Source organism: Bradyrhizobium sp. Mp19, from assembly GCF_029952935.1.
Lineage (GTDB): Bacteria > Pseudomonadota > Alphaproteobacteria > Rhizobiales > Xanthobacteraceae > Bradyrhizobium > Bradyrhizobium elkanii.
The window spans coordinates 229,753-287,168 of sequence record NZ_JASAUT010000004.1; the positions used below are offsets into that span (position 1 = coordinate 229,753).

Sequence of the window (57,416 nt, forward strand, 5' to 3'; positions counted from 1 at the left end):
ATGAAGATCGCATAGATGAACAGCGTCGAGGTCACCTCCTGCAGCCACAGCCAGGGATGACCGATGGTGCGGGTGACGATATCGGCGGTCACCGACAGCGAGAAACCGAAGCACAGCAAGCCGCACAGCATCATCAGGATCAGCTCGAGCCGGTCGAGCGCCCGCCATTTCAGATGCCGCTGCCGTTGCAGCACCAGCGTGTCGGCGATGGCCATTCGCGCTCCCCGTGGACCCGGGCTAGTTGATCGCGCGGATCAAATTCTTGATCTTCTCCGCATGCGGCCCGAGATCCTTGGCGAGCTTGTCGAGATAGGGATCGGCGACCGCCGTAAAGCTCTTCTTGTCCACGTCCTCGACCACCTTGACGCCGAACGACTTCAATTTTGCAGCCGCGGCCTTCTCCAGTTCGAACGCCTTCGCCGGCTCCTTGGCGCTCACCTCGGCGGCCGCCGTCGTCACCCAGGCCTTCTGCTCGGCTGAAAGGCTCTGCCACAGCTTGTCGCTGACGAACAGCAACGCATTGTTGGCCTCGTGCTCGGTCATCGAGAGCACCGGCGCGACTTCGTAGTGCTTATTGACGAGGTAGACGTTCACGCTGTTTTCGGCCGCTTCGACCACGCCGGTCTGCAGCGACGTGTACACGCTGCCGAACGGCATATGAACGGTTTGCGCCGCGTAAGCCGGGAAGATCGTGTCCTCCGTAGCCGTCGCCTGAACGCGAATCTTTACACCCTTGAGGTCGCCGACGTTGTGGATTTCCTTCCTCGCATAGATGCTTCTCACACCTTGGCTGCCCGTCGCGATGACATGAAGGCCTCGCGACGTGTCGTCGATCATAGCCTTGATCGCATCGATCACCTTCGGATCGGCAAGCGCCTTGACCACGTGGTTGGCGTCGCGGAACAGGAAGTGCAGCGACATCACACCGGCCTGCGGCGAGATGGTTGCAGTGTTCGCCGACGAGATGATGGCGAATTCAATGTCTCCGGATTTCACAAGCTGCAGCAGCTGCGGCTCCTGTCCGAGCTGCGCCCCCGGATACTGGTCGACGATCATGGTCCCCTTGCTCAATTCCTTGAGCTTGGCGGAGAACATGTCGTAGGCGACGCTATAGCCGGTATTGAGCTGCTGATCGTGCGCGAAGCGGTAATGCTTGACCTCCTGCGCGCCGGCGCCCGCGGACAGCAGCAGCGCTGCCGCGGCCATGGCAATCCCGACGATCCTGGCTGAATAGCCCATCGCGACGTTCCCCCTGCTTTTAGTTGAGGGGATCATCCCACCAGTCGCGCGGGATTGTCAATAAAACAGGCGAAACGAGCTGCCTGCGGGTATCATTGAGTGCCGCATCACATAAATTATCGACAATTCGACCACCAGACCGAACGACGCGGGCGACTTGCTACTTGCCCTTGGCGCGCATGAAGTCGAAATCGCAGCCCTCGTCAGCCTGCAGGATGGTCTCGTTGAAGAGATGCGCGTAGCCGCGCTTGGCCCAATCGGGCGTCCCGGCCGGCGCGAGCGCGGCGCGTCGCTTCTGCAACTCGGCCTCGTCGACCAACAGATCGATGCTGCGCTTGGCGACATCGAGCCGGATCATGTCGCCGTTCCGCACCAGCCCGAGCGGACCGCCGACGGCGGATTCCGGCGTGATGTGCAGCACGATGGTGCCGAACGCAGTGCCGCTCATCCGCGCATCGGAGATGCGGACCATATCCTTCACGCCGGCGCGCGCGAGTTTTTTCGGGATCGGCAGGTAACCCGCCTCCGGCATGCCCGGCGCGCCCTTCGGGCCGGCATTGCGCAGCACCAGCACGTCGTCGGCGGTCACATCGAGCGCGGGATCGTCGACCCGCAGCGTCATGTCCTCGACCGATTCGAACACCACGGCGCGGCCGATATGCTGCAATAGTTTCGGGCTCGCCGCCGACTGCTTGATCACGGCGCCGCGCGGCGCGAGATTGCCGTGCAGGATCGCCATCGCGCCTTCGGATTTGATCGGGTTCGCCTTGGAGCGGATCGCGTCCTGCCCCGGCACATCCTCGGCATTGGCGACGACCTCACGCAAGGTCTGGCCGGTGATGGTCTTGGCATCGAGATCGATGAGGTCGCCGAGCTGCGCCATCAGCTTCGGCACGCCGCCGGCATGATGGAAATGCTCCATGTAGTGTTCGCCCGACGGCTTGAGGTCGACCAGCACGGGGACCTCGCGGCCGAGCTTGTCGAACGCCTCGAGGTCGATCTTGTGCGGCGAGCGGTTGGCGATCGCGGTGAGATGGATCAGCCCGTTGGTCGAGCCGCCGATCGCTTGCATGACGACCTGGGCGTTGCGGAACGAGGATGGCGTCAGGATCTCGCTCGGCTTCGGTCCCTTGGTCTTCGCCATCTCGGCCGCGACGCGGCCGCTGGCCTCCGCGGAGCGGAAGCGTTCGGCATGCGGCGCCGGGATCGTCGCGCTCATCGGCAGCGACAGGCCGAGCGCCTCGGTGATGCAGGCCATGGTGGAGGCGGTGCCCATCACCATGCAAGTGCCCACGGAAGGCGCAAGGCGGCCGTTCACCGCCTCGATCTCGTTGTCGTCGATCTCGCCGGCGCGATACTTGCCCCACAGCCGGCGGCAGTCGGTGCAGGCGCCGAGCACCTCGCCCTTGTGATGGCCGACGACCATGGGCCCGACCGGAATCACCACCGTCGGCAGATCGGCGCTGATCGCGGCCATGATCTGCGCCGGCAAGGTCTTGTCGCAGCCGCCGATCACCACCACCGCATCCATCGGCTGGGCGCGGATCATCTCCTCGGTATCCATCGCCATCAGGTTGCGCAGATACATCGAGGTCGGATGCGCAAAGCTCTCCGCAATCGAGATCGTCGGGAACACGAACGGCATCGCGCCCGACAGCATCACGCCGCGCTTCACGGCCTCGATGATCTGCGGCACGTTGCCGTGGCAGGGATTGTAGTCGCTGTAGGTGTTGGTGATGCCGACGATCGGGCGATTGAGCGCATCGTCCGAATAGCCCATCGCCTTGATGAACGCCTTGCGCAGGAACAGCGAAAAGCCGGCGTCACCATAGCTTGTCAGTCCCTTGCGAAGTCCGTCGGCCATTTTCTTCTATCCCGTGGTTGTTCGGCCGCACTTAAGGAGCGGCAGGAATTATTGTCAATATGAGATAATCCGGTCGCGGCGGGTGGCCGGTCTGCGGCAAAATCGCCCCCATTATTGACAATAACCGTGGCGCCATGCTGACCTCAGGCATCGACCAAAGCCGAGAGCGCATGACAGCCGAGCCCACATTGCCCGAACTCCAGGCCCCCTCGCGCGAGGAGGAACAGGCGGAGGTGATCCGCCGGCTGGAGGAGGACATCATCTTCGGCCGCTTCGCGCCCGGTTTGCGGCTGGTCGAGGATACCCTGATGCAGCGCTATGGCGCGAGCCGGCATTTCGTCCGCCAGGCGCTGTTCCAGCTCGAGCGCCAGGGCATCGTGCTGCGCGAGAAGAATGTCGGCGCCACGGTGCGGTTCTATTCGGCCGAGGAAGTACGGCAGATCTATGAGGTGCGCGAGATGCTGACGCGCCAGGCCGCGCTGATGATTGCCCTGCCGGCGCCGCAAAGCCTGATCGATCAATTGAGCGAACTGCAACGGCATTACTGCATCAAGGCCGAGGCGCAGGACATGCGCGGCATTCACGAGACCAACGATGCGTTCCACCTCGCGCTGTTCTCCGCGTGCGGCAATCCCTATCTGGTACGCTCGCTGCAGGACTACATGAACCTGACGCTGCCGATGCGCGCCAAAAATCTCGCCGACAGCGAGGGCCTCGCGCTGTCGCGCCGCCAGCACGAATTGATGATCGAGCTCTTGAAGGGCCGCGACAGCTGGGCGCTGGCGCAGCTCTGCGTCGATCACATGCAGTACAGCAAGGCCGATTATCTCGTCCGCATCTCCAACGACAAAAAGCCGCAATAGCGCGATACCCGGCCTCCTCGTGAAGGAGACGGCGATGCGCTATGTGGCTATATTCCTTGGATCGCTGGCCGTGCAGCTTGCGCTCGGCGGCGTCGGCGAAGCGGCCGATCCGCGCGCGACGCAGCTCACCTACGAGCCCTGGACCAAGACCTGCCTGACAGAGGCGAGCTGCTTCGTCGCTGCGGCTGCGCGCGGCCAATGCGTGCCGTCGGGCGGCACGCTCAGCGTCTCGCCGCAGAACAGCAAGCGCGCGATCGTGAGCGCCAACGTCGGAACGCGGACCATGCTGGAAGGCACGATCAGCCTCCGCATCGATCAGGACGAGCCGATCCGGATCGCCAAGCCGCATTGCTACACGCTCGGCTGCGGCGGCACGCTCGAGGCCGATGGCGAAATGATCGAGCGGCTGAAGCACGCGCAGACCATCGCCGTCGAAGCCAAGAACCTCACCGGGCAGACCATCAGCCTCGCCTTTCCCCTCACGCACTTCGCCGAGACCTTTGACGGGCCCGGCAGCCCGCCCAAGACATCCGGGCAAGGTTCGAAGGACGCGCAGCAGCACACCGAATCCGTGAAGCAGCTGCCGCAATGCGAGGATTGATCACTTCTTCCAGTCGATCACCCGCTCCCTGTCGCCGTCGAACTCCATGCTGCAGAACGCGCCGCCCTGGTAATAGTCGCCGACCGGATCCGGCGGCAGCTTGGCCTGCTCGGCCATCGCGTGCTCGCGGAAATCCTCAGCCCTTCCGGTCGGGCGATAGCCGAGATCGTAGGCGCGGTGATTGTCCCACCACGAGCGCTCATTGTAGGACGCGCCGTACAGCACCTCGAAATGGATGTCGGGATGCTCGAGCCCGATGCGGCAGAGCTGGACGAGGTCTTCCGGCTTGAGCCAGATCGAGAGCCTGCGGTGGTCGAGCGGCGCCTCGCCGAAATTGCCGATCCGCAGGCAGGTGACCTTGATGCCGTGCTTGTCGGCATAGAGCGCGCCGACGCCTTCACCGAACACCTTACTGACACCGTAACGACTGTCCGGCCGCGCGGTGACGTCGGTACCGATGCGGTGATGACGCGGATAGAACCCGACCGCGTGATTGGATGAGGCGAAGATCACGCGCTTGACGCCCTGTTTGCGCGCCGCCTCGAACAGATTGTAGCAGCCGATGATGTTGGACTGCAGGATCGCGTCCCAGGGACCTTCGACCGAATAGCCGCCGAAATGCAGAATGCCATCGACGCCCTCGCAGATCGCCTCGACCTCTGCGAGGTTGGCGAGATCGGCCGCCTTGAACTTTTCGTTGTTGCCGAGATCGGAGGGCTGCTTGATATCGCTCAGCAGGAGATCCGGATAGATCGGCGGCAGCAGCTTGCGCAGGCTCGTTCCGATTCCCCCCGATGCGCCGGTCATCAATATGCGTGGCATGCCGTCCCTCTTCTTTCCTGATTGCTGCGATCGAATTGCGGTCGCAGGCCGACAATGATAGCAAACCAGGCGCTCAAGGAAACACCATCGAAACACAACAACGAGAACAGCAAATGTCCGATGTTCATTCCGCCGGCTGGCGTCCCGCGACCTGCTATCCCGATCCCGCGATCCACGCGCTCGATCCGCGCTTCGAGAAATACTGGCTAAAACTCTCCGCCATCGAGCGCATCGCGACTGGCCTGCGCTGGGCCGAAGGTCCGGTGTGGTTCGGCGACGGCCGCTATCTGTTGTGCAGCGACATCCCGAACCAGCGTATCCTCAAATGGGAGGAAGAGACCGGCGCGGTCAGCATCTTCCGCAAGCCGTCGAACTTCGCCAACGGCAACACCCGCGACCGCCAGGGGCGGCTGATCACCTGCGAGCATGGCGGTCGCCGCGTGGTGCGCACCGAGTATGACGGATCGATTACGGTGCTGATCGATTCGTTCGGCGGCAAGCGGCTGAACTCGCCGAACGACGTCGTGGTGAAATCCGACGGCTCGATCTGGTTCACCGATCCGATCTTCGGCCTGCTCGGCGATTACGAGGGCTACAAGGCCGATCCCGAGATCGAGCCCAACGTCTACCGGCTCGATCCCGAAGCCAGCAAGGCCACGATCGTCGCCGAGGGCGTGCTGGGGCCGAACGGGCTGTGCTTCTCGCCGGACGAGAGGATCCTCTATGTTGTGGAATCCCGCGGCGAGCCGAACCGCAAGATCCTCGCCTATGACGTCGCAGCCGACGGCAGGACGATCTCCAACAAACGCGTCTTCATCGACGCCGGTCCGGGCACGCCCGACGGCATGCGCTGCGACATCGACGGCAACCTATGGTGCGGCTGGGGCATGGGTGATCCCGAGCTCGACGGCGTCGTCGTGTTCGCGCCCGACGGCGTCATGATCGGCCGCATCGCGCTGCCGGAGCGCTGCGCCAACCTCTGCTTCGGCGGCGTCAAGCGCAACCGCCTGTTCATGGCGGCGAGCCAGTCGATCTATGCGCTCTACGTCAACACCCAAGGCGCGCTCGGCGGTTAATTTCTTGGTCGTCCCGGCGAAGGCCGGGACCCATTACCACAGACCTTCGTTATTCGAACAATGCGGCCCGAGCTTACTCAACCAGATACATCGGTGGTTATGGGTCCCGGCCTTCGCCGGGACGACGATGAAAACTTCTGCCTTCCAAAACGTCTGACGCCGGAGCGGTGAACCGCCCCGGCGCCAAAAGTCGTGTCTCTCGTGGCTCGGCTTACGCGGCGTTGTAGCCGGCGACCGCCTTGGCCTCGAGATATTCTTCCAGACCATAACGGCCCCACTCGCGGCCGTTGCCGGACTGCTTGTAGCCGCCGAACGGCGCGGAGCGCTCGTTGGGCACGCCCTGCAGGTTGACGTTGCCGGCGCGGATCTGGCGGCCGACGCGGCGCGCGGTTTCCACGGTGTCGGCCGAGACGTAACCGGCGAGACCATACGGCGTGTCGTTGGCGATCTTCACCGCGTCGGCTTCGTCCTTGGCGCCCAGGATGGTCAGCACCGGTCCGAAGATCTCCTCGCGAGCGATCGTCATGTCGTTGGTGACGTCGGCGAAGATGGTCGGACGGACATAGAAGCCCTTGTTGACACCCTCGGGCAAACCCGGGCCGCCGGCGACGAGCGTTGCGCCCTCGTCGATGCCCTTCTGGATCAGCGCCTGGATCTTGTCCCACTGGCCGCGGTTGACCACCGGGCCGATCGTGGTGCCATCGGCACGCGGATCACCGGCCTTGGTCTTGTCGGCGACGCCCTTCGCGATCGCGGCCACTTCCTTCATCTTGGAGAGCGGCACGATCATGCGCGACGGCGCGTTGCAGGACTGGCCCGAGTTGTTGAACATGTGCATCACGCCGCCGGTCACCGCCTTGGCGAGGTCGGCACCGTCGAGGATCACGTTCGGCGACTTGCCGCCGAGTTCCTGGCTGACGCGCTTCACGGTCGGCGCCGCACGCTTGGCGACGTCGACGCCGGCGCGGGTCGAGCCGGTGAACGAGATCATGTCGATGTCCGGGTGCTCGCTCATCGCCGCACCCACCTCCGGGCCGAGGCCGTTGAGGAGGTTGAACACGCCCTTCGGCACGCCGGCTTCATGGAGGATTTCCGCGAAGATCAGCGCCGAGGTCGGGGTGAACTCCGACGGCTTCAGGATCATGGTGCAACCGGCGGCGAGCGCGGGCGCGACCTTGCAGGCGATCTGGTTGAGCGGCCAGTTCCAGGGGGTGATCATGCCGACGACGCCGACCGGCTCGCGCACGATCACGGCGGTGCCCATGGTCTCCTCGAACTCGTACTTCTTCAGCACTTCGAGGGTGTTCATGAGGTGGCCGAGGCCGGCACCGGCCTGCAGCTTCTCGGCCATCGGCAGCGGCGCGCCCATCTCGTCGGAGACGGCGGCACCGATCTCCTTCATGCGGCCCTTGTAGACCTCGACGACCTTGGTGAGCAGCGCGATGCGCTCCTCGCGGCTGGTCTTGGAATAGGTCTCGAAGGCGCGCTTGGCGGCGGCGACTGCCTTGTCGACATCGGCCTTGGAGCCGAGCGCAATCTCATACATCGCTTCTTCGGTCGCCGGATTGACGACCGGGGTGGACTTGCCTTTGACGACGGGATCGACCCAGGCGCCGTCGATGTAGAATTGCATGCGATTGACCATCGGAAACCTCTTGTACGGGGCGTATGGAATGGGGAACGAAAGCGTTCGGCAGGCATCCTTGCACGAAAGCCCGGCGAATTGAACCCGCCATATGCGGGACGCGGCTCGTGCGCGTCCGCGAGATATAAGGTCCGAGCCGCACGTGTGGCAAGGCTATATCCGTCGTCCCGGCCTAGTGCGCAATTGCGCACGGGGGCCGGGACCCATTGCCAAAAATGCGAGAGGTGTACGCGACTCGTTGCCCCATCCCTCTTCCACACCAAGATCGGTGGTTATGGGTCCCGGCCTTCGCCGGGACGACGATGTGGCTACACCGCCATCTTGCGATGCCGCACCGGGGCGCCGACCGAGACGCTTTCCGCCGCGTCGATGATGGCGTTGGCGTCGATGCCGTAGTGGCGGTAGAGGTCGCCGATCGTGCCGGTCTGGCCGAAATGCTCGACGCCGAGCGCCTCGACGCGGTGACCGCGCACGCTGCCGAGCCAGCCGAGCGTTGCCGGATGGCCGTCGATCACGGTCACAATGCCGCAGTCGCGACCGAGCGGCGCCAGCATGCGCTCGATATGACTCAAATGCTGCGCGCCGCGGCGGTCGCGGCGCAAATTCCGCGCGGCGGACCAACCCGCATAGAGCCGGTCGGCGGAGGTTACCGCCAGCAGACCGACGTCGCGATGGCTCTCGCCGATCAGGCCGACCGCCTCGATCGCCTCCGGCGCGACGGTGCCGGTATACGCAATGACGATGTCGCAGTTCGGGCCCGGCTTGCGCATCCAGTAGGCGCCGTCGGTGATGTCGCGCTGCAGGTCCGGGGTCATGATCCGTTGCGGCTGCTCCAGCGTCCGCGTCGAGAGTCGCAAGTAAACCGAACCACCCTCGGCGCCCTCGCGCTGCATGTGGCCGAACCCCCAGCCCATGATCACGGCAAGTTCATCGACAAAGGCCGGATCGAACGAGGCGAGCCCGTCCTGCCCGATCCCGATCAAGGGCGTCTTGATCGACTGATGCGCGCCGCCTTCCGGCGCCAGCGAGATGCCCGACGGCGTCGCCGCCACCATGAAGCGGGCATCCTGGTAGCAGGCGTAGTTCAGCGCATCGAGGCCGCGTTCGATGAAGGGATCGTACAGCGTGCCGACCGGCAAGAGCCGCGCGCCGTTGATCTGATGCGACAGGCCGAGCGCCGACAGCATGATGAACAGATTCATCTCGGCGATGCCGAGCTCGAGGTGCTGTCCCTTCGGCGAATATTCCCAGGTGTAGGCGGACGGGATCTTCTCCTGCCGGAACAGATCGTGGTTCTCCGCTTTCGCGAACAGGCCGCGGCGGTTGACCCAGGCGCCGAGATTGGTCGACACGGTGACATCGGGCGATGCGGTGACGATGCGCGAGGCGAGTTCGCTGTCGCCGCGCGCCAGCTCGTGCAGCACGAGGCCAAAACCCTGTTGCGTCGACATCTGCGCCGAGGCCTTGAAGGCCAGCCGTTCCGGCACATCGATTTCAGGCGCCGACAGGCGGCGGCGCCCCTCGCGGTTGAACGGCGCCTCGGCGAGAAACGCCTCGAGCTTCGCAGGTTCCTGCGACAGGCCCTCGAACTTGTCCCACTCGTGGCCGGGGCGGATATTCTGCGCGGCGCGCCACTTCTCCATCTGCGCCACCGTCATCAGGCCGGCGTGGTTGTCCTTGTGGCCCTGCATCGGCAGGCCGACACCCTTGATGGTGTAGGCGATGAAGCAGACCGGCCGATCATGGTCGATCGCCTCGAAGGCCTCGATCATGCTCGCCATGTCGTGGCCGCCGAGATTCGACATCAGCGCCAGCAATTCGTCGTCGCTGCGGCGCTCGATCAGCGCCGACACCTCGCCCTGGTCGCCGATGTCGTCGCGCAGATGCTTGCGAAACGCCGCGCCGCCCTGGAAGCAGAGCGCGGCGTACATCTGGTTCGGGCAGTTGTCGATCCAGCGCCGCAGCGCCTCGCCGCCGGGCTCGGCAAACGCCTCGAGCATCAGCTTGCCGTACTTCACGATCACCACGTCCCAGCCGAAGTTGCGGAACATGGTCTCGAATTTGGCCCATAACCCCTCGCGCACCACGGCGTCGAGCGACTGCCTGTTGTAGTCGACCACCCACCAGGTGTTGCGCAGGCCGTGCTTCCAGCCCTCGAGCAGCGCCTCGAAGATGTTGCCCTCGTCCATCTCGGCGTCGCCGACCAGCGCGATCATGCGGCCCTCCGGCCGGTCGTTCAGCCAGCCATGCGCCTTGACGTAGTCCTGCACCAGCGAGGCGAACAAGGTCTGCGCCACGCCGAGACCGACCGAGCCGGTGGAGAAGTCGACGTCGTCGCTGTCCTTGGTGCGCGACGGGTAGGACTGCGCGCCCTTGTAGCCGCGAAAATTCTCCAGCTTGTCGCGGGTCTGGTGGCCGAACAGATACTGGATGGCGTGGAACACCGGGCTCGCATGCGGCTTCACCGCGACGCGGTCCTGCGGGCGCAACACCGAGAAATAAAGCGCCGACATGATGTTGGCGAGCGAGGCCGACGAGGCCTGGTGGCCGCCGACCTTCAACCCGTCGGTGGAGGGCCGCACATGGTTGGCGTGATGGATGGTCCACGACGACAGCCACAGCACCTTGCGGGCCAGGGCGGACAGCATGTCGAGGCGTTTAGGCGCGATTCCCATGGCAATGCTCCGGGCGATACGCCGGAATGTTACTGCCGCAAGCGGCGGCGAAAATCTCAATTCCACGCGACAGCACAGGAAAAATTGGGATAAATTCCCACGATCCGGCTTCAACTGACGAGTTCATCCCAATGCCTGCCCTCGATGCCATCGACCGCAAGATCCTGAGTCTGCTCCAGACCGACAGCCGCATGACCATGCAGGAACTCGCCGACAAGGTCGGGCTGTCGGTGTCGCCCTGCCACCGCCGGGTCAAGCTGCTCGAGGAGCGCGGCGTGATCTCTCGCTACATCGCAACCGTCGACCAGAAGTCGATCGGGCTGCACGTCTCCGTCTTCATCTCGATCAAGCTGGCGCGGCAGAAGGAGGAAGACCTCAACCGCTTCGCGCGCGCGATCTCGAAATGGGACGAGGTGCTCGAATGCTACCTGATGACCGGCAATCGCGACTATTTGTTGCGCGTCGTCGCCGCCGACCTCTCCTCCTATGAAGCATTCCTGAAAAACAAGCTGACCCGGCTCGACGGCATCGCCTCCATCGAGTCGAGCTTTGCGCTAAGCCAGGTGAAGTATTCGACGGCGTTGCCGGTGTGAGTGTTGCTTGCATCTGAACTGCCATCGGTCGCACCAAATGTACACCGTCGTCCCGGCGAAGGCCGGGACCCATACGCCGCAGAGAACGGGACTCGTTGTCCCAGCATCGTTCAACAATCAGCATTTGTGGTTATGGGTCCCTGCTTTCGCAGGGACGACACTGAGTGTGTTGCGCTGTCAGTGGGCATAACTTCGCATTCTCGCGACATCTTTCGTCCGAGCTTTGCATCTCGTTCCGTTTTGCAAAGGAGGCTTGCGCCGTCGGCGCAACTCAGTGATTGGCGCTGGCGCTCTGCCCGGCTGGACGGCCTCGCCGCGACGACCAGGCTACGGCGCGATCCAAATCCCAATCACGATGATGGCCAGTGAGACGGCAATGACCAGCATATCGGTGGTGAGCCAATTGGGCATTCCGTTTGATGGCTGCTCGTTCATGTCCGCGACTCCTTCTGTTCGCGTCGAGCCGATATGCTGGAGCGGACCGGCGCGAACGAGGATGAACTGGTTCACATAAAGCCAGGAAAAAGCGGCAAATTCCGCGTGTTTTAGCGCGCTCAAGTTGCGCCACACGGTCGATCTGCCGCGCAGGTTTCTGAACATGTTCGATAATGCCGCCGCTTCAGCGAACAGTGGCACATCATCGAAAGGCGCATTTCAAGACAGCGACCGACCCACGCGGGCACGTGCGCTACGGAGCCCGGTGTGATCGAACATCTCGCCTGGGGCCACCCCTCTCCCCACCCTCCCCCACAAGGGGGGAGGGAGCCCGACGAGCGTGCTAACCTCACGATGGATTAGTATCTTCTCCTCACAGCACCTTGCGCTGTGCGAGGTTCTTCATCAGAGCGCCGACGCCGAAGGTCCAGGGCTCGCACTCGTCGCTGCCCCGCATCCGGTTGACCAGCTTGCCGAGCTGCGGCGCGGCGATGGTGACGATGTCGTCGCGCTTGTGGGTGAAACCCTCGCCCTTGGCGTCGCGGTCCTTGACCGGCGCGAACATCGTGCCGAGGAACAGCGCAAATCCATCGGGATATTGATGCACGGAGCCGATGGTCTGGGCGACCAAATCGGTCGGATCGCGGCTGATCTTGCTGATCGAGGAATGGCCCTCGAGCACGAAGCCGTCTGCGCCCGTCACGGTCAGGCCGACATCCATCTTCCTGACATCGTCGAGCGAGAAGGTCTGGTCGAACAGCCGGAGCAGCGGGCCGATCGCGCAGGACGCGTTGTTGTCCTTGGCCTTCGACAGCAAGAGCGCCGAGCGCCCCTCGAAGTCGCGCAGATTGACGTCGTTGCCGAGCGCGGCGCCGACGATCTTGCCGGCGGCGGAGACAACAAGCACGACCTCCGGCTCCGGATTATTCCAGGTCGACTTCGGATGCAGCCCGGCGTCCATGCCTGACCCGACCGAGGACAGCGTCGGCGCCTTGGTGAACACTTCGGCGTCGGGACCGATGCCGACCTCGAGATACTGGCTCCAGGCATTCTGATCGATCAGCACCTGCTTCAGTTTCATCGCCTGCTCGGAGCCGGGCTTCAGCTTGGAGAGATCGTCGCCGACCAGGCGCACCACCTCCTTGCGGATCGCCTCCGCCGAGGACGGATTGCCGCGCGCCCGCTCCTCGATCACGCGCTCCAGCATCGAGATCGCGAAGGTGACGCCGGCGGCCTTCAGCACCTGGAGGTCGACCGGCGCCAGCAGATGCGGCCTGGCCTTGTCGCGGCCGTCGGGCGGGGTGTTGGCGAGGATCGCCTCGAAATCGCCGATCCGCTCGCCGCGCGTGGCGCGCAGCGCGGCCGCGGGATCGATTTCCTCGCAGAGCGCGCTCACCGTCGGGAACCGCGCCGTGACGTCGAACACGCCATCTGCCCGAACCGCGGCGACAGCCGGCCCGCCGGCCTGCGGCAGCCAGACCCGTCCGACCAGCGTGCCGGCGGTGCCGTCCTCCGGCAGGACGTCTTTTGGCGTGAGCGAAATCATCGGCACATCTCCCTTTTTGGTTTTGTCGGCTTGTTAGCACAGTCCGCCCGGCGGCGTGAAACAGCGGTCATGGCATTGTCATAGAGGGGTAACATCGCCCGTCAATGCTGCCGTCCGATCCATCTAACACACTGAAAGACGGACCTTCATGACGCCCTCCGCCCTCACCGACGAAGCCTCCCGGGACGAAGCCTCCCGGGATGAAGCCTTGCGGGACGAAGCCTTGCGCGACGAAGCCTTGCGCGCCCGCATCCATCAGGAGATGGCCGACAGCCTCGACGAGGAACTCGAGCTCGAGCTCGACGACATGAGGCTCGACGAGCTCGACCATGACGGCGCCGCCGGCAAGCCGTCGATCGACCGCAAGTTCTACTTCCGCGAATTGCTGCGGCTGCAGGGCGAGCTGGTCAAGCTGCAGGACTGGGTGCAGCACGAGAAGAAGAAGGTCGTGGTGCTGTTCGAGGGCCGCGATTCCGCCGGCAAGGGCGGCGTGATCAAGCGCATCACCCAGCGGCTCAATCCGCGGGTCTGCCGGATCGCGGCGCTGCCGGCGCCGAACGAGCGCGAGCGCACGCAATGGTACTTCCAGCGCTATGTTTCGCATCTGCCGGCCGGCGGCGAGATCGTGCTGTTCGACCGCAGCTGGTACAACCGCGCCGGCGTCGAGAAGGTGATGGGGTTCTGCAGCGACGAGCAGTATGAGGAATTCTTCAACTCGGTGCCGGATTTCGAGCGCATGCTGATCCGTTCCGGCACCGTCCTCCTGAAATACTGGTTCTCGATCACCGACGAGGAACAGGCGTTCCGCTTCTCGATGCGGATCCAGGATCCGCTGAAGCAGTGGAAGCTGAGCCCGATGGACGTCGAGGCGCGGACCCGCTGGGAGCTCTACACCAAGGCCAAGGAGACGATGCTGGAACGCACGCATCTGCAGGACTCGCCGTGGTGGATCGTCGATGCCGTCGACAAGAAGCGCGCCCGGCTCAACTGCATCGCGCATCTCCTAAGCCAGATCCCCTATCAGACGGTGACCCACCAGCCGGTGGTGCTGCCGCCGCGGGTCCGCAACCCCGACTATCACCGCGGCCCGATCCCGCCGGAGATGTACGTGCCGGGACGGTATTGATCGGAGCAGGCTCTCACCCCCCTCTCCCCGTTCTTACGGGGAGAGGGTCGGGGTGAGGGGCCGCTTCCGCATACGCGGTGAGCGCTGCACTCGCGGAGACGCCCCTCACCCGGATTGCATCTGCGATGCAATCCGACCTCTCCCCGCAAGCGGGGCGAGGTGAAGAAATGAGCACCGCGATCGCCTACCAATGGTGCAGGCGCGCGCCCTTGCTGGCACCGGATACCGACGCTAGGCTTCCCCCGATCTGGTGCAGGGAGGCCCGCTTGACTCAATCCGACGACATCGCAATTTCCGAAGATCGCCGTGACGCGCTGCGCTATGCGCTCGGGATCGGCAGCGGCGCGGCACTCGCGGCCGCGATGGCCGCCCCGGCCGCGGCGCAGACGCCAGCCGACAACACGCTGGATCGCATCCGGGCCAACAAGGTGCTGCGGATCGCGGTGCTGCCGGGCGAGCTGCCTTATTTCAACAAGGACCTCGCCTCGGGCACTTGGTCCGGATTCTCGATCGAGATGGCCAACGATCTGGCCAAACTGCTCGACGTCAAGCTGGAATATGTCGAGTCGACCTACGGCAATTCAATTCTCGATCTGCAGGCCAACAAGATCGATCTCGGCTTCGCGCTCAACCCGACCCCGCAGCGCGCGCTGGTTGTCGATTTCACCAATCTGGTGTTCCCGCATCCGTTCGGCGCGATGCTGAAGAAGGGGCTGGAAGCCAAGACCTGGGCCGACATCAACAAGCCCGAGGTGAAGATCGCGGTCGACGTCGGCTCGGCCAACGAGGCGGTGGCGCGCCGCTTTGCGCCGAACGCCACCATCAAGTCGCTGAAGTCGCGCGACGAGGTGATGCTGGAAATGTCGTCGGGTCGCGTCGATTGCGTGGTCAACGCGCTGGTGCTGGGGCTGACCGCGATCGCCAAGAACCCGAACCTCGGCACCTACAAGATCCTGGCCTCGCCGTCGGTGACGATCGCGAGTGGCACGGCGGTGCGGCGCGAAGCCGACAAGCGCTGGCGCGATTTCCTCTCGGTGTGGATCGACTACAACCGCGGCATCGGCCAGATGCGCGAATGGTTCGTCAAGGGCCTCGGCCTCGCCGGCGTCAAGCCGGAGGACGTGCCGGTGGAGTTGAGTATTTGAGGGGTCTCTATCGATCACACTGCGGCCTCTTCACCTCTCCCCGCTCTTTCGCGGGGAGAGGTCGGATCGCATCGCAGATGCGATCCGGGTGAGGGGCAAGTCACACTGCTCAACAAGCCGCGAACTGCTGGCCGGATAGAAGCCTCTCACCCCTGCCCTCTAAGAGCAAGCTTCGCTTGTCTCGACCCCGTAAGAACGGGGAGAGGGAGAAGAGAGATCACACCTTGTCGTAGGTCAGCCCGCGCTCCAGCCGCCTCGCCACCAGCGTCGAGGGGAACAGGATCGCGAAATAGATCAGCGCCACGATGGTGTAGACCTCGAGCGGCCGGTAGGTGTCGGCGTTGATCAAGGTCGCGTTGTAGACGAGATCGGGCACCGCGATGATCGAGACCAGCGAGGTGTTCTTGAGCTGCGTGACCGACTGGTTGACATAGGGCGCCATCATCGGCTTCAGCGCCTGCGGCAGGATCACGAGCCGCATCAGGCGCCAGCCGCGGAAGCCGAGCGCCTTTGCCGCGTCCCACTGCCCGACCGGCACGCTCTCGATCGAGCCGCGCACGATCTCGGCGTAGAATGCGCCGCCATAGAGCGAGAGCACGCTGACGGCGGCGACATGCGCCGGGATGTTGACGCCGATCACCACCGGAAACGCGTAGTAGAACCAGATGATCTGCACCAGCAGCGGCGTGCAGCGAAACAATTCGATATAGGCGATCAGGAGCCAGTCGATCACCGGAATGCGCCGCAGCCGCAGCATGCCGACGATCAGGCCGATCAATGTCCCGAGGATGATGGTGCCGATGGTGTAGGCGATGGTCCAGCCGAGCCCGAGCCGGAACAGATGGCTGTACTTGGCGAGGATGCCGAAATCCCAGACGTAGTTCATCCTGCCCCTCGGTTGCCGCGCGCTTGATCGCCAAACATCGCAGGCGGCCTCGCGCGTGTCACGTGATATACCGGTCTGGCGAAAATCCCTGCGCCTCGAACGGCGGCGCATCGCCCGCGATCATCGCCGCGATTGCGGCGCCCGTTCCGGGGCCGGTGGTGAAGCCGATATGCTGGTTGCCGAAGGCGAGCCAGAGTCCGCGATGCCGCGGCGCCTTACCGATCATCGGCAGGCTGTCGGGCAGCGTCGGCCGCGCGCCGCGCCAGCGCTCGCCGACCGCATCGCCAAATTCGATCACGCTGCGCGCCATCGGCACCACCGCCTCGAGCTGCGAAAAATTCGACGGCGCGTCGCGCGCGGTGAGCTCGACGCCGCTGGTGACGCGAACGCCCTGCTCCATCGGCGTCATCAGAAAGCCGCCGTCCGCGTCATGGATCGGCCGCAGCAATTTGCGTGCCGGGTTCGGCACGAAGTGCTGGTGATAGCCGCGCTCGAACGCCAGCGGCACGCGATAGCCGAGCGGTCGCAGCAGCTCGGCCGACCACGGCCCGAGCGCGACCACGACATGGCGCGCGGCGATCTCGCCGTCGGCGAGCTGCACGCGCCAGCCGTCGCCGTGCGGTTCGATCCGCTGGATCCCTGATTGCCTGATCGTGCCGCCGCCAGCGGCAAGCATCTGTGCGTAGGCCTTGACCACCGCGCCGGGTGAATCGACCGATGCCGTCTGCGTGTGCAGGAGACCCGTGCTGTAGGCAGGGACGATGTTCGGCTCGAGCGCGGAGATCGCCTGGCGATCGAGCACTTCGCTCCTGATGCCGAACTCGGCGAGCGCCGCCTGCTCGGCCTGCGCGGCGGCGAGCCCGTCGCTGCGCCAGGCCTTGAGCCAGCCGGTTTCGCGGATGCGATGGCCGGCGCCGGCCTGCACGATCCAGTCGCGATGCAGTTTCAGCGACGCGCCGATCAGACCGTGCAACGCGGCGGCGCGCGGTTTGGTCTGCGACGGTACAGCGGCTGCGAGGAAGCGCATCACCCAGCCGGCGTTGGCGAGCGCCCACGCAATGTTCCAGCGCAGCGCCGGATGCGCGTTGGTCAGATATTTCGGCAGGTTCTTCAGCAGCGACGGCGTATTGAGCGGCAGGATCGAGCCCGACGAGATGATGCCGGCATTGCCGTAGGAGGTTTCGCTGCCGGGCTCGCGGCGATCGACGACGACGACGGAGAGCCCGCGCTGCCGTGCGGCGAGGCCCGCCGAGACGCCGACCATGCCTGCGCCAAGCACGGCGACATCGACCTGCTGTGCTGCCATGCCCTCGCTCATGCCGTCACATCAAGGTCAGGCCGCCATCGACCGGCAGCGTCGCGCCGGTGACGTGGCCCGCTTCCGGCGACAGCAGGAAGGCGACGACGGCGGCGACCTCGTCGGGCTCGGCCAGCCGCTGCATCGGATTGGCCTTTGCGACGCGCTCCCAGGTCGCGGTATCCAGCGCGCCGAACAGGCCCGGATCCTTGCGGGTGTAGCCGGGCATCACGGCATTGGCGGTGGCGCCTGACGCGGCGAGCTCGATCGCGAGCGACTTCACCAGCACCTCGAGCGCGGCCTTCGCGGCGGCCGATCCCGGATAGGTGGCGCCGGGCACGAAGCGATGCGGCCCGAAGCTCGACACCGCGACGACGCGGCCTTGCGCGCTGCGCGTGAGGTCGGACAGCGCGGCCGCCGCGATTTCATGGAAGGCCGCCGCCATCACCGCGAAGGCGCGCTCCAGCGCCTCGCGCGGCAGGCTGGCGAACTCGCGCCGGTCGGCAAAGCCCGCGGCGTGCACGACGCTGTCGATCGGCCCGAACGCGGCCCGCGTTGCCGCGACCAGCGCGGTGCCGGCGCCGGCCTTGGCGAGATCGCCGGTGCTCACGTCGACCTTCGCGCCCTTGCTGCGGCATTCCTCCGCAACCGAATTCAGCCGCGCGAGGCCGGCGGCCTCGATGCCCTGTCCGTGCAGCATCAGGGATTGATCGGGGCCGGCGAGCCGGCGCGCGACCGCGGCGCCGATGCCGGAGCCGCCTCCGGTGATGATTGAAACGCGCATGAGGTGCGTGCAGTCAGTGCGATAAGAGACAGCGAACTATAGGTTCGGCGCCACGAAATGCAAACCGCACCGATCGCCGTCAGTGTAGCGCCAGGTTCAACGCCAGATCAGCGCCACGGCTCGACCAGGATCTTGGTGTGCGCCTCGGGATTGGCGAGATCGGCAAACGCCTGCGCGACGCCGTCGATGCCGACGCGGCCGGTGACCAGCGATGCGGCATCCACCTGGCCTTCCGCGATCAGGCGCAGCGAATAGGCAAACTCCTCGGGCGTGTAGCCGAGCACATATTGGACGTTGAGCTCCTTGATGATGCCGAGCATCGGCTCGGACTTGTCGGTCTCCATGCAGACGCCGACCACGACGACACGGGCGCTGCGCGGGGCGCCCTCGAACACCTGCTGCAGCACGCCGGGCACGCCGACGCATTCGAAAATCAGCGCCGGCTTCAGCGGCGGCAGCAGCGCCTGCATCGGCGGCCGCGCCGCCTTCTCCGCCTCGGTCATCTGGGCGTGCTCGGCCCAGCTCGCATAGGGCTGCGTCTTGGCGGGATCGACCACCACATCGGCGCCCATCTTCTCGGCGAGCAGGCGCCGCGCCGGCGAATAATCGGCGGCAACGATCGGTCCGAGCCCCCTGATCTTCAGCGCCGCAATCACCGCCAGCCCGACCGGTCCGCAGCCGATCACCAGCGGCACCTCGCCGCCCCTGATGTTGGCCATCGCCACCGCATGCACGCCGACCGCAAGCGGCTCGGTGAGCGCGGCGTGCTCGGCCGCAAGCCCGTTCGGCACTTCGAGCAGCAGCGGCTCGCTGAGCAGCATCTGCTCGGCATAGCCGCCGAGATAGTCGTTGGAATAGCCGATGCCCTTCGGCCCCTCCGGCGTCAGCAGCGCCGGCAGCGAGCACACTTTCGTCCCGGGCTTCAGCTTGCGCGTGGTGCCCGGGCCGTAGTCGAGAACCTCGCAGCAGAATTCGTGACCGAACACGACGTCGCGCGACAGATCCATCGGCGTGCGGCCGGGCAGGAACTTGCTCAGCTCGACCATGCGGTGTGCATGCTTGCGTGCGTGCAGATCGGAGCCGCAGATGCCGCAGGCGAGCGATTTGACCAGCACCTGGCCGGCGCCGGGCTTCGGCTCGGGCATCCGGTCGACGACAATCTCGCCGTTCCTGAAGATCGCTGCGCGCATGTTCCCTCCCGCGTGGGTTTTGTCCCACTCATTTTGATGCGTATTTCGTCCCGCGAAATGCTGTCGCGGATCACGTCCGGGACAAGCTTTCGCCGCAGGAGGCTATAGCACGGAGGGTCACCACGTATAGCGCATAACGCCCTTGCCGGCGTAAGACTGTGTCACGCTGGAGAATTCGCCTTCGAAGGTCGCGGCGGCCGACCAGCCGTTGCGCCACCTCAGCTCGGCGGAGGCCGTGGTCAGCGCCGAGTCGCTGGCCTGCGCCGCACCGTTGACCACGAAGGCCGCGCCGGGCAGCGTCTGGAACACCGCACCGACGGCGCGGTCCGGATTGAAGTCATGCGCCCAGGCGACGCGGCCGCGCAGCGTCACGACGCCGCCGTCAACCGCAAACGACTTGTCGGAGCGCAGGCCGAGTTCGCTCCTGACGTCGGTGACGCTCTTCGCTGCATAATTCAGCGCGAAGGCGCCGCCGCCGGAGACCACGCTCTCCGCATAGGCCGGCAGCTCGAAGCTCGTGAACTGGGCCGCCGCGTAAGGCGTCAGCCCGATCCACGGTGTGGCATAGCGATAGCCGCCCTCGAGCCGGCCAGACCAGGCATTGGCATTGAAGTTGGCGCGCAGATGATCGGCGCCGGCCGCGGTGACGATGCGGTCGGTGGTGACATCCTGCCAGCCATAGGCGAGCGCAGCACTCAAGTACGCCGCGCCGACGCTGTGGCGAACGAACGCGCCGGCCTGGAACAGATCGGAGCGGCCCCAGTCAAGACCGTTGACGCTGAAGCTGGTCGCGCCACCGGCGAGCGCAAAGCCGGCGATGGTGTTCGGCGAGAAGCGGTAGTCGGCGCCGACCGCGCTGCCATAGAGGCTGCTGCTGGTGTTGTTCGAGCCGAGCACCGCATTGCCGCTGGTGGTCTGCGAGCCGCCATAGCCCGCCGCCCATACGCTCCAGCGCTGCTCGAAGCTCGGCTGCGGTGGCGGCGCCTTGGTGTAGATCGCGGCCAGCGCGTCGCGCGGCTCGGTCTTGCGCGCCGCATAGGCGAGCGGCGTGCTCTCCTCGGCGAACGGCGTCGCCCCCGCGCCGCCACCGAAGCCACCGTCACGCCCGGCAACAAACGGATCGGTCAGCAGTCCCAGGAACATGCCCATCGCGTTGAATGTCGCCTGCTGCGAGCCGGTCGCGCCTTCGCCCGAGGCCTGCGTCAGGCCGTTCGGCGACAGCCCGGCGAACACCGCGTTGATGCCGCCATTGGCGTTGAAGAAGTTCTGCACCGTGGTGGCGACGTTCTGCTGATTGACGTTCAGCTTCGACTTCGCGCCGTAATCGAGCGCGAAGTTGAGATAGGCGTTGCTCGCGTCATAGCCGAGCGTCGCGACGAGGTTCGACGGCAGCCCGGTTGAATCGACACCCGCAAACGTGCCGCTGCGGCCGCCGGCCGCCGACAGGATGGTGTATCGCTTGGCGATCGTACTGCCGGCGGCGACGCGGACGCCGACCGATCCGGCCAGCGTCGCGCTGCCGCTCACCTTGGCCAGGGTGGACGCCGTCGAATTGAGCCCGACGAGATAAAGTGCACCGGACTGGAAGGCGAGGTTGCCCGCCACGTTCAGGAATGTGCCAGGCGTCGCTTTGCCGGGCATCAGGATGCCGCCGCTTGCAATCGTCGTGTTGCCGACGGTGCCGACGCCGGACAGCGCTCCGCCGGCATTCACCGTGGTGAGGCTCGACGAGGCGATGAGCCGTCGACCTGAAGAATGCCGCCGTTGACCGTCGTGGTGCCGGTATAGCTGTTGACGCCGGACAGCGTCAGGGTGCCGCTGCCGGTCTTCTCGAAATTGGCAGGACCGGTGCGGCCACCGCCGAAGCAGCCACAGATATGGAATGGGTTCAACGGATCGAAGTCGGCAAGCACGCCGCTGAGCGCCGTCGAGAGATTATTGCTGCCAACGACGAGGGTGTTGCCTGAGCCGATATAGTAAAAGCCGGAGCCTGCGATCGAACCCGCGGTGATGCGCCCGTCGCCGTTCAGCCCCGTGCTGAGCGAGAAATCGACCAGTCCGGTGCCGTTGGTGATGAACTGTGCGTTGCCGCCGGTCGCGTTGTTGAAGAACTTGATGGTGCTGCCGGCTTCGGTGGTAATGGTGGCATCGCCCGCCGTAGCGAACGCCGTGAAGATGTGTTGGCTGCCGGCCTGGTTGTCGATGGTCGCATTGCCCGCGGTGGCATAGGCATCGAACTGGAGAACGCTGCCGTCCCGATTGACGATCGTCGCGTTGGCCGCGGTCGGCGCCTCCACCGGGTTGAAACCGCCAGATCCGAAATAGAGCACGCCGCTGTTGTCGAAGCTGGCGTTTGCCGCCGTGCTGTTCTGGAAAAAGGCGACCTGACCGCCCGCGAGCGTGACGATGGTTGCCGAAGCCGCGGATGAGGACTCGAAAAACTGTGTCGAGCCGCCATTGGTGCCGTTGGTGATGGTGGCTTGCTCCGCATTGGTGTGGCCCAGAAACACCGCGGCACCGCCGTTGGAATTGTCGATCACGGCCTTGGCGGCCGTGCTGGTGTCGGAGCCGCCGGGAGGACCAAACGCGTCGCCGAACACCACAGTGCCGCCGTTGGTGTTGGTGAATCTGGCGTTGCCGGCAGAACTGGTGTCGCGGAAGATCGTGAGCGCACCATTGGTGTTGCTCACGGTGGCATTGCCCGCGGTGCTGCTGTCGCGAAACTCCGTGATGCCGAAATTCTGGTTGACGATCGTCGCCGTCGACGCCGTGGTGGAATTGTAGAACGTCGTGGTGGCGATCCCGTTGAAGCCGTCGTTGACGATCTTGGTGATTCCGGCCGTGTTGGCATTGACGATGTCGAACTTGCCGTCGACCGCGACCTCGCCGACGATCGAGGCGGCGTGGCTGGCGTCGCCGAGTTGCAAGGTCGCGCAATCGCAGATCGTGGTGCCGCCGGTGTAGGTGTTGGTGCCTGTTAGCACCACGCGGCCGAGGCCGCCCGAATTGTCCAGCACCGTCAGCTTGCCGGGGCCGTTGCCGTCGGCGATGTTGCCGGCGATCGTGAGCGTGACGCCATTGGCGTCGATCGCGCTGCCGATGGCGGACGTATTGATCTTGAAGTTGTTGGCGAACGTCAGGTTGCCGAGGCCGTCGGCCTGAAACGAGGCATTGTCGAGCGTGACGGTGCCCGACCCGACCGAGCCGTTGTTGCCTACGACAACGGTCGTATCGACCACCAGCGTTCCGCCGGAATAGGTGTTGGCGCCGGAGAGCTGCACGTTGGAGAAACCGGACGCCGACGAATCGATCAGGCGCAGAACGCCGGCGCCGGCACCGTCGGCGATCACGCCCTGGAGATTGACCTGGGCGCCGTTCGCATCGACCGTTCCGCCGGCCGCATTGACCGCGATGTTGTTGGCGAAGGCGACGCTCGAGACCGTCGGCGACTGCATCTGGAACGTGCCGCCATTGAGCGTGATAGTGCCGGTGCCGACCGAATCCGCATTCGTCACCTGCACGGTGCCGGCGGAGATCAGCGTGCCGCCGGAATAGGCATTGGTGCCCGCGAGCACCAGCGTGCTGTTGCCGAGCTGCTGCACCATCACGCCGGGCGCAAGCCCGTCGTTGATGTTCGCACTGATGGTGATGGTCTGGCCGCTGTTGGCCCGGTTGATCAGGCCGCCGCTCGGCCCCGTCAAGGCGAAGTTAACCGGGTTGCCGCTGATCGTGTACGACTGCGAATTGGCGGTGAAGGTCCACGAGTCCAGCAGCATCGGGCCAGCGCCGATCGTGACCGTCGCCGATCCCGTCGAATCGAAAATGGCGGATTGGGTCGGGAGGATCGGCGGCGCGCCGGGCGACGTCGTCGACCAGTTGGTCGGGAGCTGGTAGTCGGCACTGCTCGTTGTGCTACCGCTGCCGCCCCAGGTGAAGCTCTGGGCTTGTGCCGAACTGGACGGCAACAGGCTTGCAGCCGCCGAGACGCAGACTGCCGAAGCCAGCACACCGCGAAACTGCCGAGCAAACGAAAAAAAGACCGAACCAAAATGCACGTGAACTGCCCCCAAACGCTCTACGGCGCTCTTGGGGCGAGATTAGCATGTTGCCAAACGCGCGATTGTTGATTGTGTCCGAAATCCTTCGATTCAGCTTCCGGAGGTCGAAGTTTCGGCCCCACTGTTGTACACCCGCAACGCTAGCGGAGGCTGGCCTCGCAACCAGCGCACGATTCTTGGTACTCTGGTCAGGCGTTCGGCGACGGCTCGCTGGCCACGGTCAGCAGCTGCGACCGTCGGACGCGCTCGCGATGCGCGGTGTAGAGGCCCGAGGCGACGATGAAGCCGGCGCCGAGGATGGTCCAGCTGTCGGGCACTTCGCCGAAGATCAGGAAGCCGAGGATGCTGACCCACAGCAGCTGCGTGTAGGAGAACGGCGCCAGCACCGAGGCATCGCCATAGCGGAATGCCAGCACCACGATCCACTGTCCGACGGTGGACGCAACACCGATCAGGATGCCGAACATGATGTCGTGCCAGCTCGGCGTGACCCAGACGAACGGCACCAGCGCGCTGACGATGGCGACGCCGACAATGGACGAATAGGTCATCACCGTGATCGGGCGCTCGCTGCCGCTCATCATGCGCGTCAGGATCAGCGTGCCGGCCCAGGCCAGCGCCGAGACGAGCGGGAAAATCGCGGCGGGATGGAACGCGCTGGTGCCCGGCCGCAGGATGATGAACACGCCGGCGAGGCCGACCGCGGTCGCGATCCAGCGTCGCATGCCGACCCTCTCACCGAGGAACGCGATCGACAGCGCGGTGACGAACAGCGGCGAGACGAAGCTGGTGGCCGAGGCTTCGGCGATCGGCAGGAAGCCGAGCCCCGTGATGAAGATCAGCGAGGAACCGAGCAGCGCGGCGCCGCGCAGCACGTGCAGCCCGGGACGGCTGCTGCGCAGCGCGAACAGCGGCGAGCCCGGCAGCATCGCCGGCGTCATGATCATCGCGAACACCAGGAAGCGGATCCAGGCGATCTCGATCGAGGGCAGCGTGGAGGAGAGATATTTTGCCGTGACGTCGGAGGTGCCCAGGAACACGGTCGACAGCAGGACCAGCGCGATACCCTTGAACGGCCGGTCGGTGCGGGCGGGCGCCTTGCTTGTCGCTGCGGGCGCGGTCTTGGCAGGCAATGAAAGGGGAACGCTGTCCAGCCTGGCGGCCACGGCTGCGGGGGGCGGTGTCACGGCAATCTCGAAGGCAAAATAAAGGGAATCTGCTGATCGTACAAAACGCCAATTCCGCCGCGAGAACAATGCCCGAAAACGGGACTCCGATATGCACCAGCGCGCGCGACCGCCCGCCGCAGGCTGTGTGCCGCCGCAACTGCAACAGTTTGTTAAGAACTGTCTGGAGCGAAGTGAACCGCTCTCGCTCAGAGCATCGGCAGCGAGCGTGGTTTCGGCCCGCGCGGGAACGCGGCATCGAGCGCGGCGAGTTCCTCGGCGCTGAGCTTGAGCGTGCCGGCGGCAGCGTTCTCCGCCGCGTGTTCCGCGTTCGACGCCTTCGGAATCGCGAGCACCGACGGCAGCCGCGTGAGGAAGCTCAGCGTGACCTGGCGCGGTGTCGCCTTGTGCGCCTGCGCGATCGATTGCAGCACCGCGCCGGCCCTGCTCGACGGCGAGGGAAAATCATTGTGACCGAACGGCGAGTAGGCGACGACGGCGACGCCGTGCTGCTCGCACCACGGAATCACGGCGTGCTCGATGGCGCGCTCCTGCAGATGGTAGAGCACCTGGTTGCAGGCGATCGTACCCTCACCCGCGACATCGAGCACTTCGTCGAGATCCTCGGTGTCGAAATTGCTGACGCCCCAGGCGCGGATCTTGCCCGCCGCGATCAATTCGTCGAACGCCGCGACCGTCTCTGCGAGCGGAGTGGTTCCGCGCCAGTGCAGCAGATAGCAATCGAGGCGATCGGTCTTCAGCCGCTTCAGCGAGCGCTCGCAGGCGGTGATGGTGCCGCGCCGCGAGGCGTTGCTCGGCAAGACCTTCGAGACCAGGAACGTTTCGTCGCGGCGGCCGGCGATCGCATCCGCGATCACAAGCTCGGCGTCGCCATACATCTCGGCGGTGTCGATATGCGTCATGCCGGCATCGATGCCGCGCTTCAGCGCAGCGACGGCCGCCTTGCGGTCACCGCGATCGAGATACCAGGTGCCCTGCCCGATCACCGAGACCTGCGGGCCGTTGTCGCCGAATTTTTTTGTCTGCACGATCGCCTCGTTCCGCGTGTTCGCTTGTAGCCCCCGCGCAGGACGATAAAGCAAACGGACGACCATGTCTCCACATCGTCGTCCCGGCGAAGGCCGGGACCCATACTCCGCAGCAGTCGTTGTTGGCGGGACTCGTCATCCCACCCGTGTGCAACAACAGATATTCGTGGTTATGGGTCCCGGCCTTCGCCGGGACGACAGCTGTTTTGTGACGCGCGCTCTCGCGTCTCTCGACGCGCGTCAAACGTTGAGATTCATCCACACCGCCTTCGGCTCGGTAAAGTTATCGAGCGCGGCGGTGCCGTGCTCGCGGCCGAGGCCGGAGTCGCGCTCGCCGCCCCACGGCAACCGCACATCGGTGTAGCCATAGGTATTGATCCACACCGTGCCGGCGCGGGCCTTTTTGGCGAAGCGCTGCACGCGGCCCATATCGGCGCTCCAGACGCCGGCGGCGAGGCTGTAGGCGGTGCCGTTGGCGATGCGCAGCGCATCGGCCTCGTCCTTGAACTTGATCACGCTGACGACGGGGCCAAAAATCTCCTCCTGCGAGATGCGCATCTCGTGCGCGACGTTGGCGAACACCGCGGGGCTGATGAAATAGCCGCGGTCGCCGACCCGCGCGCCGCCGGTGGCCAGCAGCGCGCCCTCATGTTTGCCGATCTCGACATAATCGAGGATCGAGCGCATCTGCTTCTCGGAGATGACCGGCCCGAGCGCGGTGGCGCGATCGGCGGGATCGCCGATCCGCAACGCCTCGGCGCGGGCGACCAGACGCTCGACCACCTCGTCATAGGCGCTCTCCTGCACCAGCACGCGCGAGCCGGCCGAGCAAACTTGCCCGGCGTTGAAGAAGATTCCGGCAGCCGCGGCCTTGGCAGCGGCTTCGAGATTGGCATCGTCGAAGATCACATTGGCGGACTTGCCGCCGAGCTCGAGCGAGACGCGTTTGAAGTTGCCGGCGGCTCCCTTCATGATGCCGCGGCCGACGCCGGGCGAGCCGGTGAACGTCACCTTGTCGACGTCGGGATGATTGACCAGCGCATCGCCGACGATGCGGCCGGGACCGGTCACGATGTTGAGCACGCCCTTCGGCAGTCCGGCCTCGAGCGCGAGCTCGCCGATCCTGAGCGCCGACAACGAGGTCAGCTCGGCCGGCTTCATCACCACCGTGCAGCCGCAGGCGAGCGCCGGCGCGAGCTTCCATATGCCGATCATCAGCGGGAAATTCCACGGCACGATCGCGGCGACCACGCCGACCGGCTCGCGCACCGTATAGGTCAGCGCGTCGTCGCGCGCCGAGACCACATCGCCGCTGATCTTGTCGGCCCAGCCGGCGTAATAGGTCAGCGTGTCGATGGCGGCCGGAAAATCCTGGCGCAGCACCGCCGATATCGGCTTGCCGGCATCGAGGCTCTCGAGCGCTGCGATTTCATCGGCGTGCTGCTTCAGCAGCTCGGCCCATCGGAGCAGAATGTGGCCACGCTCGGCCGCGCGCATGGTGCGCCACGGCCCCTCGAAGGCGCGGCGGGCGGCCGCCACGGCACGGTCGACATCCGCCTCGTTGCCTTCGGCAATCGTCGCGATCACCTGCTCGGTGGCGGGATTGAGCGACTTGAAGGTGTTTCCGGACAGCGAACGGACGCGGGCGCCGTCGATCAGCAGCAATTCGTCCCTGACGGTCGGGGCGCGGCGGGCGTCACGCTCATAGTCATATGCAACGGACATCATATTTCCTCCTGGTGTTGTCGCTCAACGTAGGAGGCTTTGATCAGCAGTAAATATGATATCTTGTGCCTATTGGCATGCCAAGATATGAATTCAATTTCATAATTGGTGACCACGATGCTGCAGATCGAGATCGAGACCGTCTGGCGATTCCGGAAAGAGGACAGCCCGCAGACCGCGGTCGTGATGCTCGGCATCCTCAACGAGATCAGGAAGACCGGGAAGATCACCAGCGCCGCCAACGACGCGCAGCTGTCCTATCGCCATGTCTGGAACCTGATCGAGCAATGGACCGCCTTCTTCGGCGTACCGCTGGTGGAGACCCAGCGCGGCAAGGGCTCGAAGCTGACGCCATTCGGCGAGAAGCTGGTGTGGGCCGGCGAGCGCATGCAGGCGCGGCTCGGGCTGCATCTCGAGAACCTCGCGCAGGAACTGGTCACGGAGATCAAGCCGTTTCTCGAGCAGCGACCGTCAGTGATCCGGGTCCATGCCAGCCACGGCTTTGCGGTGTCCAAGCTGCGCGAGTTCCTCGACCGCGCGGGCGGCGTCGGCGTCGATCTGCGCTATGTCAGCAACCAGAACTCGCTGGTCTCGCTGGCGCAGGGCGCGTGCGATCTCTCCGGCGTGCACCTGCCGCGCGGCGAATTGCGCGCGCAGGGCATCAAGGCCTGCCGCGAATGGCTCGATCCGCGCGAGGACCGCGTCATCAATTTCGTGACGCGTGAGATGGGCCTGATGGTCAAGCGCGGCAACCCGCTGAAGATCACGTCGCTGAAGGACCTGGTCGAGCGCAAGGCCCGTTTCGTCAACCGCGACCATGATTCCGGCACGCGGCTGCTGTTCGATCAATTGCTGGCGCTGCACAAGATCCCGGAAGGGCGGATCAACGGCGCCCAGCACATGGAGTTCACCCATGCCGCGGTCGCCGCCTATGTCGCCAGCGGCATGGCGGATGCGAGCTTCGGCGTCGAGGCTGCCGCGCGGCAGTTCGGGCTCGATTTCATCCGCCTGCTCACGGAAGATTATTTCTTCGTGTGCAAGCGCGCCTTCCTCGAGACCGAGCCGATGCAGCGCGTGCTCGACATCATGAAGAGCAGCGAGTTTCACAAGGCGGTGGGCGCCCTTCCCGGCTATGTCGCCTCCAGCACCGGCGCCGTCAGCGGCGTGAAGGAGTTTCTCGAGAAGCTGCATTCGGACCGCTGATCAGGCCACGCCCGGCGGCGGCCGACCTGATCGCCGTCGATCCTTCGGGACTCGCGCCAGGGGCGATGACGAGGATCGACAGACACGAAGATATCTAGCCGAGACCGCCGATGTCGGCGACCAGCATCGAGCCTGTCACCGATTCCGTGATGTAGAGACGGTCGCGGTTGGCGCCGCCGATCGCGACGTTGGTGCAGCTCGGTCCGGCGCAGGACTTGATCCGCGCGATGCACTCGCCGTTCGGCGCAAACACGAAGACATGACCGAGCGAGGCGTGCGCGACGAACAGCCGACCGGCGGCGTCCATCGTCATGCCGTCGGGCCCGCTCGGGCCGAACAGCGAGCAGAAGCGGCCGACCTTGGAAACGCTGCCGTCCTTCATGAACGGCGCGCGCCAGACCGCATTGTCGCGCGTCATGGCGACGAACAGGACTGCCTCGTGCGGATCGAGCACCAGGCCGTTCGGGCTGATGCCGGTGTCGATCAGGCAGTCGAGCGCTCCATTCACCCGCAGTCGATAGACGCGGCCGGTCGGATCGTGCAACCCGGTCTGGCCCTGATCGGTGAAATAGATGTCGCCGTTCGAGGCGATGTGCAGGTCGTTGCAGCCGCGGAACGATTCCGAATTGCGCGAGCGCAGCAGGGGCGTGACCTCGCCGGACCTCGCATCGAGCTCCATCAGGCCGTGCCGATAGTCGGCGATCAGGATGCGGCCCATCGCATCGATCTTCAGCCCGTTCGGCCAGCCGTCATATTCGGCGACCTGTGACCATGACTTGTCAGGCGCGATCCTGAAGATGCGGCCGAACGGGATGTCGACGATGTAGAGATTGCCATCGGCATCGAACGACGGTCCCTCGATGAAGCAATCGGTCACCGCGCCCGGGCGGTTGGCGTCGGCCCATTCGCTCGCCATCCTGCGGCGGAATTCGGCCGGCACGGCGGAGAAGATTTCGGTCGGGATCAGTTTCGGCGGCGTTTCCAGGAACATCATTGTTGGTTCACCCGTTGGCGGAGCGGGGCGGACCATAGAGAAGATTGCTGGCGCCGTCGAATACCCCAAAGCCCACCACGTCATTGCGAGCCAACGGGTCGCGCGAACGCGCGCCCGATGACAGGCTCCGCGAAGCAATCCATACCTCCACGCGTGGCAAGATGGATTGCTTCGTCACTTCGTTTCTCGCAATGACGGTTGGACAGCCGTCCCGTGCTTACGACGTTTTCCTATTCGGCCGGCTGCGCCGAGCCATAGGCTTCCGAGATCATGTAGCCGGACAGCGTGCCGTAGGCCGCGGTCCATGCGGCGGCGACGTCAGGCGTCCAGGCTTCGCCGAGCCCCTTCTCCAGCGTCCACAACAATGCGCCGCCGACCACCGGATAATGCTCGGGCTTGGCGCCATAGCCGACATGCCGCTTGGCCAGCGCACTCGCGGCCGGCAGGATCGTATCAAGATTGCTCAGCCCGTTCACGACGACGGCAAGCGTCGTCATCAATTTCTTGCGCTGCTCCTTCATGTCGGCCGGAAACATCGCCCTCACGGCGGGCGCGACTTCGAACAAGCGATCGTAGAAAATGACCGCGGCCTGCTCCGAGATCGGCGCGACCTTGCCAAAGCTTTCCTGAACCAGCTTGATCTGGGCCGGATTCATCTCGACTCTCCCTGGTTCTGGAATGACTCTGCAAAATGCGAGCATTGGTAGCCGCATCCGGCGTTTCGGTTCAGAGCGGAAACGCGCTTGCCGTCGACGTGATCATCACGCCGCCTCGACGAAGCTGTGGCGCTCATAGAGAAATTCGAGCACGCGCTGCCGGCACTTCAGGTAGCCCGCGTTGGTCGCAAGCTCGAGCCGCTTGCGCGGGCGCGCCAACGGCACCTCGAGCACCTCGCCGATCCGCGCGCTCGGACCGTTGGTCATCATGACGATGCGGTCCGACAGCAGCACGGCCTCGTCGACGTCGTGGGTGATCATCAGGATGGTGTTGCCGAGCTTCTGGTGCAGCGCCATCACCGAATCCTGCAGATGCGCCCTCGTCAGCGCGTCGAGTGCGCCGAACGGCTCGTCGAGCAGCAGCACCTTCGGCTCCATCGCGAGCGCACGCGCGATGCCGACGCGCTGCTTCATGCCGCCCGAGATCTCGCTCGGCCGCTTGTCCTTGGCATGCGCCATCTGCACCAGGCTGAGATTGTGCATCACCCAGGCGTCGCGCTCGGCCCTGCTCTTGGTCCTTGCAAACACCTTGTCGACGCCGAGCTTGACGTTCTCGTAGACGGTGAGCCACGGCAGCAGGCTGTGGTTCTGGAACACCACGGCCCGATCCGGTCCCGGCGAATTGACCTCGCGGTTCTCCAGCAGCACACCGCCATTGGTGGCGCCGGTGAGGCCGGCGACGATGTTGAGCAGGGTCGACTTGCCGCAACCGGAATGGCCGATGATCGAGACGTATTCGCCCTTCTCGATCGTCAGGTTGATGTCCTTCAACACCTCCGTGGTGGCGTTGCCGCGGATGAAGGTCTTGTCGATGTGATCGAGCTTCAGATAGGCCTGCATGACTTTCTCCTCAGTTCGCCGCCGTGCCGCGGGTCACGATCTTGCCCAGCCCCGCGATCAGGCGGTCGAGCACGAAGCCGATGATGCCGACATAGAACAGCGCCAGGATGATTTCGCTGATATGCGAGGAATTCCACGCATCCCAGATGAAGAATCCGATGCCGACGCCGCCGATCAGCATTTCCGCGGCGACGATCGCGAGCCAGGACAGGCCGATGCCGATGCGCAGGCCGGTGAACATGTAGGGCGCAGCCGCCGGGATCATGATCTTGGTGAAGAACTCCAGCGGATTGAGCTGCACGACGGCCGCGACGTTGCGGTAGTCCTGCGGGATGTTGCGGATGCCGACCGCGGTGTTGATAATGATCGGCCACACCGAGGTGATGAAGATCACGAAGATCGCCGAGGGCTGGCCGTCGCGGAATGCGGCCAGCGACAGCGGCAGCCACGCCAGCGGCGGAATCGTGCGCAGCACCTGGAACAGCGGATCGAGCCCGCGCATCGCCCAGACCGATTGTCCGACCAGCGTGCCGAGCGCGATGCCCGCGATCGCCGCGAGCGAATAGCCGTAGGCGACGCGCTGCAGGCTGGCGGAGAGGTGCCAGAACAGGCCCTTGTCGATGCCGCCATTGTCGAAGAACGGATCGAGGATCAGCTCCTTGGTGTCCTTGAACACCTTTGACGGCGGCGGCAGGCTGGAGCCGGCGCGCCGGCAGATCAGCTCCCACACCACCAGCAGCAGCGCGACCACGATCAGCGGCGGCACCACACGCGCCGCGGTCTCCTTCGCCATCCTGGCGTAGGCCTCGGCGCGCGGCGCGCGCTTCGGCGTTATGGTCACGACCGGCGCCGCGGCAGTGGCCGGCGGGATCGCCATCGCCGACACTTCGGTCTTCATGGCAGGCATCGACATTGAACGAAAATCTCCGTGGTCAAAAAGGGAGAGCCGCACTGCTCGCGCGGCTCGCTCAAATCAGACGTCAACACGCTTGATGGACAACGACTTCAGGTACGCGGCGGGGTCGGCGGGATCGAACACCTTGCCGTCGAAGAAGGTTTCCTTGCCGCGCGAGGTCGAGGCCGGAATGTCCGACACGCCAAGCTCCTTGGCGGCCTCCTTCCAGAGATCCTCGCGGTTCACCTTGGCGATCAGCGCCTTGGTGTCGAAACCCGCCTCGTACTTGCCCCAGCGAATGTCCTCGGTCAGGAACCAGAGGTCGTGGCTCTGATACGGATAGGAGGCGTTGTCGCTCCAGAACCGCATCTGCTGCGGCGAATTCTCGACCACGCGGCCGGTGCCGTAGTCGAACTTGCCCTTCATGCGGTCGGTGATGTCCTCGACCGGGCAGTTGATCCACTGCCGCTTGGCGCAGATCGCCGCGGTCTCCTCGCGGTTCTCTGCCTTCTCGCACCACTGCTGGGCTTCCATCACCGCCATCAGCAGCGCCTTCGCGGCCTTCGGATTCTTGTCGACCCAGGCAGCGCGCAGGCCGAACGATTTCTCCGGATGCTTGTCCCAGAGCTCGCCGGTCGTGATCGCGGTATAGCCGATGTCCTGATGGATCAACTGCAGATTCCACGGCTCGCAGACGCAGAAGCAGTCCATCGTGCCGACCTTCATGTTGGCCACCATCTGCGGCGGCGGCACCACGATGGTCTCGATGTCCTTGTCGGGATCGATGCCGCCGGCGGCGAGCCAGTAGCGGATCCAGAGATCGTGCGTGCCGCCGGGGAAAGTCATCGCGGCCTTCACCGCCTTGCCGGAAGCCTTCTTCTTCTCCAGCGCCGCCTTGAACGGCGCGGTGTCGATGCCGACCTTGAGATCGGCATATTCCTTGGCGACCGAGATACACTGGCCGTTCAGGTTGAGCCGCGCCATGATGTACATCGGCGTCGGCTGATTGTTCTGCGTCACCTTGCCGGCCGAGATCAGATACGGCATCGGGGTCAGGATATGCGCGCCGTCGATGCCGTTGCCCTCGGAGCCGAGCACGAGATTGTCGCGCGTGGTGCCCCACGAGGCCTGCTTCTGCACCTCGACATCGGGCATGCCGTATTTGGCGAAGATGCCCTTCTCCTTGGCGACGAACAGCGGCGAGGCATCGGTCAGCGCGATGAAGCCGAGCTTGGCGCCCTTCACTTCCGGACCCGCGCCCTGCGCGAACGCGCCAGCGGGAAAGTTCAGCTTGGCCGCGGCAAGCAGCGCGGCGGCGCCGCTGGTTGCCTTCAGAAGCTGACGGCGGCTGAGGCCGCGGCCTGAAGGCTGGTTGGTGGGCTTGGTCATCGGTCGTCCTTTGCTGCGTCGTTGCGTTGCGGTGTTGCGTCAGTGCGTCGAGCGCCGTCCTTCGAATGGCGACGCGCGCAGGGCGCAAAAAAGGCGTGCACCGGGAAGCCCCGGTCTGGCGGCGTCAGAAATCCGATGGGGTAGCCTCGAGGGACGGCTTCAATGGCGTCGGCTAATGATTATTCAAGCCTTGTGCCAACCTACCGCAGTGCAAAAATGGATTTCGCTGCAAAGCCTTGCGCAACATGTCGCAGCGCGCGCGGATTTTCCGCGCGCTGCCAAAACTTGCGATTCGCCCAATCCTTGTGCGGCGCACAAGAATTGAGCAGAAGCGTTCAGAAACCGATCAGGCGTCTTCGGAGACCTTGGTGCCGAGCGGCGCGGGCGCCATTCCGCCACCGGGCTTCACGTGGAATTCGTAGGTCATCAGGCTCCACGGCCCATCCGAGCGCTGGCCATCGGGCATGACCGGATCGGTGCGGCGCTCGACCTTGGCGATCAATTCATCCTTCACGCCGAACACGACGTCGGAATCGATGTACTTGTCGCCTTCGACGAAGACATGCGTGATCAGCGGCTCGTAGCCCTTGGCGTTGACCAGGAAGTGCACATGCGCCGGCCGCATCGGGTGACGGTTGGTCTGCGTGATCATCTGCCCGACCGGCCCGTCGGTCGGGATCGGATAGCTGCACGGCACGATGGTGCGGAAGAAGAAGCGGCCGTCGGCATCGGTGATGAAGCGCGCCCGCGACGACGGACCTTCGGTGGCGTAGCTCGGCTTCTGCGAGTCGTAGAATCCGTCGTCATCCGCGTGCCAGATATCGACCGGCACATTGGCCAGCGGCTTGCCGTCGAGGTCGGTGACGCGGCTCTGCACGAACATGCGCTCGCCCGGCAGGCTTGCCGAGATGTCGGTGCCGTGCGGGGTCACCTTGTGCTCGCCGACATAGAACGGACCGAGCACCGTGGTCTCGGTCGCGCCGTCGCGATCGCGATGGTTGACCGCATCGACCAGCATCGACACGCCGAGCACGTCGGACAGCAGGATGAACTCCTGGCGGATGTCGGTGCACTTCTGCCCGGTGCGGGTCAGGAAGCCGATCGCGTGGTCCCATTCCTCGAAGGTGAGATCGGTCCTGCGCACATAATCGTGCAGCGACTTCACCAATTCCTGCAGCAGGAACTTGGCCCGCGGATCGGGTGTCTGGTCGAAGCTGCGGATGACGGCGGCGGTGAGCTCGGTTTCGTTGAACTGGGTCATCTCGGCGTGTTCCTTGACGTGTTCCTTGGCGTCTACCTTGGCCCCTTCGGGGTGCGATTGCAGGGGCGACCGTACACCACCAGCTCAATGCCGGTAAGCGGCAGCGGATTGGTGCAGCAGACACTTTTCGGCTATCAAGGCTGCCTTGCAAGCCGGAGAAATGCCTGATGCTAGCCCCTACGCCTGCCTCGCCCGAATCCGCGGGAATGTCGACCGCTGCCCTCACCCGCCTCGAAGCGCATCTGAAGAACCGCTACATCGATGCCGGCCGTTTTCCCGGCACGCAGGTCCTGATCTATCGCCGCGGCAAGATCGTGCATTCCACGGTCCAGGGCTTTGCCGATCTCGAGCGCAAGGTGCCGGTCAAGGACGACACCATCTTCCGCATCTATTCGATGACCAAGCCGATCACGTCGGTCGCCTTCATGATGCTGGTCGAGGAAGGCAAGGTCGCGCTCGACGAGCCGGTCGCGAAGTACATTCCGGAATGGAAGAACCTCGGCGTGTTCGTCGCCGGCACCGCGCCCGCCTTCCTGACCCGCCCACCGACGCGGCCGATGCAGATCGTCGACCTCTTGCGCCACACCTCGGGCCTCACTTACGGCTTCCAGCAGCGCTCCAATGTCGACGCGGCCTATCGCGAGAAGAAGATCGGCGAGGTCATCAAGGCCGGCACGCTCGACGGCATGATCGAGGACCTGGCGAAGATCCCGCTGGAGTTTTCGCCGGGCGAAGCCTGGAACTACTCGGTCTCGACCGACGTGCTCGGCTATCTCGTCGGCAAGATCTCGGGTGTGCCGTTCGAGCAATTCCTGAAGGAGCGCATCTTCAAGCCGCTCGGCATGAACGACACGGATTTCTTCGTGCCGGCCGACAAGGCGCATCGGTTTGCCGCCTGCTATTCCGCCGATCCGCAGGGCGGCTTCAACCCGCTCGCCGCCGAGCGCAAGGGCACGCTGACGCTGCAGGACGATCCGACCACCAGCTCGTTCCTGGCGCCGCCTTCGCTGATCTCGGGCGGCGGCGGACTGTGCTCGACCGCGGCCGACTACCTGACCTTCTGCCGGGCGCTGCTCAATGGCGGCGAGCTCGGCGGCGTCAGGCTGCTCGGCCCGAAGACGGTGAAGCTGATGACCTCGAACCATCTGCCCGGCGGGGTCGATCTGCCGGCGATGTCGCGCTCGATGTTCGCCGAAGCCGCCTATAACGGCATCGGCTTCGGCCTCGGCTTCGCCGTCACCATGCACCCGGCGCAGACGCTGATCGCCGGCAGCCCGGGCGAATTCAACTGGGGCGGCGCCGCGACGACGTCGTTCTTCATCGACCCGGCCGAGGAATTGATCACGATCTTCATGACCCAGGTGCTGCCGTCGAGCGCCTATCCGCTGCGGCGCGAGCTGCGCACCATGGTCTACGCCGCGATCACCGAGAGCAATCTCTGACATGACGTCATTCCGCGGCGCATACTCCTCGTTCGAGCATGATCCTTTCGGAAAACCGCTTCACACTTTTCCGGATCATGCTTTGGGCGCCGCGGAACTTTTCCGATAACCAACTGTTTCCTTTGGCGGACTTTTCCCGCTTCCCCTAAGCTCACAGCGAATGGGCACCGACCTGGGGACATCGTGCCGAAACTGACATTGCCAGTCCGTCTCGCGCTTCTGGTCGCGGGAACGATGTTGCCGCTGATCATTTTCGCGGTCGGGATCGTCTTCCACAATTATCAGCGGGATCGCCAGGCGGCCACGCAGCGCGTGCTGGAGACGGCGCGCAGCATCCGCCTGCTGCTCGATGCGGAAATGCAGCGCATGACCGGCGGGCTGCAGGTGCTGGCGCTGACCAACTCGCTGCGCAACAGCGACTTCGACAACTTCCGCCGCGTCGCGGTCGGCTTCATCGACCAGTACGGCAAGGATGGCGTGGTGCTGGTGGCGGACCGCGCCGGACGCCAGGTGTTCTCCTCGCTGACGCCGGACACCGCGAGCCTGCCGCCACGCAACAAACTCGAGATCCTCGAGAAGGTGTTCACGACGCGGCAGCCGCAATACTCCAACCTGTTCTTCGGCGCGGTGAAGCAGCGGCTGATCATCACGGTCGAGGTGCCGGTGATGCGCGACGGCGAGGTACTTTACGACATCTCCTTCAGCCCGCCGATCGAGGTGTTCCAGGCCATCATCGAGAAGCAGCGCCTCAACCAGGACTGGACCATCTCGATCTTCGACAGCGACGGCGTCAACCTGGCGCGCGTGCCGAATCCGCAGGCGACCATCGGCCAGCGCGCCTCGCCATCGCTGTTTGCCGAGATGTTTCGCCAGAGCGAGGCGACGCTGCCGACCGTCTCGCTGGAAGGTGTGGCGCTGATCACGGGCTTCACCCGATCGCGCCTCACCGGCTGGACCGTCGCCGCGGGGATCGCGGAGAACTCGCTGGTGGCGCCGCTGTGGCGCTCGCTGGCGATCACCAGCGTGATCGGCGGCGTCCTGCTGCTGGTCGGGCTCGGCTTTGCGGTGCGGATGGCAACCACGATCGCACGCGGCGAGATGCTGCACGACCTTCTGATCGAGGAGCTCAACCACCGCGTCAAGAACACGCTGGCGATCCTGCAATCGATCGCCACGCAGACCTTCCGCAGCGCAAGCCGCACCGAGCGCGACAAGTTCGAGGGGCGGCTCGGCGCGCTGGCGGAGGCGCATAATCTGCTCTCTACCGACAAATGGCAGGGCTCCGACTTCCAGGACGTGGTCAGCCGCGTGCTGCGGCCCTATCTGCTGAACAACACCGCCGAGCGGGTCAGGATGTTCGGACCCCGCGTGCCGCTGTCGCCTCGGCTTGCTTTGGTGCTGTCGATGATCCTGCATGAGATGGCGACCAACGCCGCCAAATATGGCGCGCTGTCCAACGACACCGGCACGGTGACGCTGGACTGGGAGATACTCAACGAGAGCTCCGGACCGAAGCTGCGGATGATCTGGACCGAGACCGGCGGCCCACAGGTCACCGCGCCGGTCCAGCGCGGCTTCGGCTCCCGCCTGATCGAGCGCAGCGCCCGCGACCAGCTCGGCGGCGAGGCCACCGTGGATTTCCTGCCCCACGGCGTCGTCTACACCGTGACCAGCGCCCTCGAAATCGACGGCTGACCGGGCAGGAGTGGCCGATCCTGCGACATCTTGGCACGCAAGTTGCTAAGATTGGCGGGTTCGGCGCCGGAAACAGGGGGAAGTCATGTCGACCATCGCAGCGGAAGCAACAGTTACGCGCAAGCCGCTTTACACATCACTGTTCGTGCAGGTGCTTGTCGCGCTGCTGCTCGGCATCGTCATCGGCATGGCCGCGCCCGATTTCGCGATCGGGCTGAAGATCTTCAGCGATGCCTTCCTGAAGCTGATCTCGATGATCGTGGCGCCGATCGTGTTCTGCGTCGTCGTGCACGGCATTGCGGGTGCCGGCGACCTCAAGAAGGTCGGCCGGGTCGGCGTCAAGGCGCTGGTCTATTTCGAGGCGATGACGACGGTCGCGCTCGTGGTCGGCCTGCTGCTCGCCTATCTGTTCGGCCCCGGCCACGGCATGAACATCGACACCTCGACGCTGGATGCCAAGGCGCTCGGCAACTATGCCAGCAACGCGCAGAAGCTGAAGGGCGAAGGCATCGGCAGCTTCCTGCTCAACATCATCCCGACCACCTCGTTCGACGCGCTGTCGCGCAACGACGTGCTGCAGGTGTTGTTCTTCGCCATCATCTTCGGCGTCAGCCTGGCGCTGGTCGGCGGCGAGAAGGGCGAGAAGATCTCCTCCTTCATCGACGCGGTCTCGACCGTGCTGTTCCGCGCCATGGGCCTGATCGTGCGCTTCGCGCCGATCGGCGTGCTCGGCGCCGTCGCCTATACGGTCGGCAAATACGGCGTCGGTTCGCTGAAGCAGCTGCTATCGCTGGTCGCGCTGTTCTACGTGTCGGTCGCGATCTTCGTGCTCGGCGTGCTCGGCGCCGTGATGGCGCTCGCCGGCATCAACATCCTCAAGTTCCTCGGCTACCTGCGCGAGGAGCTGATGATCGTGGTCGCCACGGCATCGTCCGACGCGGTGCTGCCACAGGTGATGCGCAAGCTGGAGCGTTTCGGCGTCAAGGATTCGGTGGTCGGCCTCGTGATCCCGACCGGCTATTCCTTCAACCTCGATGCCTTCTCGATCTACCTGACGCTTGCGGTCGTCTTCATCGCGCAGGCGACCAACACGCCGCTGTCGTTCGGCGACCTGATGCTGGTGCTCGGCGTGTCGCTGATCACCTCGAAGGGTGCGCATGGCGTGCCCGGCTCGGCGATCGTCATCCTGGCGGCGACGCTCAACGCCGTGCCGAGCATCCCGGCGATCGGCCTCGTGCTGGTGCTTTCGGTCGACTGGTTCATCGGCATGGCGCGCGCCGTCGGCAATCTGATCGGCAACTGCGTCGCCACCGTCGTGGTCGCGGCATGGGAAGGTGACCTCGACCGCGACAAGGCCCGTCGCGTGCTCGAAGGCGCCGAGGCGGTTGACGTGACTGCGGGCTGAGCCGCGCGTCCCAAAGCGAGCAGCGTCCCGCGCGTGGCGCGGGGCGCTGACCTACTTGACCAGCCTCAAATACGGCGGCAGTTGCCGGGTCGTCGATTGTTCCTGCACGGGCTCGTCCGACGCGATCATGTCGCAGAGGGCCTTCAGCTCGGAATCCGTCACCTTGTGGAGCTCCATCCGAAGCTCGAGGATGGCAAGGGACAACAGCCGCGCCGTCTCCGTGTTCGCCCGGTCGGTCAGGAACGCCTGACATTCCTCCAGCGTTGCGAGCAACGCCAGCAACCGTTCTTCCGTGTTCGCGACCGGCATTTCTTCAACTCCCGAAGCCGCGAGGTAGAGTCGAGGCCTTCCCCTCTTTCGCTTCATTGGCCCCTCCCGCCAGAGTTCGCCGGCTTGTCGTAGGCACACATTTGTTCCAGATGATTGAGAACTTTTGGGCAATTGTCCAGCAACATTCCGAAAGCCTGACTTGGACTTACGTCAAACTCTTGCAAATCGGATGATTCAGTCAAGCACTCGCCGGCCACTTCTCGACCTCAGGCTGCACTAGCTGGGGTTGCATCCACGCAACGACGCCCGTACAATATGGTGGCCCGTAGAACTACGGGCGCTGTGCGTTGACGCCTATTATGCATGTGCGCAAAATCTGTGTCGATCAAACTCGCGCTAGTTGTGGTTTGGTCAATATTTTGCCAAATGTAGAGGGCGGGGTGTCGACAGACACCTTGGCGCGGTCGACTTCAGGTAGTCGACCGAGTTGGTACTAGGGTGTTTCCAATGCGCTTTTGCGGTTGGATACCATCCCGCGATCTTCCTGGATTTCGTGGTTCCGACGAACTGGCGATCCACTCGAGCTTAACGCGGTACATCATGAACGTGTCCCTGACCCAGCCGGGCCAGGGATTCTCGATTTGAAGGACGGGTCACAAGAATGAACAGATCAGCAGCAAAGAAGATGAAGCAGCGCAGTGCCGGCAAGCCGGACATTGAGTTGGGCAAGCGGATTCGCCTGCGCCGTGTCGAGCAAAAGATCTCGCAGGCCGAACTCGGCGACAAGCTTGGCGTCAGCTTCCAGCAGGTTCAAAAGTACGAGAAGGGCGTCAACCGTGTCGGCGCTGCCCGCCTTCAGCAGATCGCGACGGCGCTGGATGTGCCGGTCACCTTCTTCTACGACGGCGACAACAAGGCCCGCGAAGTCGAGAGCCTGCTGTTCCTCGACAGCGCGTTCAGCCTCCGGTTGCTGCGCGCCTACAGCAAGATCAAGGATCAGACGGTGCAGCGTCAGCTGGTGTCGCTGATGGAATCGATCGCCGCCAACGAAGACTGAGCGCGGATCGGGTCGCGGCGCCGCGAACGCGATCCCACCACACCGCAACGGCCGGTCCGCCGGCCGCTGCGGCCGCACATGCCGGTCGGGCCGAGAAGATGTCGAAGCGCTGCCATCGCCGATGGCAGCGCTTTTTCTTGAGGCGCTTCTGTCTTTCAAGATTTTGTGATCCAGGCGGATAGCTTCAGTCCCGGCGCCGGATGCGCGGTCATGAAGCGGCGACGAGCATCCCGTCATGATCTTATCGCTCCACGTGAGCACGCGCGCAGATCGCCGCGCATGCGCGCCGCGCTTTTCCAACTCGCGCTCCGACTCCCATCTCGCGCAGCACATGCGCGCGCAATGCGTCGCTATTCTGTCGCGCGGCCAATTGTCGCCGCACATCGGGCGACCTCATAACTCCCGCATTTCCTCAGTTGAACCGGCGCCGCCAGAACCGAGTGCACAAGCCTGTCTTTTTTGTCGCAGCAACGAAGTGGCCCGCATGGACGTTTTCAGGCTTCAACCAAGGAGATCTCGATGAATATCAAGCTTGCCGTTATTGGACTCGCCGCGCTTGGAAGCGCAGCGTTGATGTCCGGCGCGGCATCTGCGATGCCCAACGGGCTTCCGCAAGCCAGTCACATCGCGGGCGAAACGTCCAATGTCGACAAGGTGCGCCAGGTCTGCGATCGCTGGGGCCGCTGCTACTGGCGACCGGGCGCATACGGCTACTACGGACCGCGCCATCACGGATGGCACCATCGTCCGCAATTCCACCATCGCCCGCATCATTACGGGCACCGCCCTCATCACGGCGGACATCATGGTGGCCATCACGGCGGTGGGCATCACGGCGGACACCGTCGCTAATCATCAGCGAGGGGGCTTCGGCCCCCTCACCTTTTTTGCGCTCAAGGTGCGAAGCGGCTTTCCCGTGCGACAAGCGCAAGGCGCCTTCTCCGTCGACGTGCGGTCAGCGCCGGCTACCCCTGTCCTGCCCGGCGGACGAGCGCGTTCTCGAGGAAGAGATACTCGATGCCGGTGCCGAGGAAGGTGTCGATGGCTTCGCGCGGGGTATTGACGATCGGCTGCCCCTTCACGTTGAAGCTCGTGTTCAGCACCATTTCGCGGCCGGTCGCCCGGCCGACGGCCCGCAGCAGCGCATGGAATTCCGGATTGTCCCTGACGTCGACCGTCTGCACGCGGGCCGAGCCGTTGACATGGGTGATCGCGGGCAGCACAGCGCGATGCTCGGGCCGCACGTCGGCGGTCATGATCATGTAGGGAAGCTCGAAACCCTTCGGCACTTCGAACCAGTGGTGGACCTGCTCGAGGCTGACCGCCGGCGCGAACGGGCGGAAGGCTTCGCGCATCTTGACCATCGCGTTGATGCGGTGACGCATCTCCGGATGACCGGGATCGGCCAGGATGCTGCGGTGTCCCAGTGCGCGGGGGCCGAATTCCATGCGTCCGCGGTACCAGCCGAGCACGCCTCCGGCCGCAATCAGCCTGGCCGCCACCGCGCAGGTCTCCTCCAGATCCGGAAAGCGCGTGATCTCTATGCGGCCGGCGGTGTCCGCGAGTGCCCTGTCGATCTCACTCTGCGCATGCGCGGGGCCGAGGAAGGGGACCGGCATCCGGACGTTCTCCACGCCGCGGTCGCGCGATGCTGACCAGAGCGCGGCGCCGAGCGCTGAGCCGTCGTCGCCGGCGGCCGGCTGAACGTAGATCTCGTCGAACAGGCCGGACTGCAGCAGGCGGCCGTTGGCGGTGCAGTTGAGCGCGACGCCGCCCGCCATCGCAAGCCTCCGCAGGCCGGTGCTGCGGCCGAAATGGCCGCAGATGTGGAGCATGACCCTGTCGAGGCATTCCTGCAGCGCAGCGGCGACGTCGCGATGGCCATCGGTGACGTCGCCGTCGGGCGCGCGGGCCGGGATCAGGTGTTCGCCGAGATGGCGTCGCGTCGCGCCGTAGGTTTCGCGATCGTGGCGCTCGGTGTTGAGACGGAGCAGAGGAATCCTGATCAGGCCGTCGTCGCGCAGCTCCACGGTCCGCTCGAAGAAAGCACCGTGGCGGGCGGGATCGCCGTAGGGAGCGAGGCCCATGATCTTGTATTCGTCGGAATTGAAATCGAAGCCGAGATGCAGCGTCAGGGTGGAATAGAGAATGCCGATCGAATCCTGTGCGGTGATTTCCGCGAGCTTGTCGATCTCGTTGTCGTGCGCGTGATAAACGGTGACGGCGTGGACCTCGCCCATGCCGTCGAGGATCACCACCAGGCATTCGTCCCAGCCGGAGGTGTAGTAGGCACTGGCGGCGTGGGACAGATGATGGTTGACGTGGTGGACCTTGCTGGCGGGAAATCCGCTCAGGTGCTTGTCCACTTGCGAGAGCAGTTTTTCACGCGAGAAGACCTCCCTGTATTGCTGGGCGGAGATCGGATCCAGCATGAAAGCGGCTTTGTAGGGCGCATAGTCGAAGCCGTGGGAGATCGCGTCGATATCGGCTGGCTTCAGGCCGGCGGTCTCAAGGCAATAGCTGACAGCGCCGATCGGAAAGTCGCCGGTATGCTTCTTGCGGCTGAAGCGCTCTTCGGCGGCACCGGCGACGATCCTGCCGTCGACCACCAGCACTGCTGCCGAATCGTGACCTTGGGAAATCCGGTATTCGCGTTCCTCGAGGCCCGGCCAGTGCTTCTTCTTGAAGGGGATCGAGTTCTCGAATCCGCTGATGCCGATTACTTTCGCCATCTTCAACACCCCCTGGACGTATCACGCGCAGGGAAATTTCGAGCATGTTCCGCGGCATCGTTGCAGAGGGACCGGGGAAATCAAGTTCCGCCAAACTGCCGCCCCGGAATAGTCGGCCGGCCATCCGTTCCGATCGTTTGACGGAGTACCTCCTTTGCGTCGGGGGACTTCGCGAACGCATCTGCTACAATATGACGCAGCTCTCTCCACCAAGCCACGGCGTTCCGACGCCTTTTTGGATGGAGGTCGATGATGGACGCGTTTTCCGATATTCGATTCGAAGTCTTCAGTACGTGCCCGCAATCCAGCGCGGTCGCGGCGGCGGACTATGTCGAACAGGTGCAGGCCGTCGCCCGCTGGAGCGAAGAGGCAGGCTGCAAGGGGATCCTCGTCTACACGGAGAATTCCCTGGTCGATCCCTGGCTCGTCTCGCAGATCATTCTGCAGAGCACCAAGGAGCTCTGTCCGCTGGTGGCGGTACAGCCGGTCTACATGCATCCCTACAGTATCGCCAAGATGGTGAGTTCGCTCGCGCATATGTACGGACGGCGGCTCTATCTGAACATGGTCGCAGGTGGCTACACGACAGAGCTGACGGCGCTCGGCGACACGACGGCGCACGACAAGCGCTACGCCAGGCTCATCGAGTACACCGGCATCATCAAGCGGCTGCTGGAGAACGCCGAGCCGGTGACCCTCGAAGGGCAATTCAATGCCGTCCGGAATCTCAGGATGACGCCGCCACTGCCGCCGGAGCTGCTGCCCGGCGTGTTCGTGTCGGGCTCCTCGGAAGCGGGGCTCGCGGCCGCCAAGGCGCTGGGGGCGACGCCGGTGAGATATCCCAAGCCGGCCGCAGAGTACGGACCGGCTGATACCGCCGACTGCACGGGTTCGGGCGTGCGCGTCGGCGTCATCGCCCGCCCGAGCGCCGACGAAGCCTGGCGGGTCGCGCATGAGCGCTTCCCGACCGACAAGAAGGGGCAACTGGCGCACAAGCTCGCCATGAAGGTCTCGGATTCGGCGTGGCACAAGCAGATGTCCGACCTTGCGGCCCAGACGGCCGTCACCCAGGACACTCCCTATTGGCTGGTGCCGTTCGAAAACTACAAGACCTTCTGCCCGTACCTTGTCGGCAATTATAGAGTCGTGTCCGACGAACTCGCGCGCTACGCCGCGGCCGGCTACGGGACGTTCATCCTCGACATCCCGCCCACCCGCGAGGAACTGATCCATACGGGCGAGGTCTTCGGACTGGCGCTGACGAAGGCCCGGCGTCTGAAGTCATCAGCGCTTCGCGATCCGGCGCGTCAGGGCCTGGGAGGCTAGGCCAGACGAGGATCGCGCGATGGAGCTGCGCACAGACGGATCGCGACGGGGGTTGTGGACGGGCTTCCTGCGCGCGGCGCAGCTGTTTCCCGACCGTCCTGCCGTGGTCGCGCAGGGCACGTCGCTGTCGTATCGGCAGCTTCGCGAGGTCGTCGTCCGCATCGCGGCCTGCATCCAGGCCCATCGCGAGGGGTCGTGGACGCCTCTGACCGCCGTGTTCGCGCATCGCAGCGCGACAGCGTTCGCCGGCGTACTCGGATCGCTTCTGGCGGGGAACGGCTACGTGCCGCTGAACCGCACATTCCCGCTCGAGCGGACCAGGTCGATGTTCGTCCGTTCAGAGTGCCGCTCGATCATCGTCGACGCGGAATCCTTGCCGCAGATGGACGCGCTCCTGGAGGGCGAGGACGAACGGCTGCTCGTGATCGCTCCCGGTCTCGAGGATCCGCGCCCCTATCGCGAACGATGGCCACGGCACGCCGTCGTCGGGGCCGCCGATCTCGAACGATACGCCGATTGGCGCGAGCCGGACGCGCGCGAGGACGCGATCGCCTATCTGCTGTTCACGTCCGGCAGCACCGGGATCCCGAAAGGGGTGATGGTCGCGCACCGCAACGTCGTCGCCTATATCGATCATGTCGCAGAGCGCTTCGCCATCACGGAGCTCGACGTCGTCTCACAGACGTTCGACATGACGTTCGACCTGTCGGCTTCCGACATGTTCGTGGCGTGGGAACGCGGCGCGTGCGTCTGCTGCCTCTCGCAGAAGACGCTGATCAATCCAGGGCGGTTCATCCGCGAGCAGGGGCTGACGGTCTGGTTCTCGGTGCCCTCGATGGTCGCGCTGATGAAACAGTCCGGCCTTCTGAAGCCGGGAGGGTTTCCCTCGCTCAGGCTGAGCCTGTTCTGCGGCGAGCCGCTGCCCGTCAGCTGCGTCGAGGCCTGGGCGATGGCCGCGCCGAACAGCGTCGTGGAGAACGTCTACGGACCCACCGAGCTGACCATCGCGTGCACCGGCTACCGGTGGGATCCGAAGCGGGCGCCGACTGAATCGGAGATGGGGATCGTGCCGATCGGCGCTCCGTTCCCGGGAATGGCCGTGCTCGTCGTCGACGAGTGGCTGAACGAGGTCGCGCCGGGCGCGGACGGCGAACTGCTGATGAGCGGTCCGCAGATGTCGCTCGGCTACTGGAAGGATCCCGAGAAGACCGCTGCGGCCTTCGTCGTCCCGCCCGGACGGAAGGAGGTGTTCTACCGGACCGGCGACCGCGTGCGCCGGCCCGCCGGCGACGGTCCCCTGACCCATCTTGGCCGCATGGATTCCCAGGTGAAGATCCTCGGGCACAGGGTCGAGCTCGGCGAGGTCGAGGCGGTGGTGCGCGAGGCCTCGGGCGTCGACGGCGTCGTGGCGATCGGCTGGCCCATCACTTCGAGCGGCTACGGCGGCATCGAGGTGCTCATCGAAGGAGAGCCGGTGGATCTCGACCGGCTGCGCGAGGCGGTCGCCGCCCGACTGCCGGACTACATGGTCCCGAGACGATGGCACATCCGCAGCCGGTTGCCCCGCAACGCCAACGGCAAATACGACCGCAAGGCCATGCCGGCGGTTTTGGGAGACGGTCAATGAACGGTCCGACCCCGAACGACGTTCGCTCGTTCTTTGGAGCCTTCCTCAACCGGAAGCTGGAGGACCGCGGACAGCGTCCGCTGCGCGACCTTCCCGACGACTATGACCTGCTGCTGTCGGGCGCGCTCGATTCGCTGGCCTTCGTCGAGATGATGATGGCGGCGGGCGAGCACTTCGACAGGGAAATCGATTTCGAGAACCTCGACCCCGAACGGATGACGCTGATCGGCCCGTTGTGCCTGTTCGTATCAGAGCAATTGACGCAGCCTGGGTGGCGAAACGGGGCGACCGGGTCGCCGCCGCCACTCGGCTAGGGAGGTTTGATGGCGGGGACCCAAATTCAGACGCGGTCCAGATATCACGCCGCCGACATCCTGCTCCGGCTGCTGAAAAGCCGGCGGCCGCCGGCGTCCGCTCAAGCTGAAGCGGCGCCGTTCTCCGCAAGCGCGTTGGCACCGGCGAAGCAGAGGGAGGTCCGGTTCGCGGATTTCGAAAGCGTCGCGAAGCTGAAGGAACGCGGCGGACTTGCAAAAGACAGTCCGGAGAACTGGGATCGGCTCTGGCGGCACAATCCCGCGATAGCTGCCGCCAAATCACAGCCCAGCATGGGGTGGGTGCTGGAGACCGCGCAAGGGATTGTCGGGTACCAGGGAAGCGTTTCCATGCTCTACCAGTTCGAAGGCCGAACGATGATCGCCGCGACGGCCGCCGGCCTGGTGATCGAGCCGGCCTACCGCACGCGCTGCATCACGCTGCTGGCTTCGTTCTTCCGGCAGCGCGATATCGATCTCTTCGTGATCACGCATTCGACCGCATCCGTGGTCAGTCAGTCAAAAGCCCTTCATGCGAGGCCGTTGCCTCATCCCGACTATGACAAGGTGCTGTTCTGGATCCTGGATGTCCATCAGTTCGCGCGGGTGCTCGCGGCGAAGTTCGGCCTCGGGAGCGGAATGGAGGCCGTCGGAGCCTTCCTTGCCTCGTCGGCCCTGCGGCTGGATACGCTGTGTCGCGGGCCACGGGGCCTCCCGATCAGCAAAATAACCGAAATCGAGGTGAACGACATCGGGGATGAATTCGAAGCGCTGTGGCGGCGCAAATTGGGCGAGGTCCCTCGGTTGCTGGCGGATCGAAGTCCCGCCTCTCTCAGGTGGCACTTCACGCTGCCGGGGAGCTGTTCGACGGTTGCCGTGCTCTGCTGCCATCGATTCCAGCGCTTGGCGGGGTATGCCGTCGTGCTGCATGCGATCGACCGCGAAACCGGTTTGCGACGGTCGATGCTCGCCGACATCCTGGTGGAGCAGGACGACCCTGATGTGACCGAGGCGCTGCTCGATGCGGCCTATGCGAACGCGGTCGCTTCGGGCGGTCATCTCTTCGAGGTGGTTGGCCTGCCCGGACATATCAGGCAGATCCTGACGAGATGGAAACCCTACGTCAGGACGTACCCGACCGATCCGCTCATCTACAAGACAACGGATGAGGCCTTGGCCCGCGCCCTCGAAGACGAGAACGCCTGGTACGCCGGCCCGTTCGACGGCGACGCAACGCTGCTGCCGTGACGACTCCGGTCGGCCGGCGTGGCGGAACGAGGCGGGCTCGGTCTCGTCACCGTCAAAGCGCTGCCAGCACCGCCTTCGCGACATCGGTCGTGCCGTTGCTGCCGCCGAACTCACACGGCTTGATGCCGTCGGCGTAGACCTTGTCGACGGCGCGCTCGATCCGCTCTCCGGCTTCGGCGGCGCTTTCGAGTCCATGCTTGTCGGCGAGCCAGTCCAGCATCATCGCGGCCGACAGGATCATCGCGGTCGGATTGGCCTTGCCCTGCCCCATGATGTCGGGCGCCGTGCCATGACACGGCTGAAACACCGCGTAGCGGTCGCCGATATCGGCCGACGGCGCCATGCCCATGCCGCCGATCAGACCGGCGGTGAGATCGGACAGGATGTCGCCGAACATGTTCTCGGTCACCATGACGTCGAAGTCCCACGGACGCTTCACCAGCGCTGCCGCGGTCGCATCGATGTAGAGGTGGTCGGCCCTGACGTCGGGATGACGCTTCGCGGTCTCGTCGAAGATGTTCCGGAAGAATGCGAACGCCTTGAACACGTTCGCCTTGTCGACGCAGGTCAGCCCGCCATTGACCTTGCCGCGCGCCTTGCGGCGTTCGGCGAGCCGGAACGAAAACTCGAACAGCCGCTCGGAGGTCCGCCGCGTAATCACCATCGTCTCGCGCGCCTCTCTCTCGGTGACGACTCCCTTGCCCATCGAGGCGAACAGGCCCTCGGTCGATTCCCGGATCACGACGAGATCGATGCCCTTCCGATCGGCGCCGACGATCGTGCTCGATACACCGGGGATCAATCGCGCGGGCCGCACGCCGGCATAGAGATCGAAGATCATCCGCAATTCGATCTGCGGCGCGATCTCGGTGTTGTCGGGGTAGCGCACCGACGGCAGGCCGCAGGCTCCGAGCAGGATCGCGTCGGCCTCCTCGCACAACCGGATCGTGCTCTCCGGCATCGACTTGCCGGTTTCCCTGTAATGGCCCGCGCCGGCCGGCGCCTCGGTGAAGCGGAATTTGAGACCGGCCGACGCCTCGATCTTGCGTAGCACGTCGAGCGCCGGCGCCATCACCTCAGGGCCGATGCCGTCGCCACCGAGGACTGCGATGTGGAGTGCGTCGTTGGCGGACATGGGATTCTCCGGAACACAACAGTCATTCCGGGGCGATGCGGAGCATCGAACCCGGAATCTCGAGATTCCGGGTCTGGTGCTGACGCACCATCCCGGAATGACGGCGACTCGATCTACGGCGTCAGCACCGCGCGGCCGACCAGCTGGCCCTTCTGCAGATTGGTCAGCGCCTCGTTCGCCTTTGCCAGCGGCATCGGCGTGACCGGGATCGCCGGAACCTTCTTGGTCCGCACCAGGTCGAGCAGCTCCTGGGTCTCGCGCAGATTGCCGACATAGCTGCCCTGGATGGTGACCGCCTTGATCGGGATCAGCGGCAACGCCCAGGGCGCGCCGCCGCCGAACAGGCCGACGATCACGAGCTTGCCGCCCTTGGTCAGGCAGTCGAAGCCGAGTTGCGAGGTCTGGGCGTTGCCGACCAGGTCGATCGCGGCACGGATCGGCTGGCCGGCCTTCTTGACGAGTTGTTCCAGCGCGTCGGGCGCCTTGCCGTCGACGGTCGCGAGCGCGCCGGCGGCTTCGGCCGCCTCGCGCTTCCTGGCGTCGATATCGACCACGATCGCGCCCTTGCCGCCCATCGCCTTCAACAGCGAGAGCGCCATCAGGCCAAGACCGCCGGCGCCGAAGATCACGATCGGCGTGTCGAGATCCTTCTCGACCTTCTTCAGCGCGCTGTAGGTCGTGACACCGGAGCAGGCATAGGGCGCGGCCGTGACGGGATCGAGCCCCTTGAGGTTCAGCAGATACTTCGGATGCGGCACCGTCATGTGGTCGGCGTAGCCGCCGTCGCAATAGACGCCGAGCGCATTCGGCTTGATCGCGCACATGTTCTCGTCGCCGCCGAGGCAGGTCGGGCATTTGCCGCAGCCGAGCCAGGGATAGGCCAGCGTGACATCGCCGACCTTGAGGCCGCCCTTGTCGGCGTCCTTGACGTCGGGCCCGAAGGCAACGATCTCGCCGACCGTCTCATGGCCCATCGTGCGCGGCAGCGAGACGCCGCGATCCTTCAGCGACAGCGGCTTGCGGCCGTGGCCGAGATCATAGCCGCCCTCCCAGATATGCAGATCGCTGTGGCAGACGCCGGCGGCCTTGACCTTGATCAGCACCTGCGTTCCCGACGGCTGCGGCGTCGGCTGATCGACCTCCTTCAAGGGGGCGTTGAAATCGACGACCTGGAAACTCTTCATCGCTGTTCTCCCGTAGCTTGTTCTTGCGGCGGACCTTGCCACGCCTGCCCGTCCGGGACAAACGCGGTGTCGGCCTCCGGATATTTAGATCAGGGGATGATGGCAAGCCGCGAACTGGCCCGGCGCAACCACGCGCAGTTCCGGCACCTCGCTGGCGCAGCGCGCATCGGCCCGCGGGCAGCGGGTGCGGAAGCGGCAGCCGGAGGGAGGAGCGATCGGCGACGGCGGCTCGCCGACCGGCACGCTTTGGGTCGGGCGGACATCCGGATCCGGCACCGGGATCGCCTCGATCAGCAGCGCGGTATAGGGATGCGCCGGCCGTGCAAACAACTGCTCCGACGGACCGACCTCGCAGAGCCGGCCGAGATACATCACCGCGACGCGATCTGAGACCGCCTTCACCACGGCGAGGTCGTGGGCGATGAACAGCAGGGTCAGGCCGTAGCGCGCCTTCATCTCTTCCAGCAGATTGAGGATCTGGGCACGGATCGAGACATCGAGCGCGGACACCGGCTCGTCGCAGATCACGAATTCCGGATTGAGCACCAGCGAGCGGGCGATGCAGATGCGCTGGCATTGTCCGCCGGAGAATTCATGCGGCAGGCGCCCGCTCACCAGCGCCGGATCGAGGCCGACCGCCGACAGCACGTCGCTGACGCGCCGCCGGCGTTCCTCGGGATCCTTGACGCCCGCGATCACCAGCGGCTCGGCGACGATGTCGCCGATTCGCCGCCGCGGATTGAGCGAAGCGATCGGGTCCTGGAAGATCAGCTGCACGCGCCGGCGCATCTTGCGCAGCGCCTCGCCCTTCAGGGCGGTGAGATCGTGCCCGTCGAACAGCACCTTGCCGGAGACGGCCTGGCGCAATTGCAGCACGGCGCGGCCGAGCGTGGACTTGCCGCAGCCGGATTCGCCGACCAGCCCCAGCGTCTCGCCGCGCGCGATCTCGAGACTGACATCGGAGACGGCATGGATGGTCTTGCCTCCCACCGAATATTCGACAACGAGGTTTTCCACCTTCATCAGCGGATCGGGTGCGGCCTGCAGCATCATGCGCCGACCCCCGCGGTGATCGGATGGAAGCAGGCGTAGAGATGCTCCGGCGTCTCCGCCCGGCTGAGCTGCGGCTTCTCCGCGCCGCAGCGCTCCGCGGAATAGCGGCAGCGCGGCGAGAACGAGCAACCCTTGAGCGGTCGGGTCGGATCGGGCGGCCGTCCCGAAATCGCCGGCAGCGGCGTATGCGGCGCGACGTCGAGCTTCGGCAGCGCCGCAAGCAGCGCCTCGGTGTAGGGCATCCGCATCTGCTTGAACAATGCCGACGTCGGCGCGCGTTCGACGACGCGCCCGGCATACATCACCGCGACCTCGTCGGTGCGGCCGGCGACCACGCCGAGGTCATGCGTGATGATGATCATCGCCATGTGACGGCGCTGCTGCTCGCGCGCCAAGAGATCGAGGATCTGGGCCTGGATCGTGACGTCGAGCGCGGTGGTCGGCTCGTCCGCGATCAGGAGCTGCGGCTCGCAGGACAGCGCCACCGCGATCGCGACGCGCTGGCGCATGCCGCCGGAGAGCTGGTGCGGATATTGCGCCAGGCGCTGCTCGGGCGCGGGAATGCCGACCGCCGCCAACAGTTCGATGCTGCGCTGCCGGGCCTGGGCCAGATCGAGTTCGAGATGTTCTACAATGGTCTCGATCAGCTGGGTGCCGATGGTCAGCACCGGATTGAGCGAGGTCATCGGGTCCTGGAACACGACCGCGAGCGAGCGGCCGCGCAGCTTGCGCAATTTCTCCGCCGGCAGTTTCGTCAGATCCTGCCCGTCGAACATCACGCGGCCGGACAGTTTCGCCTTTTTTGGCAGCAGCTGCAGGATCGCGCGCGACAGCATGGTCTTGCCGCACCCGGACTCGCCGACGATGCCGAGCGTCCTGCCAGCGCCGACGGCAAGATCGACATGATCGACCGCCCGCAGATTGCCGCGTGGCGTCGGCAGGTCGACCACCGCATTCTCGACCGAGAGCAGCGTCCGGCTCATAGCGCCCCCTGCCTCGGATCAGTCAGCGCGCGCATCGTATCGCCGATCAGGTTGAACGAAAGCACGGTCAGGAACATCGCGATCGCCGGAATGAAGGCGAGCCGCGGCGCCACCTCGAGGCTTTCGCGGCCCTCCCCGATCATGCTGCCCCAGCTCGAGATCGGCGGCGGCACGCCGAGACCGAGGAACGACAGCGACCCCTCGACCACGATGGTGACGGCGACGCCAAGCAGGAAGAAGGCGAGCAGCGGCAGCATCACATTGGGCAGCAGCTCGCGCAGCAGGATGCGCGCATGCGTAGCGCCGAGCGCCTGCGCCGCGATGACGAATTCGCGCCGCGCCAGCGACAAGGTCGCCGCCCGCGCCACCCGCATGAAGGCGGGAATGCCGAGCACGCCGAGGATGCAGGTCAGATTGAAGATCGACTGGCCGAGATAGGCGGTGACTGCAAGCGCCAGGATCAGCGGCGGGAACGCCAGCAGCACGTCCATGCTGCCGACCACGAAGGATTCGAACCGGCCGCGGAAATAGCCCGCGAGCATGCCGAGCGCGCCGCCGATGGTGACACCGATCATCGGTGCGCAGAGGCCGACGATCAGCGAGATGCGCGCGCCATAGATCAGCCGCGACAGCTCGTCACGGCCGAGACCGTCAGTGCCGAGCCAATGCTCGGCCGAAATCGGCGCCCGCCGCTCCAGCATGTCCATGTCGGTCGGGCTCGGCAGCGGCAGCAGGTCGGCAAAGATCGCGACCGCGAACACCAGCGCCATCCAGCCGATCGCGATCCAGAACAGCATGCCGAGCCCGCGGCGGCGCCGGGCCGGCGTCGTTCCGGCCTCTTCCTCGAGGCTGAGCTCAAGCGTGGCCATGGCGAATCCTCGGATCGAGAAGGGCGTAGAGCATGTCGACGACGAAGTTCATGATCACGAAGCCCGCGGCGACCAGCAGCACCACGCCCTGCAGGATGATCAGATCGCGGGTATAGATCGCGCCGACCAGGAGGCGGCCGATCCCCGGCAAGGCGAAGATCGACTCGACGATGACGGCGCCGCCGATCAGGCGGCCGATATTGATGCCGGTGATGGTGACGAGCGTCAGCGACGACGGCTTCAGCGCGTGCACGAACAGGATGCGCGACGGCTTGAGGCCCTTCGCCTTGGCGAGCGCGATATAGTCCTCCTGCAGCGCTGCGATCATGTCGGAGCGCAGCACGCGCATGATGCCCGGCCATTCCGCAAGCCCGAGGGTCAGCGCCGGCAGCACCATGAAGCGCAGATTGGCGACCGGGTCCTCGGTGAACGGCACATAGCCGGTCGCCGGCAGCAGGCGCAGCTCGACCGCAAACAGATAGATCAAGAGGATCGCGGACAGGAAGGTCGGCACCGACAGCATGCCGAACGCCGAGCCGGTCATGAAGCGGTCGAACGCGCTGCCGGCCTTGGCCGCGCAGGCGATCGCGAGCGGCACGCCGATCGCAAGCCCGATCAGCTCGGCCAGGATCATCAGCTCGAACGAGACCGGGATGCGTTCGCTGACGGCCTGCAACACGGTCTGTCCGGTGCGGAAGGACCGTCCGAAATCACCCTGCAGGATGTGCCACAGCCAGCCGAGATAGCGCAGCCAGATCGGCTGATCGAGCCCCATGTCGTGACGCAGGGCCGCGACGTTCTCGGGCGTCGCCTGGTCGCCGAGGATCACGTAGGCCAGATCGCCAGGCAACAGCGAGGCGATCACGAAGGTCAGCACCGAGACCGCGATCAGCACCGGTACAAGGTACAGGAGCCTGCGCGCGACGAAGAACAGCATGAAAGGCTATTCCTTCCAGGCGTACGAGACGTCGAGCACCCCGTTGAACATCTTCGGCACCCCCTTCACCTTCGCGCTCGAGATCGCGTAGTAGGTGTTCTGGAAGGTCCAGAACCAGATCGCCTCCTTGTTGATCAGCCGGCTGATCGCGCAGTAATCCTCGGTACGCTGGGCAACGTCGGCGGTGGTTCGCGCATGCTCCAGCAGCCGGTCCAGCTCCGGATTGGAGTAGTTCGCCAGCGCAATCGGGCTGCCGGTGTGGAAATTGGCGTACATCTGCGGATCCGGATCTGCGAGATCGACGATGCGCCACGGCGTCAGCTGGAACTGGCGCATGAAAGCGCGCGGCGGAATGGTCGCCTGATCGACCTGCTCGATCTCCATATTGGCGCCGATGCGCTTCCAGAATTGCTGCAACACCTGACCACCGGTGCGGCCGCGCGGCGTCGCCGTGACCAGCATCTTGAACTCGACCGGCTTGCCGTAATCCTTGATCAACGCCTTGGCCTTTTCGACATCGTAGGGCAACGCGCCGTCATCCTTGCACTTCACCCAGGAGCCGTCGCCATAGGGATTGCTGGCCGGTCGCGCCAGGCCATTGGTGATCGCTTGCGACATCTTCGTGCGGTCGAGCGCCATCACCAGCGCCTGGCGCACGCGCACGTCGTCGAACGGCGGGACCTTGGTGTTGAAGGCCGCGACTGCAGCCCCCGAGCCTTGATAGGTATGCACGGTTAGACTGGTGTCCTTGCGCGCCTTGATAATGTTGTCGGCGTCGGCCTCGTCGTCCCAGATGATGTCGGCCTCTCCCGATTGCAGCGAGGCAAAGCGCGACTGCGCATCCGGCAGCGGCTTCAAGATGATGCGATCGAGATAGGGCTTGCCCTTGTCCCAGTAGTCCGGATTCCTCTCCAGCAGCATGCGATCGCCGGCGGTCCAGGATTTCAGGATGTAGGGTCCGGTGCCGACCGGGTTGCGGTTGTAGTCGTCGCCCTTGGTCTTCCATGCGGTCGGCGACTGCATGACGTTGTTGGAGCTCTGGATCGACTGGGTCGCCGGGAAGTTCACCGACGGGTCGCTGAAATTGTAGACCACCGTGAGGTCATCGACCGCCTGCACACTGATGATGCTCGTGATGTAGAAGGCGCAGCGGCACTTGTTGGCCGGGTCCTTCTGGCGGTCGAAGTTCTCCTTCACCGCCTGCGCATTGAACGGCGTGCCGTCGTGGAATTTGACGCCGGGCCGCAGCTTGATGGTCCAGGTCTTGAAGTCGTCGGAATGGGTCCATGACAGCGCGAGCTTCGGCTTCGGCTCGCCCTTGTCATCGAGCGTCGTCAGCGTGTCGAAGATCGCGGCCGCGGCGGTGTTGGCCGACGTGTCGTAGACGCCGACCTTGAGCGGGTCGAAGCCCGGAATGTCCAGTTCCTGGCCGACGGTGAGCGTGCCGCCCTGCTTCTGCGCATGGGCCGGTGCGGCTGACATCGCTGCACCTAATCCCGCCACAAGAAATATGCGCGCAACTGCGCGCGCGCGCCCGACCAGCTTCATCAATGCTCCCTCCCAGGTGGGCGACGTCCGGTGTTCCGGATCGTCGTCTGTTGGGCGGCAGATTGTCCGGAATCGCCGCGCGCGACAAGACCGTAATACGGATGAAAAGCCGCAGGGCGATCACGATGCGATCTCACGAGCTCGCATCGTGATCTGATCTACTTGTTTGAGCATGATCTTTCGGAAAACCGGCACCCACTTTACGCGAACGCGGCCCTCCGGGTCCGGATCATGCTCTAACTACGCACCCGTCTTCGCCGGTTGCGCTGCGAAGCCTGCGATCTGATCCTCGGAGAGCCCGATCTCCTTCAGATAGGACAGTGTGTGCTCGCCGAGCGTCGACATGCGCTTGCGCGCACCGACCGTCGCGCCGGACATGCGGAACGGCAGATTGAGCACCTTGAAGCTGCCGCCGCCGTCCGCAACCTCGGCCAGCGCGCCGCGATGGGCGATCTGCGGATCGGCGAGTGCCTCGCGCACGGTGCGATAGGCCGATGACGGCACGCCATATTCATTGAGCGCGGCAAGGCAGGCCTGCGTGCTAACCGAGCGCGACCACGCCTCGACGCCCTCCATCAGGCCCGCCCAGTTGTCCCGCCGATCGGAATATTTGGCGAAGCGCGGATCGGACACCCAATCGGGACGGCCGATCACCTGCATAAGGTTCTGGAACGTCTTCTCGCTGGCGATCGCCACCATCACGTAGCCGTCGGTGGTTTCGATCGGGCCGAACATCGGGCGCTGGGTTTGCTTCACCTCGAATTGCGACCATTGCAACTCGTTCAGGGTCAGGCTCAGCATCGATTCCAGCATCGAGACGTCGATGTGCTGGCCCTTGCCGCTGGCGGCGCGCTGGTAGAGCGCCGCCGAGATCGCACCGAAGGCGTAAACGCCGGTCAGCACATCGGCGTGATAGATGCCGCAATAGTCCGGCCGGCTGCGTCCCGGCTGATAGGCGAGATGCGCCATCTCGTAACCCGAGGCGGCATGAATCACCGGCGCATAGGCCGGCAATTCCGCCGACGGGCCGGTCTGGCCGTAGCCGGAGATCGAGCAGAAGATCAGCTTCGGATTGATGTCGCGGACCGAGGCGTAATCGAGCTTCAGTCGCCGCATCACGCCGGGACGAAAATTCTCCACCAGCACGTCGGCGGTGGCGATCAGCCGGCGCACGGCTTCGACGCCGGCCGCCGACTTCAGGTCGAGCACCAGGCTGTTCTTGCCGATATTGAGCTGGCCGAACGCCGTCGAGCAATTGTTGCGCACCGGCGGCCGCGTCCGCATCGTCTCGCCCTCAGTGGGCTCGATCTTGATCACCTCCGCGCCCATGTCGGCGAGCATCCGCGTGCAATGAGGTCCGGCGATCGTGGTCGAAAAATCGAGCACGCGAAGGCCGTCGAAGCTCCGTGTCAAATTCCCCTCATCGTCAGCGGCTATGGTCGTCGGCAAGGCTTCCTCCACCTTCGTCATTGGTTGTTCGGCGTCGCGTGACCCTAAAGTGAGCCGCCCTG

General features: G+C 64.9%; 49 protein-coding genes (1 of these 49 running past the window's edge). 16 read left to right on the top strand and 33 right to left on the bottom strand.

The annotated features are described in order from the left end of the window. The 3 genes from QJT82_RS07605 to QJT82_RS07615 form a co-directional block, all read right to left on the bottom strand. Window positions 1–215, bottom strand: partial view of a TRAP transporter small permease gene (locus QJT82_RS07605; RefSeq protein ID WP_028338835.1) — the 5' end (the start) only. It extends 370 nt beyond the left edge of the window; only the first 215 of its 585 coding nucleotides appear in the window; it begins with the start codon at window positions 213–215; its stop codon lies off the left edge, out of view. 22 nt (window positions 216–237) lie between these two features. Further along, complete coding sequence (locus QJT82_RS07610; protein WP_028338836.1) at window positions 238–1,239, bottom strand: TRAP transporter substrate-binding protein; 1,002 nt, start codon at window positions 1,237–1,239, stop codon at window positions 238–240. A gap of 160 nt (window positions 1,240–1,399) precedes the next feature. Further along, window positions 1,400–3,103 (bottom strand): IlvD/Edd family dehydratase, encoded by a 1,704-nt coding sequence (locus QJT82_RS07615; RefSeq protein WP_028338837.1) that lies wholly within the window; start codon window positions 3,101–3,103, stop codon window positions 1,400–1,402. Window positions 3,104–3,273: 170 nt separating this feature from the next. On the opposite strand from QJT82_RS07615, the gene QJT82_RS07620 reads away from it, so the two are divergent. Beyond that, window positions 3,274–3,966 carry a GntR family transcriptional regulator gene (locus QJT82_RS07620; protein ID WP_028331865.1) on the top strand — a complete coding sequence of 231 codons (693 nt, stop codon included), beginning with the start codon at window positions 3,274–3,276 and terminating at the stop codon, window positions 3,964–3,966. A gap of 34 nt (window positions 3,967–4,000) precedes the next feature. Continuing rightward, window positions 4,001–4,567 (top strand): invasion associated locus B family protein, encoded by a 567-nt coding sequence (locus QJT82_RS07625; protein ID WP_155258340.1) that lies wholly within the window; start codon window positions 4,001–4,003, stop codon window positions 4,565–4,567. Here QJT82_RS07625 and QJT82_RS07630 read toward each other — a convergent pair whose 3' ends face one another. After that, on the bottom strand, window positions 4,568–5,389 hold the full coding sequence (locus tag QJT82_RS07630) for an NAD(P)-dependent oxidoreductase (RefSeq protein WP_028338839.1): 822 nt from the start codon (window positions 5,387–5,389) through the stop codon (window positions 4,568–4,570). Between the two features lie 113 nt (window positions 5,390–5,502). Here QJT82_RS07630 and QJT82_RS07635 point away from each other — a divergent pair, with 113 nt between their 5' ends. Continuing rightward, complete coding sequence (locus QJT82_RS07635; RefSeq protein WP_028338840.1) at window positions 5,503–6,465, top strand: SMP-30/gluconolactonase/LRE family protein; 963 nt, start codon at window positions 5,503–5,505, stop codon at window positions 6,463–6,465. 211 nt (window positions 6,466–6,676) lie between these two features. On the opposite strand, the gene QJT82_RS07640 is transcribed toward QJT82_RS07635, so the two are convergent. Continuing rightward, the gene (locus QJT82_RS07640; RefSeq protein ID WP_028338841.1) at window positions 6,677–8,110 is read right to left on the bottom strand and encodes an aldehyde dehydrogenase family protein; all 1,434 of its coding nucleotides are present in this window, start codon (window positions 8,108–8,110) and stop codon (window positions 6,677–6,679) included. Between the two features lie 308 nt (window positions 8,111–8,418). Continuing rightward, entirely contained in the window at window positions 8,419–10,785 is a 2,367-nt protein-coding gene (locus QJT82_RS07645) for a transketolase (RefSeq protein ID WP_028338842.1), read from the bottom strand. Window positions 10,786–10,916: 131 nt separating this feature from the next. Here QJT82_RS07645 and QJT82_RS07650 point away from each other — a divergent pair, with 131 nt between their 5' ends. Further along, complete coding sequence (locus QJT82_RS07650) at window positions 10,917–11,378, top strand: Lrp/AsnC family transcriptional regulator (RefSeq protein WP_016841346.1); 462 nt, start codon at window positions 10,917–10,919, stop codon at window positions 11,376–11,378. A 327-nt stretch (window positions 11,379–11,705) separates the two neighbouring features. Here QJT82_RS07650 and QJT82_RS07655 read toward each other — a convergent pair whose 3' ends face one another. Next, window positions 11,706–11,978, bottom strand: a complete 273-nt coding sequence (locus tag QJT82_RS07655; protein ID WP_028338843.1) for a hypothetical protein — start codon at window positions 11,976–11,978, stop codon at window positions 11,706–11,708. A 208-nt stretch (window positions 11,979–12,186) separates the two neighbouring features. Next, the gene (locus QJT82_RS07660) at window positions 12,187–13,359 is read right to left on the bottom strand and encodes a fumarylacetoacetate hydrolase family protein (protein WP_028338844.1); all 1,173 of its coding nucleotides are present in this window, start codon (window positions 13,357–13,359) and stop codon (window positions 12,187–12,189) included. Between the two features lie 262 nt (window positions 13,360–13,621). Here QJT82_RS07660 and ppk2 point away from each other — a divergent pair, with 262 nt between their 5' ends. Next, window positions 13,622–14,485, top strand: coding sequence for a polyphosphate kinase 2 (ppk2, locus tag QJT82_RS07665; RefSeq protein ID WP_051447716.1), 864 nt, complete (start codon window positions 13,622–13,624; stop codon window positions 14,483–14,485). A 266-nt stretch (window positions 14,486–14,751) separates the two neighbouring features. Continuing rightward, window positions 14,752–15,630 (top strand): transporter substrate-binding domain-containing protein, encoded by an 879-nt coding sequence (locus tag QJT82_RS07670; protein WP_028338846.1) that lies wholly within the window; start codon window positions 14,752–14,754, stop codon window positions 15,628–15,630. A gap of 217 nt (window positions 15,631–15,847) precedes the next feature. Here QJT82_RS07670 and QJT82_RS07675 read toward each other — a convergent pair whose 3' ends face one another. The 9 genes from QJT82_RS07675 to QJT82_RS07715 all read right to left on the bottom strand — a co-directional run bounded on the left by QJT82_RS07675 (window position 15,848) and on the right by QJT82_RS07715 (window position 27,785). After that, window positions 15,848–16,516, bottom strand: coding sequence for an amino acid ABC transporter permease (locus QJT82_RS07675; RefSeq protein ID WP_028338847.1), 669 nt, complete (start codon window positions 16,514–16,516; stop codon window positions 15,848–15,850). Window positions 16,517–16,574: 58 nt separating this feature from the next. Beyond that, window positions 16,575–17,822 (bottom strand): FAD-dependent oxidoreductase, encoded by a 1,248-nt coding sequence (locus QJT82_RS07680; protein ID WP_155258341.1) that lies wholly within the window; start codon window positions 17,820–17,822, stop codon window positions 16,575–16,577. Between the two features lie 16 nt (window positions 17,823–17,838). Then, entirely contained in the window at window positions 17,839–18,597 is a 759-nt protein-coding gene (locus QJT82_RS07685) for an SDR family oxidoreductase (RefSeq protein WP_028338849.1), read from the bottom strand. A gap of 107 nt (window positions 18,598–18,704) precedes the next feature. Beyond that, window positions 18,705–19,787 carry a zinc-binding dehydrogenase gene (locus QJT82_RS07690; RefSeq protein ID WP_028338850.1) on the bottom strand — a complete coding sequence of 361 codons (1,083 nt, stop codon included), beginning with the start codon at window positions 19,785–19,787 and terminating at the stop codon, window positions 18,705–18,707. Between the two features lie 117 nt (window positions 19,788–19,904). Further along, window positions 19,905–21,500: an autotransporter outer membrane beta-barrel domain-containing protein gene (locus tag QJT82_RS07695; RefSeq protein ID WP_051447713.1), complete on the bottom strand. Its 1,596-nt coding sequence runs from the start codon at window positions 21,498–21,500 to the stop codon at window positions 19,905–19,907. Next, complete coding sequence (locus tag QJT82_RS07700; RefSeq protein ID WP_245288628.1) at window positions 21,497–23,794, bottom strand: autotransporter-associated beta strand repeat-containing protein; 2,298 nt, start codon at window positions 23,792–23,794, stop codon at window positions 21,497–21,499. The genes QJT82_RS07695 and QJT82_RS07700 overlap by 4 nt, the downstream gene beginning before the upstream one ends. A gap of 239 nt (window positions 23,795–24,033) precedes the next feature. After that, on the bottom strand, window positions 24,034–24,978 hold the full coding sequence (locus QJT82_RS07705; RefSeq protein ID WP_196238120.1) for a DMT family transporter: 945 nt from the start codon (window positions 24,976–24,978) through the stop codon (window positions 24,034–24,036). A gap of 242 nt (window positions 24,979–25,220) precedes the next feature. Beyond that, complete coding sequence (locus QJT82_RS07710; protein WP_028338852.1) at window positions 25,221–26,060, bottom strand: aldo/keto reductase; 840 nt, start codon at window positions 26,058–26,060, stop codon at window positions 25,221–25,223. Between the two features lie 240 nt (window positions 26,061–26,300). Continuing rightward, window positions 26,301–27,785 carry an aldehyde dehydrogenase family protein gene (locus QJT82_RS07715; protein ID WP_028338853.1) on the bottom strand — a complete coding sequence of 495 codons (1,485 nt, stop codon included), beginning with the start codon at window positions 27,783–27,785 and terminating at the stop codon, window positions 26,301–26,303. A gap of 117 nt (window positions 27,786–27,902) precedes the next feature. Between QJT82_RS07715 and QJT82_RS07720 the strand changes: the two genes are divergently transcribed. Continuing rightward, entirely contained in the window at window positions 27,903–28,988 is a 1,086-nt protein-coding gene (locus tag QJT82_RS07720; RefSeq protein WP_028338854.1) for a substrate-binding domain-containing protein, read from the top strand. A gap of 94 nt (window positions 28,989–29,082) precedes the next feature. On the opposite strand, the gene QJT82_RS07725 is transcribed toward QJT82_RS07720, so the two are convergent. The 6 genes from QJT82_RS07725 to QJT82_RS07750 form a co-directional block, all read right to left on the bottom strand. Then, window positions 29,083–29,982 (bottom strand): SMP-30/gluconolactonase/LRE family protein, encoded by a 900-nt coding sequence (locus QJT82_RS07725; protein WP_028338855.1) that lies wholly within the window; start codon window positions 29,980–29,982, stop codon window positions 29,083–29,085. Between the two features lie 230 nt (window positions 29,983–30,212). Continuing rightward, window positions 30,213–30,638: a globin family protein gene (locus tag QJT82_RS07730; RefSeq protein ID WP_028338856.1), complete on the bottom strand. Its 426-nt coding sequence runs from the start codon at window positions 30,636–30,638 to the stop codon at window positions 30,213–30,215. Window positions 30,639–30,743: 105 nt separating this feature from the next. After that, window positions 30,744–31,538 carry an ABC transporter ATP-binding protein gene (locus QJT82_RS07735; protein WP_028338857.1) on the bottom strand — a complete coding sequence of 265 codons (795 nt, stop codon included), beginning with the start codon at window positions 31,536–31,538 and terminating at the stop codon, window positions 30,744–30,746. 10 nt (window positions 31,539–31,548) lie between these two features. Further along, the gene (gene ntrB, locus QJT82_RS07740) at window positions 31,549–32,451 is read right to left on the bottom strand and encodes a nitrate ABC transporter permease (RefSeq protein WP_028338858.1); all 903 of its coding nucleotides are present in this window, start codon (window positions 32,449–32,451) and stop codon (window positions 31,549–31,551) included. A 60-nt stretch (window positions 32,452–32,511) separates the two neighbouring features. After that, window positions 32,512–33,822: a CmpA/NrtA family ABC transporter substrate-binding protein gene (locus tag QJT82_RS07745; protein WP_028338859.1), complete on the bottom strand. Its 1,311-nt coding sequence runs from the start codon at window positions 33,820–33,822 to the stop codon at window positions 32,512–32,514. A 346-nt stretch (window positions 33,823–34,168) separates the two neighbouring features. Further along, complete coding sequence (locus QJT82_RS07750; RefSeq protein WP_028338860.1) at window positions 34,169–35,083, bottom strand: intradiol ring-cleavage dioxygenase; 915 nt, start codon at window positions 35,081–35,083, stop codon at window positions 34,169–34,171. Between the two features lie 167 nt (window positions 35,084–35,250). Between QJT82_RS07750 and QJT82_RS07755 the strand changes: the two genes are divergently transcribed. The 3 genes from QJT82_RS07755 (at window position 35,251) to QJT82_RS07765 (ending at window position 39,625) form a co-directional block, all read left to right on the top strand. After that, on the top strand, window positions 35,251–36,525 hold the full coding sequence (locus QJT82_RS07755) for a serine hydrolase domain-containing protein (RefSeq protein ID WP_028338861.1): 1,275 nt from the start codon (window positions 35,251–35,253) through the stop codon (window positions 36,523–36,525). Window positions 36,526–36,708: 183 nt separating this feature from the next. Then, on the top strand, window positions 36,709–38,220 hold the full coding sequence (locus tag QJT82_RS07760; RefSeq protein ID WP_028338862.1) for a sensor histidine kinase: 1,512 nt from the start codon (window positions 36,709–36,711) through the stop codon (window positions 38,218–38,220). 85 nt (window positions 38,221–38,305) lie between these two features. Next, window positions 38,306–39,625, top strand: a complete 1,320-nt coding sequence (locus tag QJT82_RS07765) for a dicarboxylate/amino acid:cation symporter (RefSeq protein WP_028338863.1) — start codon at window positions 38,306–38,308, stop codon at window positions 39,623–39,625. Between the two features lie 51 nt (window positions 39,626–39,676). On the opposite strand, the gene QJT82_RS07770 is transcribed toward QJT82_RS07765, so the two are convergent. Beyond that, a complete protein-coding gene (locus tag QJT82_RS07770) occupies window positions 39,677–39,991 on the bottom strand; it encodes a hypothetical protein (protein ID WP_281446628.1) in 315 nt (104 codons plus the stop codon). A gap of 565 nt (window positions 39,992–40,556) precedes the next feature. On the opposite strand from QJT82_RS07770, the gene QJT82_RS07775 reads away from it, so the two are divergent. Then, on the top strand, window positions 40,557–40,952 hold the full coding sequence (locus QJT82_RS07775) for a helix-turn-helix transcriptional regulator (RefSeq protein WP_016844123.1): 396 nt from the start codon (window positions 40,557–40,559) through the stop codon (window positions 40,950–40,952). 519 nt (window positions 40,953–41,471) lie between these two features. Continuing rightward, window positions 41,472–41,804, top strand: a complete 333-nt coding sequence (locus QJT82_RS07780; RefSeq protein WP_155258344.1) for a hypothetical protein — start codon at window positions 41,472–41,474, stop codon at window positions 41,802–41,804. 113 nt (window positions 41,805–41,917) lie between these two features. Here QJT82_RS07780 and QJT82_RS07785 read toward each other — a convergent pair whose 3' ends face one another. Beyond that, window positions 41,918–43,684 (bottom strand): carbamoyltransferase C-terminal domain-containing protein, encoded by a 1,767-nt coding sequence (locus QJT82_RS07785; protein WP_028338866.1) that lies wholly within the window; start codon window positions 43,682–43,684, stop codon window positions 41,918–41,920. 252 nt (window positions 43,685–43,936) lie between these two features. Between QJT82_RS07785 and QJT82_RS07790 the strand changes: the two genes are divergently transcribed. From QJT82_RS07790 to QJT82_RS07805, 4 genes are read left to right on the top strand one after another with little or no spacing between them, the layout of a single operon-like run. Then, a complete protein-coding gene (locus QJT82_RS07790) occupies window positions 43,937–45,010 on the top strand; it encodes an LLM class flavin-dependent oxidoreductase (protein WP_259266144.1) in 1,074 nt (357 codons plus the stop codon). 19 nt (window positions 45,011–45,029) lie between these two features. After that, window positions 45,030–46,637, top strand: coding sequence for an amino acid adenylation domain-containing protein (locus tag QJT82_RS07795; RefSeq protein WP_035630958.1), 1,608 nt, complete (start codon window positions 45,030–45,032; stop codon window positions 46,635–46,637). Continuing rightward, the gene (locus tag QJT82_RS07800) at window positions 46,634–46,951 is read left to right on the top strand and encodes an acyl carrier protein (RefSeq protein WP_028338868.1); all 318 of its coding nucleotides are present in this window, start codon (window positions 46,634–46,636) and stop codon (window positions 46,949–46,951) included. Before QJT82_RS07795 ends, QJT82_RS07800 begins: the two co-directional genes overlap by 4 nt. Window positions 46,952–46,957: 6 nt before the next feature. Beyond that, entirely contained in the window at window positions 46,958–48,196 is a 1,239-nt protein-coding gene (locus tag QJT82_RS07805; RefSeq protein ID WP_264641708.1) for a hypothetical protein, read from the top strand. A gap of 52 nt (window positions 48,197–48,248) precedes the next feature. On the opposite strand, the gene QJT82_RS07810 is transcribed toward QJT82_RS07805, so the two are convergent. The 8 genes from QJT82_RS07810 to QJT82_RS07845 form a co-directional block, all read right to left on the bottom strand. After that, on the bottom strand, window positions 48,249–49,331 hold the full coding sequence (locus QJT82_RS07810; RefSeq protein ID WP_028338870.1) for an isocitrate/isopropylmalate dehydrogenase family protein: 1,083 nt from the start codon (window positions 49,329–49,331) through the stop codon (window positions 48,249–48,251). Window positions 49,332–49,444: 113 nt separating this feature from the next. Next, window positions 49,445–50,515 (bottom strand): alcohol dehydrogenase, encoded by a 1,071-nt coding sequence (locus tag QJT82_RS07815; RefSeq protein ID WP_028338871.1) that lies wholly within the window; start codon window positions 50,513–50,515, stop codon window positions 49,445–49,447. An 84-nt stretch (window positions 50,516–50,599) separates the two neighbouring features. Beyond that, window positions 50,600–51,568 carry an oligopeptide/dipeptide ABC transporter ATP-binding protein gene (locus tag QJT82_RS07820; protein WP_028338872.1) on the bottom strand — a complete coding sequence of 323 codons (969 nt, stop codon included), beginning with the start codon at window positions 51,566–51,568 and terminating at the stop codon, window positions 50,600–50,602. Continuing rightward, window positions 51,565–52,551 (bottom strand): ABC transporter ATP-binding protein, encoded by a 987-nt coding sequence (locus QJT82_RS07825; protein WP_028338873.1) that lies wholly within the window; start codon window positions 52,549–52,551, stop codon window positions 51,565–51,567. Before QJT82_RS07825 ends, QJT82_RS07820 begins: the two co-directional genes overlap by 4 nt. Continuing rightward, the gene (locus QJT82_RS07830) at window positions 52,548–53,420 is read right to left on the bottom strand and encodes an ABC transporter permease (RefSeq protein ID WP_028338874.1); all 873 of its coding nucleotides are present in this window, start codon (window positions 53,418–53,420) and stop codon (window positions 52,548–52,550) included. Before QJT82_RS07830 ends, QJT82_RS07825 begins: the two co-directional genes overlap by 4 nt. Then, the gene (locus QJT82_RS07835) at window positions 53,407–54,357 is read right to left on the bottom strand and encodes an ABC transporter permease (RefSeq protein ID WP_028338875.1); all 951 of its coding nucleotides are present in this window, start codon (window positions 54,355–54,357) and stop codon (window positions 53,407–53,409) included. The genes QJT82_RS07830 and QJT82_RS07835 overlap by 14 nt, the downstream gene beginning before the upstream one ends. Before the next feature lie 6 nt (window positions 54,358–54,363). Further along, a complete protein-coding gene (locus tag QJT82_RS07840) occupies window positions 54,364–55,839 on the bottom strand; it encodes an ABC transporter substrate-binding protein (RefSeq protein ID WP_245288629.1) in 1,476 nt (491 codons plus the stop codon). A gap of 306 nt (window positions 55,840–56,145) precedes the next feature. Then, entirely contained in the window at window positions 56,146–57,375 is a 1,230-nt protein-coding gene (locus QJT82_RS07845) for a CoA transferase (RefSeq protein WP_035630960.1), read from the bottom strand. Between the last annotated feature and the right edge of the window lie 41 nt (window positions 57,376–57,416).

Bases quoted from the DNA above. Each gene is read 5' to 3' on its own strand.
- QJT82_RS07610 (WP_028338836.1), bottom strand. From the start codon at position 1,239: ATGGGCTATTCAGCCAGGATCGTCGGGATTGCCATGGCCGCGGCAGCG.
- QJT82_RS07615 (WP_028338837.1), bottom strand. From the start codon at position 3,103: ATGGCCGACGGACTTCGCAAGGGACTGACAAGCTATGGTGACGCCGGC.
- QJT82_RS07620 (WP_028331865.1), top strand. From the start codon at position 3,274: ATGACAGCCGAGCCCACATTGCCCGAACTCCAGGCCCCCTCGCGCGAG.
- QJT82_RS07625 (WP_155258340.1), top strand. From the start codon at position 4,001: ATGCGCTATGTGGCTATATTCCTTGGATCGCTGGCCGTGCAGCTTGCG.
- QJT82_RS07630 (WP_028338839.1), bottom strand. From the start codon at position 5,389: ATGCCACGCATATTGATGACCGGCGCATCGGGGGGAATCGGAACGAGC.
- QJT82_RS07635 (WP_028338840.1), top strand. From the start codon at position 5,503: ATGTCCGATGTTCATTCCGCCGGCTGGCGTCCCGCGACCTGCTATCCC.
- QJT82_RS07640 (WP_028338841.1), bottom strand. From the start codon at position 8,110: ATGGTCAATCGCATGCAATTCTACATCGACGGCGCCTGGGTCGATCCC.
- QJT82_RS07645 (WP_028338842.1), bottom strand. From the start codon at position 10,785: ATGGGAATCGCGCCTAAACGCCTCGACATGCTGTCCGCCCTGGCCCGC.
- QJT82_RS07650 (WP_016841346.1), top strand. From the start codon at position 10,917: ATGCCTGCCCTCGATGCCATCGACCGCAAGATCCTGAGTCTGCTCCAG.
- QJT82_RS07655 (WP_028338843.1), bottom strand. From the start codon at position 11,978: ATGTTCAGAAACCTGCGCGGCAGATCGACCGTGTGGCGCAACTTGAGC.
- QJT82_RS07660 (WP_028338844.1), bottom strand. From the start codon at position 13,359: ATGATTTCGCTCACGCCAAAAGACGTCCTGCCGGAGGACGGCACCGCC.
- ppk2 (WP_051447716.1), top strand. From the start codon at position 13,622: ATGGCCGACAGCCTCGACGAGGAACTCGAGCTCGAGCTCGACGACATG.
- QJT82_RS07675 (WP_028338847.1), bottom strand. From the start codon at position 16,516: ATGAACTACGTCTGGGATTTCGGCATCCTCGCCAAGTACAGCCATCTG.
- QJT82_RS07680 (WP_155258341.1), bottom strand. From the start codon at position 17,822: ATGGCAGCACAGCAGGTCGATGTCGCCGTGCTTGGCGCAGGCATGGTC.
- QJT82_RS07685 (WP_028338849.1), bottom strand. From the start codon at position 18,597: ATGCGCGTTTCAATCATCACCGGAGGCGGCTCCGGCATCGGCGCCGCG.
- QJT82_RS07690 (WP_028338850.1), bottom strand. From the start codon at position 19,787: ATGCGCGCAGCGATCTTCAGGAACGGCGAGATTGTCGTCGACCGGATG.
- QJT82_RS07715 (WP_028338853.1), bottom strand. From the start codon at position 27,785: ATGTCCGTTGCATATGACTATGAGCGTGACGCCCGCCGCGCCCCGACC.
- QJT82_RS07720 (WP_028338854.1), top strand. From the start codon at position 27,903: ATGCTGCAGATCGAGATCGAGACCGTCTGGCGATTCCGGAAAGAGGAC.
- QJT82_RS07725 (WP_028338855.1), bottom strand. From the start codon at position 29,982: ATGATGTTCCTGGAAACGCCGCCGAAACTGATCCCGACCGAAATCTTC.
- QJT82_RS07730 (WP_028338856.1), bottom strand. From the start codon at position 30,638: ATGAATCCGGCCCAGATCAAGCTGGTTCAGGAAAGCTTTGGCAAGGTC.
- QJT82_RS07735 (WP_028338857.1), bottom strand. From the start codon at position 31,538: ATGCAGGCCTATCTGAAGCTCGATCACATCGACAAGACCTTCATCCGC.
- ntrB (WP_028338858.1), bottom strand. From the start codon at position 32,451: ATGTCGATGCCTGCCATGAAGACCGAAGTGTCGGCGATGGCGATCCCG.
- QJT82_RS07745 (WP_028338859.1), bottom strand. From the start codon at position 33,822: ATGACCAAGCCCACCAACCAGCCTTCAGGCCGCGGCCTCAGCCGCCGT.
- QJT82_RS07750 (WP_028338860.1), bottom strand. From the start codon at position 35,083: ATGACCCAGTTCAACGAAACCGAGCTCACCGCCGCCGTCATCCGCAGC.
- QJT82_RS07755 (WP_028338861.1), top strand. From the start codon at position 35,251: ATGCTAGCCCCTACGCCTGCCTCGCCCGAATCCGCGGGAATGTCGACC.
- QJT82_RS07765 (WP_028338863.1), top strand. From the start codon at position 38,306: ATGTCGACCATCGCAGCGGAAGCAACAGTTACGCGCAAGCCGCTTTAC.
- QJT82_RS07770 (WP_281446628.1), bottom strand. From the start codon at position 39,991: ATGAAGCGAAAGAGGGGAAGGCCTCGACTCTACCTCGCGGCTTCGGGA.
- QJT82_RS07775 (WP_016844123.1), top strand. From the start codon at position 40,557: ATGAACAGATCAGCAGCAAAGAAGATGAAGCAGCGCAGTGCCGGCAAG.
- QJT82_RS07780 (WP_155258344.1), top strand. From the start codon at position 41,472: ATGAATATCAAGCTTGCCGTTATTGGACTCGCCGCGCTTGGAAGCGCA.
- QJT82_RS07785 (WP_028338866.1), bottom strand. From the start codon at position 43,684: ATGGCGAAAGTAATCGGCATCAGCGGATTCGAGAACTCGATCCCCTTC.
- QJT82_RS07790 (WP_259266144.1), top strand. From the start codon at position 43,937: ATGGACGCGTTTTCCGATATTCGATTCGAAGTCTTCAGTACGTGCCCG.
- QJT82_RS07795 (WP_035630958.1), top strand. From the start codon at position 45,030: ATGGAGCTGCGCACAGACGGATCGCGACGGGGGTTGTGGACGGGCTTC.
- QJT82_RS07800 (WP_028338868.1), top strand. From the start codon at position 46,634: ATGAACGGTCCGACCCCGAACGACGTTCGCTCGTTCTTTGGAGCCTTC.
- QJT82_RS07810 (WP_028338870.1), bottom strand. From the start codon at position 49,331: ATGTCCGCCAACGACGCACTCCACATCGCAGTCCTCGGTGGCGACGGC.
- QJT82_RS07815 (WP_028338871.1), bottom strand. From the start codon at position 50,515: ATGAAGAGTTTCCAGGTCGTCGATTTCAACGCCCCCTTGAAGGAGGTC.
- QJT82_RS07820 (WP_028338872.1), bottom strand. From the start codon at position 51,568: ATGATGCTGCAGGCCGCACCCGATCCGCTGATGAAGGTGGAAAACCTC.
- QJT82_RS07825 (WP_028338873.1), bottom strand. From the start codon at position 52,551: ATGAGCCGGACGCTGCTCTCGGTCGAGAATGCGGTGGTCGACCTGCCG.
- QJT82_RS07830 (WP_028338874.1), bottom strand. From the start codon at position 53,420: ATGGCCACGCTTGAGCTCAGCCTCGAGGAAGAGGCCGGAACGACGCCG.
- QJT82_RS07835 (WP_028338875.1), bottom strand. From the start codon at position 54,357: ATGCTGTTCTTCGTCGCGCGCAGGCTCCTGTACCTTGTACCGGTGCTG.
- QJT82_RS07840 (WP_245288629.1), bottom strand. From the start codon at position 55,839: ATGTCAGCCGCACCGGCCCATGCGCAGAAGCAGGGCGGCACGCTCACC.
- QJT82_RS07845 (WP_035630960.1), bottom strand. From the start codon at position 57,375: ATGACGAAGGTGGAGGAAGCCTTGCCGACGACCATAGCCGCTGACGAT.